Annotated in this window: 67 protein-coding genes (2 of these 67 only partly in view); 19 read left to right on the top strand and 48 right to left on the bottom strand. The window is 68.5% G+C overall.

Annotated elements, in window-relative coordinates; all coding sequences use genetic code 11:
- The 3 genes from glmM to rplM all read right to left on the bottom strand — a co-directional run.
- Positions 1–944: the 5' portion of a phosphoglucosamine mutase gene (glmM, locus tag ACFRFC_RS25950; RefSeq protein ID WP_382680389.1), read on the bottom strand. 415 nt of this gene lie to the left of the window's left edge; the window shows 944 of its 1359 coding nt (coding positions 1–944); the start codon lies at positions 942–944; its stop codon lies off the left edge, out of view.
- 291 nt (positions 945–1235) lie between these two features.
- A complete protein-coding gene (rpsI, locus tag ACFRFC_RS25945; RefSeq protein ID WP_382680388.1) occupies positions 1236–1748 on the bottom strand; it encodes a 30S ribosomal protein S9 in 513 nt (170 codons plus the stop codon).
- A gap of 41 nt (positions 1749–1789) precedes the next feature.
- Positions 1790–2233, bottom strand: a complete 444-nt coding sequence (gene rplM / locus ACFRFC_RS25940) for a 50S ribosomal protein L13 (protein WP_382680387.1) — start codon at positions 2231–2233, stop codon at positions 1790–1792.
- 412 nt (positions 2234–2645) lie between these two features.
- On the opposite strand from rplM, the gene ACFRFC_RS25935 reads away from it, so the two are divergent.
- Positions 2646–3530 carry a hypothetical protein gene (locus ACFRFC_RS25935; RefSeq protein WP_382680386.1) on the top strand — a complete coding sequence of 295 codons (885 nt, stop codon included), beginning with the start codon at positions 2646–2648 and terminating at the stop codon, positions 3528–3530.
- A gap of 80 nt (positions 3531–3610) precedes the next feature.
- Here ACFRFC_RS25935 and ACFRFC_RS25930 read toward each other — a convergent pair whose 3' ends face one another.
- From ACFRFC_RS25930 to ACFRFC_RS25910, 5 genes are all read right to left on the bottom strand, one after another.
- Positions 3611–4699 carry an NlpC/P60 family protein gene (locus ACFRFC_RS25930; protein WP_382680385.1) on the bottom strand — a complete coding sequence of 363 codons (1089 nt, stop codon included), beginning with the start codon at positions 4697–4699 and terminating at the stop codon, positions 3611–3613.
- 22 nt (positions 4700–4721) lie between these two features.
- Positions 4722–5204, bottom strand: a complete 483-nt coding sequence (locus tag ACFRFC_RS25925) for a poly-gamma-glutamate biosynthesis protein PgsC/CapC (RefSeq protein ID WP_382680384.1) — start codon at positions 5202–5204, stop codon at positions 4722–4724.
- A gap of 60 nt (positions 5205–5264) precedes the next feature.
- Positions 5265–6887, bottom strand: a complete 1623-nt coding sequence (gene pgsB, locus ACFRFC_RS25920; RefSeq protein WP_382680383.1) for a poly-gamma-glutamate synthase PgsB — start codon at positions 6885–6887, stop codon at positions 5265–5267.
- A gap of 6 nt (positions 6888–6893) precedes the next feature.
- Positions 6894–9179: a HAMP domain-containing protein gene (locus ACFRFC_RS25915; RefSeq protein WP_382680613.1), complete on the bottom strand. Its 2286-nt coding sequence runs from the start codon at positions 9177–9179 to the stop codon at positions 6894–6896.
- A 338-nt stretch (positions 9180–9517) separates the two neighbouring features.
- Positions 9518–10672, bottom strand: coding sequence for a CapA family protein (locus tag ACFRFC_RS25910; RefSeq protein ID WP_382680612.1), 1155 nt, complete (start codon positions 10670–10672; stop codon positions 9518–9520).
- 221 nt (positions 10673–10893) lie between these two features.
- Between ACFRFC_RS25910 and ACFRFC_RS25905 the strand changes: the two genes are divergently transcribed.
- The 5 genes from ACFRFC_RS25905 to ACFRFC_RS25885 all read left to right on the top strand — a co-directional run bounded on the left by ACFRFC_RS25905 (position 10894) and on the right by ACFRFC_RS25885 (position 18057).
- Positions 10894–11703 (top strand): hypothetical protein, encoded by an 810-nt coding sequence (locus tag ACFRFC_RS25905; RefSeq protein WP_382680382.1) that lies wholly within the window; start codon positions 10894–10896, stop codon positions 11701–11703.
- 450 nt (positions 11704–12153) lie between these two features.
- Positions 12154–13605 carry a glycosyltransferase family 2 protein gene (locus tag ACFRFC_RS25900; protein WP_382680381.1) on the top strand — a complete coding sequence of 484 codons (1452 nt, stop codon included), beginning with the start codon at positions 12154–12156 and terminating at the stop codon, positions 13603–13605.
- 31 nt (positions 13606–13636) lie between these two features.
- Positions 13637–14869, top strand: coding sequence for a glycoside hydrolase family 113 (locus ACFRFC_RS25895; RefSeq protein ID WP_382680380.1), 1233 nt, complete (start codon positions 13637–13639; stop codon positions 14867–14869).
- 11 nt (positions 14870–14880) lie between these two features.
- Positions 14881–15978, top strand: coding sequence for a sugar phosphate nucleotidyltransferase (locus tag ACFRFC_RS25890; protein WP_382680379.1), 1098 nt, complete (start codon positions 14881–14883; stop codon positions 15976–15978).
- Positions 15979–16029: 51 nt separating this feature from the next.
- Positions 16030–18057: an acyltransferase family protein gene (locus ACFRFC_RS25885; RefSeq protein WP_382680378.1), complete on the top strand. Its 2028-nt coding sequence runs from the start codon at positions 16030–16032 to the stop codon at positions 18055–18057.
- Positions 18058–18105: 48 nt separating this feature from the next.
- Here ACFRFC_RS25885 and truA read toward each other — a convergent pair whose 3' ends face one another.
- The 39 genes from truA to ACFRFC_RS25690 form a co-directional block, all read right to left on the bottom strand.
- Complete coding sequence (gene truA, locus ACFRFC_RS25880; protein WP_382680377.1) at positions 18106–18951, bottom strand: tRNA pseudouridine(38-40) synthase TruA; 846 nt, start codon at positions 18949–18951, stop codon at positions 18106–18108.
- Positions 18952–19105: 154 nt separating this feature from the next.
- On the bottom strand, positions 19106–19627 hold the full coding sequence (gene rplQ, locus ACFRFC_RS25875; RefSeq protein WP_382680376.1) for a 50S ribosomal protein L17: 522 nt from the start codon (positions 19625–19627) through the stop codon (positions 19106–19108).
- 187 nt (positions 19628–19814) lie between these two features.
- Positions 19815–20837 (bottom strand): DNA-directed RNA polymerase subunit alpha, encoded by a 1023-nt coding sequence (locus ACFRFC_RS25870; protein WP_161182732.1) that lies wholly within the window; start codon positions 20835–20837, stop codon positions 19815–19817.
- Positions 20838–21011: 174 nt separating this feature from the next.
- Entirely contained in the window at positions 21012–21416 is a 405-nt protein-coding gene (gene rpsK / locus ACFRFC_RS25865; RefSeq protein WP_003956432.1) for a 30S ribosomal protein S11, read from the bottom strand.
- Positions 21417–21481: 65 nt separating this feature from the next.
- Complete coding sequence (rpsM, locus tag ACFRFC_RS25860; RefSeq protein ID WP_382680375.1) at positions 21482–21862, bottom strand: 30S ribosomal protein S13; 381 nt, start codon at positions 21860–21862, stop codon at positions 21482–21484.
- A 227-nt stretch (positions 21863–22089) separates the two neighbouring features.
- Positions 22090–22203: a 50S ribosomal protein L36 gene (gene rpmJ / locus ACFRFC_RS25855; RefSeq protein ID WP_003998809.1), complete on the bottom strand. Its 114-nt coding sequence runs from the start codon at positions 22201–22203 to the stop codon at positions 22090–22092.
- A 66-nt stretch (positions 22204–22269) separates the two neighbouring features.
- Positions 22270–22491: a translation initiation factor IF-1 gene (gene infA / locus ACFRFC_RS25850; RefSeq protein WP_003948620.1), complete on the bottom strand. Its 222-nt coding sequence runs from the start codon at positions 22489–22491 to the stop codon at positions 22270–22272.
- A 186-nt stretch (positions 22492–22677) separates the two neighbouring features.
- Entirely contained in the window at positions 22678–23514 is an 837-nt protein-coding gene (gene map / locus ACFRFC_RS25845) for a type I methionyl aminopeptidase (protein ID WP_382680374.1), read from the bottom strand.
- Positions 23515–23682: 168 nt separating this feature from the next.
- Positions 23683–24345 carry an adenylate kinase gene (locus tag ACFRFC_RS25840; protein ID WP_382680373.1) on the bottom strand — a complete coding sequence of 221 codons (663 nt, stop codon included), beginning with the start codon at positions 24343–24345 and terminating at the stop codon, positions 23683–23685.
- Positions 24345–25658: a preprotein translocase subunit SecY gene (gene secY / locus ACFRFC_RS25835; RefSeq protein ID WP_382680372.1), complete on the bottom strand. Its 1314-nt coding sequence runs from the start codon at positions 25656–25658 to the stop codon at positions 24345–24347. Before secY ends, ACFRFC_RS25840 begins: the two co-directional genes overlap by 1 nt.
- A gap of 246 nt (positions 25659–25904) precedes the next feature.
- Positions 25905–26360: a 50S ribosomal protein L15 gene (rplO, locus tag ACFRFC_RS25830; RefSeq protein ID WP_382680371.1), complete on the bottom strand. Its 456-nt coding sequence runs from the start codon at positions 26358–26360 to the stop codon at positions 25905–25907.
- Positions 26361–26362: 2 nt separating this feature from the next.
- A complete protein-coding gene (gene rpmD, locus ACFRFC_RS25825; protein ID WP_006140898.1) occupies positions 26363–26545 on the bottom strand; it encodes a 50S ribosomal protein L30 in 183 nt (60 codons plus the stop codon).
- A gap of 2 nt (positions 26546–26547) precedes the next feature.
- Positions 26548–27153 (bottom strand): 30S ribosomal protein S5, encoded by a 606-nt coding sequence (rpsE, locus tag ACFRFC_RS25820; protein ID WP_324936594.1) that lies wholly within the window; start codon positions 27151–27153, stop codon positions 26548–26550.
- 36 nt (positions 27154–27189) lie between these two features.
- On the bottom strand, positions 27190–27573 hold the full coding sequence (rplR, locus tag ACFRFC_RS25815; RefSeq protein WP_382680370.1) for a 50S ribosomal protein L18: 384 nt from the start codon (positions 27571–27573) through the stop codon (positions 27190–27192).
- Positions 27574–27576: 3 nt separating this feature from the next.
- Entirely contained in the window at positions 27577–28116 is a 540-nt protein-coding gene (gene rplF / locus ACFRFC_RS25810; RefSeq protein WP_382680369.1) for a 50S ribosomal protein L6, read from the bottom strand.
- Between the two features lie 24 nt (positions 28117–28140).
- A complete protein-coding gene (rpsH, locus tag ACFRFC_RS25805; protein WP_014674378.1) occupies positions 28141–28539 on the bottom strand; it encodes a 30S ribosomal protein S8 in 399 nt (132 codons plus the stop codon).
- A 211-nt stretch (positions 28540–28750) separates the two neighbouring features.
- Positions 28751–28936 carry a type Z 30S ribosomal protein S14 gene (locus tag ACFRFC_RS25800; RefSeq protein ID WP_003956452.1) on the bottom strand — a complete coding sequence of 62 codons (186 nt, stop codon included), beginning with the start codon at positions 28934–28936 and terminating at the stop codon, positions 28751–28753.
- A gap of 5 nt (positions 28937–28941) precedes the next feature.
- Positions 28942–29499 (bottom strand): 50S ribosomal protein L5, encoded by a 558-nt coding sequence (gene rplE / locus ACFRFC_RS25795; RefSeq protein WP_382680368.1) that lies wholly within the window; start codon positions 29497–29499, stop codon positions 28942–28944.
- Positions 29499–29822: a 50S ribosomal protein L24 gene (rplX, locus tag ACFRFC_RS25790; RefSeq protein WP_151482629.1), complete on the bottom strand. Its 324-nt coding sequence runs from the start codon at positions 29820–29822 to the stop codon at positions 29499–29501. Before rplX ends, rplE begins: the two co-directional genes overlap by 1 nt.
- 2 nt (positions 29823–29824) lie before the next feature.
- On the bottom strand, positions 29825–30193 hold the full coding sequence (gene rplN, locus ACFRFC_RS25785; RefSeq protein ID WP_003992364.1) for a 50S ribosomal protein L14: 369 nt from the start codon (positions 30191–30193) through the stop codon (positions 29825–29827).
- A gap of 109 nt (positions 30194–30302) precedes the next feature.
- Positions 30303–30590, bottom strand: coding sequence for a 30S ribosomal protein S17 (rpsQ, locus tag ACFRFC_RS25780; RefSeq protein WP_189214791.1), 288 nt, complete (start codon positions 30588–30590; stop codon positions 30303–30305).
- Complete coding sequence (gene rpmC / locus ACFRFC_RS25775) at positions 30587–30814, bottom strand: 50S ribosomal protein L29 (RefSeq protein WP_382680367.1); 228 nt, start codon at positions 30812–30814, stop codon at positions 30587–30589. The genes rpsQ and rpmC overlap by 4 nt, the downstream gene beginning before the upstream one ends.
- The gene (gene rplP / locus ACFRFC_RS25770) at positions 30814–31233 is read right to left on the bottom strand and encodes a 50S ribosomal protein L16 (protein ID WP_190037507.1); all 420 of its coding nucleotides are present in this window, start codon (positions 31231–31233) and stop codon (positions 30814–30816) included. The genes rpmC and rplP overlap by 1 nt, the downstream gene beginning before the upstream one ends.
- A gap of 5 nt (positions 31234–31238) precedes the next feature.
- Positions 31239–32090 carry a 30S ribosomal protein S3 gene (gene rpsC, locus ACFRFC_RS25765; RefSeq protein ID WP_382680366.1) on the bottom strand — a complete coding sequence of 284 codons (852 nt, stop codon included), beginning with the start codon at positions 32088–32090 and terminating at the stop codon, positions 31239–31241.
- A complete protein-coding gene (rplV, locus tag ACFRFC_RS25760; RefSeq protein WP_030619142.1) occupies positions 32090–32437 on the bottom strand; it encodes a 50S ribosomal protein L22 in 348 nt (115 codons plus the stop codon). The genes rpsC and rplV overlap by 1 nt, the downstream gene beginning before the upstream one ends.
- Before the next feature lie 40 nt (positions 32438–32477).
- Positions 32478–32759 carry a 30S ribosomal protein S19 gene (gene rpsS / locus ACFRFC_RS25755; protein ID WP_003992359.1) on the bottom strand — a complete coding sequence of 94 codons (282 nt, stop codon included), beginning with the start codon at positions 32757–32759 and terminating at the stop codon, positions 32478–32480.
- Positions 32760–32771: 12 nt separating this feature from the next.
- Positions 32772–33608 carry a 50S ribosomal protein L2 gene (gene rplB, locus ACFRFC_RS25750; RefSeq protein WP_382680365.1) on the bottom strand — a complete coding sequence of 279 codons (837 nt, stop codon included), beginning with the start codon at positions 33606–33608 and terminating at the stop codon, positions 32772–32774.
- Between the two features lie 39 nt (positions 33609–33647).
- On the bottom strand, positions 33648–34067 hold the full coding sequence (gene rplW, locus ACFRFC_RS25745; protein WP_382680364.1) for a 50S ribosomal protein L23: 420 nt from the start codon (positions 34065–34067) through the stop codon (positions 33648–33650).
- Positions 34067–34723: a 50S ribosomal protein L4 gene (gene rplD, locus ACFRFC_RS25740; protein ID WP_382680363.1), complete on the bottom strand. Its 657-nt coding sequence runs from the start codon at positions 34721–34723 to the stop codon at positions 34067–34069. Before rplD ends, rplW begins: the two co-directional genes overlap by 1 nt.
- A gap of 7 nt (positions 34724–34730) precedes the next feature.
- Complete coding sequence (rplC, locus tag ACFRFC_RS25735; protein WP_382680362.1) at positions 34731–35375, bottom strand: 50S ribosomal protein L3; 645 nt, start codon at positions 35373–35375, stop codon at positions 34731–34733.
- A gap of 17 nt (positions 35376–35392) precedes the next feature.
- Positions 35393–35701: a 30S ribosomal protein S10 gene (rpsJ, locus tag ACFRFC_RS25730; RefSeq protein WP_003948644.1), complete on the bottom strand. Its 309-nt coding sequence runs from the start codon at positions 35699–35701 to the stop codon at positions 35393–35395.
- A 433-nt stretch (positions 35702–36134) separates the two neighbouring features.
- A complete protein-coding gene (locus ACFRFC_RS25725; RefSeq protein WP_382680361.1) occupies positions 36135–37307 on the bottom strand; it encodes an acyltransferase family protein in 1173 nt (390 codons plus the stop codon).
- Between the two features lie 328 nt (positions 37308–37635).
- Positions 37636–38829, bottom strand: a complete 1194-nt coding sequence (gene tuf / locus ACFRFC_RS25720) for an elongation factor Tu (protein WP_382680360.1) — start codon at positions 38827–38829, stop codon at positions 37636–37638.
- A 158-nt stretch (positions 38830–38987) separates the two neighbouring features.
- Positions 38988–41114, bottom strand: coding sequence for an elongation factor G (gene fusA / locus ACFRFC_RS25715; protein WP_382680359.1), 2127 nt, complete (start codon positions 41112–41114; stop codon positions 38988–38990).
- A 39-nt stretch (positions 41115–41153) separates the two neighbouring features.
- Complete coding sequence (gene rpsG, locus ACFRFC_RS25710; RefSeq protein ID WP_005481264.1) at positions 41154–41624, bottom strand: 30S ribosomal protein S7; 471 nt, start codon at positions 41622–41624, stop codon at positions 41154–41156.
- 2 nt (positions 41625–41626) lie between these two features.
- Positions 41627–41998, bottom strand: coding sequence for a 30S ribosomal protein S12 (rpsL, locus tag ACFRFC_RS25705; RefSeq protein WP_007823146.1), 372 nt, complete (start codon positions 41996–41998; stop codon positions 41627–41629).
- A 457-nt stretch (positions 41999–42455) separates the two neighbouring features.
- The gene (locus tag ACFRFC_RS25700) at positions 42456–43022 is read right to left on the bottom strand and encodes a DUF1707 and DUF4190 domain-containing protein (protein WP_382680358.1); all 567 of its coding nucleotides are present in this window, start codon (positions 43020–43022) and stop codon (positions 42456–42458) included.
- A 161-nt stretch (positions 43023–43183) separates the two neighbouring features.
- Positions 43184–43447: a hypothetical protein gene (locus tag ACFRFC_RS25695; RefSeq protein WP_382680633.1), complete on the bottom strand. Its 264-nt coding sequence runs from the start codon at positions 43445–43447 to the stop codon at positions 43184–43186.
- On the bottom strand, positions 43440–44192 hold the full coding sequence (locus ACFRFC_RS25690; protein ID WP_382680357.1) for a hypothetical protein: 753 nt from the start codon (positions 44190–44192) through the stop codon (positions 43440–43442). Before ACFRFC_RS25690 ends, ACFRFC_RS25695 begins: the two co-directional genes overlap by 8 nt.
- 229 nt (positions 44193–44421) lie before the next feature.
- Here ACFRFC_RS25690 and ACFRFC_RS25685 point away from each other — a divergent pair, with 229 nt between their 5' ends.
- From ACFRFC_RS25685 to ACFRFC_RS25655, 7 genes are all read left to right on the top strand, one after another.
- Complete coding sequence (locus tag ACFRFC_RS25685) at positions 44422–44880, top strand: helix-turn-helix domain-containing protein (protein WP_382680356.1); 459 nt, start codon at positions 44422–44424, stop codon at positions 44878–44880.
- A gap of 224 nt (positions 44881–45104) precedes the next feature.
- Entirely contained in the window at positions 45105–45512 is a 408-nt protein-coding gene (locus ACFRFC_RS25680; RefSeq protein WP_382680355.1) for a hypothetical protein, read from the top strand.
- 155 nt (positions 45513–45667) lie between these two features.
- A complete protein-coding gene (locus tag ACFRFC_RS25675) occupies positions 45668–46249 on the top strand; it encodes a phage tail protein (protein WP_382680354.1) in 582 nt (193 codons plus the stop codon).
- Positions 46250–46351: 102 nt separating this feature from the next.
- Positions 46352–46642, top strand: coding sequence for a hypothetical protein (locus ACFRFC_RS25670; protein ID WP_382680353.1), 291 nt, complete (start codon positions 46352–46354; stop codon positions 46640–46642).
- Positions 46643–46707: 65 nt separating this feature from the next.
- Positions 46708–47088: a hypothetical protein gene (locus tag ACFRFC_RS25665; protein ID WP_382680352.1), complete on the top strand. Its 381-nt coding sequence runs from the start codon at positions 46708–46710 to the stop codon at positions 47086–47088.
- A gap of 30 nt (positions 47089–47118) precedes the next feature.
- On the top strand, positions 47119–47769 hold the full coding sequence (locus tag ACFRFC_RS25660; protein ID WP_382680351.1) for a hypothetical protein: 651 nt from the start codon (positions 47119–47121) through the stop codon (positions 47767–47769).
- 156 nt (positions 47770–47925) lie between these two features.
- Positions 47926–48249 carry a hypothetical protein gene (locus tag ACFRFC_RS25655; protein WP_382680350.1) on the top strand — a complete coding sequence of 108 codons (324 nt, stop codon included), beginning with the start codon at positions 47926–47928 and terminating at the stop codon, positions 48247–48249.
- A gap of 9 nt (positions 48250–48258) precedes the next feature.
- On the opposite strand, the gene ACFRFC_RS25650 is transcribed toward ACFRFC_RS25655, so the two are convergent.
- Positions 48259–48657 carry a DUF3592 domain-containing protein gene (locus tag ACFRFC_RS25650; RefSeq protein WP_382680349.1) on the bottom strand — a complete coding sequence of 133 codons (399 nt, stop codon included), beginning with the start codon at positions 48655–48657 and terminating at the stop codon, positions 48259–48261.
- Between the two features lie 84 nt (positions 48658–48741).
- Here ACFRFC_RS25650 and ACFRFC_RS25645 point away from each other — a divergent pair, with 84 nt between their 5' ends.
- From ACFRFC_RS25645 to ACFRFC_RS25620, 6 genes are all read left to right on the top strand, one after another.
- Positions 48742–49302 carry a hypothetical protein gene (locus tag ACFRFC_RS25645; protein WP_382680348.1) on the top strand — a complete coding sequence of 187 codons (561 nt, stop codon included), beginning with the start codon at positions 48742–48744 and terminating at the stop codon, positions 49300–49302.
- Between the two features lie 42 nt (positions 49303–49344).
- Entirely contained in the window at positions 49345–50403 is a 1059-nt protein-coding gene (locus tag ACFRFC_RS25640) for a hypothetical protein (protein WP_382680347.1), read from the top strand.
- Between the two features lie 140 nt (positions 50404–50543).
- Entirely contained in the window at positions 50544–51374 is an 831-nt protein-coding gene (locus ACFRFC_RS25635; RefSeq protein ID WP_382680346.1) for a hypothetical protein, read from the top strand.
- Complete coding sequence (locus tag ACFRFC_RS25630) at positions 51361–53721, top strand: hypothetical protein (RefSeq protein WP_382680345.1); 2361 nt, start codon at positions 51361–51363, stop codon at positions 53719–53721. The genes ACFRFC_RS25635 and ACFRFC_RS25630 overlap by 14 nt, the downstream gene beginning before the upstream one ends.
- Positions 53714–54043: a hypothetical protein gene (locus ACFRFC_RS25625; RefSeq protein ID WP_382680344.1), complete on the top strand. Its 330-nt coding sequence runs from the start codon at positions 53714–53716 to the stop codon at positions 54041–54043. Before ACFRFC_RS25630 ends, ACFRFC_RS25625 begins: the two co-directional genes overlap by 8 nt.
- A 153-nt stretch (positions 54044–54196) precedes the next feature.
- Positions 54197–54763 carry the 5' portion of a peptidoglycan-binding protein gene (locus ACFRFC_RS25620; protein ID WP_382680343.1) on the top strand. The gene runs 333 nt beyond the window's last position, so the window shows 567 of its 900 coding nt (coding positions 1–567); the start codon lies at positions 54197–54199; the stop codon falls past the right edge of the window.

The raw sequence follows: 54763 nt of genomic DNA, 5'->3' as shown, positions 1-54763 counted from the left end.
CGGTCCCCCACCCCGGTCTGCACCACATGGATACCCTCACGCTCCATGGCCAGCTTGAAGCCCAGATTCGACATCACCGTCGCCACCACGGTCTGTGACCGCAGCGCCCCCCGCTCCCGCAGGGCCAGCGCCAGCACGGCGAGAATCTGATCCCCGTCGACCTCCGCACCGGTGTGGTCCACGGCCAGGCACCGGTCGGCGTCCCCGTCGTGCGCGATGCCCAGATCCGCGCCGTGCTCGATGACGGCCGCCGTCAGCTGCCCCAGATACGTCGACCCGCATCCGTCGTTGATGTTCAGCCCGTCCGGCTCGGCCCCGATGGTGATGACCTCGGCCCCGGCCCGCGAGAACGCCTCCGGCGACACCCGCGCCGCCGCCCCGTGCGCCTCGTCCAGGACGATCTTCAGCCCGTCGAGCCGGTTCGGCAGTACGCCGATGAGATGGGCGGCGTACTGATCGAACCCCTCGGTGTACTCCCGCACCCGACCCACGCCCGCGCCGGTCGGCCGGTCCCAGGGAGCGCCGGTGCGGTGCTCCTCGTAGACGGACTCGATCCGGTCCTCCAGGTCGTCGGCGAGTTTGTGGCCGCCGCGCGCGAAGAACTTGACGCCGTTGTCCGGCATGGCGTTGTGGCTGGCGGAGAGCATCACGCCCAGGTCGGCGCCGAGCGCGCCGGTCAGATAGGCGACCGCGGGGGTCGGCAGCACGCCCACCCGCAGGACGTCCACGCCCGCGCTCGCCAGACCGGCGACCACGGCGGCCTCCAGGAACTCCCCGGACGCGCGCGGGTCCCGCCCGACCACCGCCGTCGCCCGGTGGCCGGCGAACGTACCCGCCTCGGCCAGCACGTGGGCCGCCGCGACCGACAGCCCGAGCGCCATCTCGGCCGTCAGCCCCACGTTGGCGACGCCGCGCACGCCGTCCGTCCCGAAGAGTCGTCCCACTTGTCCTCCTGAGGAAGCGTCAGTACCGGAAGCCGTGCCGGAGCGGCCCGCGCACGCGTCTCCCACCTCCCAGGCATACTCACGATGCCTGGCCATCCGATCACACAAGCCTTTGAGCGTCTTGTGCCGTTATACGCCTGCGTACGCGAGAAAACGAACGCCCCGGCGGCACTGTGGCGTGCCGTCGGGGCGTTCGGAGTACGTACAAGCCGTACAGGCCGTACGGCCGGTGGTACGAAACGAGCCGTACCACCGGCCGGACGGGCGGACCGTACGCGCAGGCAGCGAGACTTAGCGCTTGCTGTACTGCGGGGCCTTGCGGGCCTTCTTCAGACCGGCCTTCTTGCGCTCGACCGCACGGTCGTCGCGGCGGAGGAATCCGGCCTTCTTCAGGGCGCCACGGTTGTTGTCGACATCGGCCTCGTTCAGGGCGCGGGCGACACCGAGACGCAGGGCACCGGCCTGGCCGGAGACACCGCCACCGGCGATGCGGGCGACCACGTCGTAGCGGCCCTCCAGCTCCAGCACCTTGAACGGCTCGTTGACTTCCTGCTGGTGCACCTTGTTGGGGAAGTAGTCCTCAAGGGTGCGACCGTTGATCTTCCACTTGCCGGTGCCCGGGACGATCCGGACACGGGCGATGGCGTTCTTGCGGCGGCCCAGGCCCGCGGCGGGCTGGGGCTCACCGAAGGCGGAGGCGAGGGACTCGGAGGTGTACTCACCCTCCACCGGCACCTCGGACTCGGTGGTGTAGCTCTCGATGTCAAGCTCTTCGAGCGGCTGCTCGGCAGTGGTCTCGGCCACGATGCTCCTCAGATTCTCTTCGGTCTTAGGGGTGGCCGGAATTACTGCGCGACCTGGGTGATCTCGAACGGGACCGGCTGCTGGGCCGCGTGCGGGTGGACCTCGCCGCGGTAGACCTTCAGCTTGGAGAGCATCTGACGGCCCAGGGTGTTCTTGGGGAGCATGCCCTTGACAGCCTTCTCAATGGCTTTCTCGGGGTTCTTGTCCAGCAGCTCGTCGTAGCGGACGGAGCGCAGACCGCCCGGGTAGCCGGAGTGGCGGTACGCCAGCTTCTGGGTCCGCTTGTTGCCGGAGAGGTGCACCTTGTCGGCGTTGATGATGATGACGAAGTCACCGGTGTCGACATGCGGCGCGTAGATCGGCTTGTGCTTGCCCCGCAGAAGGGACGCTGTGGTGGAGGCGAGACGGCCCAGGACGACGTCCTGAGCGTCGATGACGTGCCACTGGCGCGTCACATCGCCGGGCTTGGGGCTGTACGTACGCACGGTTCGTAGCCTTCGCTTCGAGTGAATGGTCCTGAACAGGTCACCGAAACGATCACGACAGCCTGGACCGCACGGCGGCGACGCATACCGCGTAATGGGGTCGCTGGTCATCGGCCCGGTGGACCGGTGTAAGGGCCCGTCCCGTGAGAATGAGCAAGCCAATACACAACGAACAAGCAGAATACCCGGGCTCCTTTTGTCGGTCAAAACGAGCGGGAACCCGCCACCCGAAGAGCCACTTCCCTCCCATTCCGTCACCATTCCCCCACACAGTGCGACGATCACCCTCGGACGGCGGGCCGAACCACCCCCAGATATCCCTATTTGCCGGTCGTAAGGGTTCGAACGTCGCGGTCCGCAGGGCCCGTTGAGCCGGAACAGCCGTTCTCCCCACCCGTCTAAGATGCGCCTCATGAGCTATGGGCAGGGGGGACCCCAGTCCCAGTGGGATCCCTGGAAACCGCATTCGCAGCAGCCCTGGAACAGCGGCACCGACGACGGGACGCCGGACTGGGCTGCCCTCGCCGAGGCCTCCGAGGCCCGCAAGAAGCGGCGCCGGCTGCTGTTCATCGGCGGCGGGGCGCTCGCCACCATCGCCGTCGGCACGGCCGTCGCGGTGGCCGTGGTGTCCGCGAGCGGCGACAGCGACAGCACGGACCAGCGCGGCTCCCAGCTCCCCTCCAGCGCGGACATCCCGAGCGGCTCCGCCCCGGCGCCGTCGTTCGAGCCGACCAGCGCTCCGCCGCCGCTGGACCCCGAGGAATTCATCTCCAGCGCGACCAAGGACACGGCCCCGCTGAGCGCGGAGAGCCTGTTCCCGGGCACCCAGCTGACCATGGGCGAGACCGTCTACCAGAAGGGCCCCACGGCCGACACCAGCGACTGCGGCTCGGCCGCCCAGGGCACCCTCCCCAAGGTCCTGGACGACAACGGCTGCACCCGTCTGCTGCGGGTCTCCTACACCAAGGACGGCGTGGCGGTGACGGTCGGCGTGGCCGTCTTCGACACCGAGGCACAGGCGACCGAGGCCAAGGGACAGGCCGACGACGAGAGCGTCGTCTCCGCCCTGTCCGGCGGCGGCATCGACGCCTTCTGCAACGCCGCGATCTGCCGCTCCACGACGAATTCCTACGGCCGCTACACCTACTTCACCGTCGCCGGCTTCACCGACGGCAAGGACGTCACGACCGACGACACGGCGGTCTTCGCCACCGGCGACGACCTGGCCGAATTCACCTTCCGCCAGATCCGACGCCGGGGCGAGGCCCAGGCGTCGGCGGAGGCGGCGGCGAACTGACCGCGCCGCCTCCCGGTCCCTCCCCGCCCCTCCCGGTCCCTTCCGGCCCCTCCCGGTCCCTCCCGCGCCGGGCCGTCGCGTCACAGGCGCTTGGCGCTGCGCAGGGTCTTCGCGTAGTAGCCGTTCCCGTCGAGGCGGGAGACACCGCCGACGTCCCCGATGGTGGGTCCGTTGACCTCTTCCCGGCTGGAGATGAAGATCAGATGGCCCTCGGTGTCGTACCCGAGGACCATGCCCACATGGTCCAGACGGTCCTCGGTGCGGCTGTCGAGCTTGAAGAAGACCAGGTCACCGGGTTGGAGCTGGTCGATGGCCGAGGGCCGGTCGGCCGCCGAGACCCCGGTCAGCGGCAGGATGTCGGCGCCCACGTCGGACCGCGCCATACCGTTGGCGGTGCGCGGCAGCCCGTCGCCGGACCCGTCGTCCGCCGACATCAGGGGATAGCGGGCGCGGTAGCCGAACATCATCCGGATGTAGCCGGAGCAGTCGAGCGCGCGGGCCCGCATGGAGTCCGGCGACCCGACGGCGCCGTCCCGGAACGGGTACGAGACGCCGAGATAGTCGTAGAAGTCGGACTGCTCCAGGCGCAGGTCGCCGTCCTCGGCCCCGGTCGTGTTCAGCGGGCCGAAGTCGGCGTCGCCCGCGTAGACCGTGCCCTGCTCGTCCTTCTTGTCGGCGGCTCCGGCCACGTACTGGAAGGCGATGGCGAAGAGATCGTCCTCCTCGCTGTCGCGGTACTCGTCGTACCACTCCTTGAACCAGCTCTCCTTCTCCGCGCCCTCCGTCCACGGCTCCGGCATGATCCGCACCCAGTCGGTGGTGGAGACCTTGGAGCTGGTCGACGACGGCTCGGTGAAGGTGCGGGCCGGGCCGGTCAGCGTCGCCGACCGGGCACCGTCGGTGAGCACCGCCTTGATCTGGCCGTCCGCGCCCCGCAGCACCGACCGCGCCGGATTCTCCAGCCGTGACCAGGTCTGCTCGGCCGGGTCCTCCGAGGCTTCGGCCGAGCCGCCGAGCCCGTCCAGGACACTGACATTGGTGATCTCCGTCACTCCCCCCTCGTCGGTCTTGCGCAGCTCCACGGTGAGGTAGCCGGAGGTCGCCACCAGCGCCAGCACCACCAGGCCGGAGACCACCGGCCGCGGCTGCTTCTTCCCTTTCCCTGCCATCGGTTTACTCCTCGGTTCCGGTTCAGACGGTGGGCATGATGCCGAGCAGCAGCCCGGCGGCGACGACGATGTACGCGAGCAGCGAGACGGTGCCGGTGGCCAGCAAGGTGGGCCCCTTGGGCTGGCGGACCAGCTGGTAGGCGATCAGGCCGGGCACGATGAAGCCCAGCGTCTGGTTGCCGTAGAGCAGCGGGAACTCCAGGGAGAGCACGATCATCACCGTGGCCTGGAGCAGGACGCCGAGCAGCACGACCGCGGCGAACAGCCGCTTGCCGTAGAGGATCACCAGCCGCTGCATGACCCTCGTACCGCCATAGGTGAGCGCGGTGACCCCGATCACCATGGCGGTCCGTTGCAGGTCCTCGATCAGGGTCAGGGCGAGCCACCCCGGCGTGATCATCCCGCCCGGGGACAGATTGGTGGTCAGGTAGCACATCAGGGAGAAGAAGAGGCCGATGGCAATGCCTAGGGCGGCCATCTCGGGCGTCAGGGCAGCGGTGGTCAACAGAGTCTCCGGGCGGCGCGGGCGGGCAGAACGGCGGGGCGGGGACGTCGGCGGGGGACGTCAGGGACGCGAGGGCGGCTCGCCGCTGCCGGACGGGGGGTACGGGGGGTGGGGCTGGGGGTGGGACTGGTCGTAGGCACTGTGGCCGTACGGGTCGTACGGGTGGTCCTGCGGGGCCTGGGGGGCGTAGGTGCCCTGGGGGTCGTAGTCGTAGGTCCCCTGGGGGTCGTAGGGGCCCTGGGGGGCGTACGACCAGACCTGTTCGTCCGTGGCGTAGGGGGTGCCGTCCACGTGGGCGGCGGGCTGGTGGCCGGCCATGGGGTCGTACGGGTGTTCGGTGTACGTCCCCGGCTGCTGGGCCGGAAGGTGCAGTACCGGGATCTCCTGGGTCTGGGATGCCTGGTAGCGCTCCTCCTGGGCCGCGGGGTAGGACGCGAACGGGTCCAGCCGGTCCGCCGACGCGGCCACCACCGGCTGCTCGGTCCCGGGCTCGGGGGCGCTGTCGTCCTCGGGGAGTTCGGCCAGGTACTCCAGGAGTTCCTCGCCCTGGCCGTGGATGTTGCCGATGGCGACGAGCGAGGCGTCGGCCGCCATCCGGCCGAGCAGGGCCGGCATGAAGTCCTCGGCCGGGCGCCGGTCGCCGCCCAGGTCGATGGCCTTCTCGCGCCACTCGGCGGGGATGGCGTCGATGGCGCTCTTGGCGGGGTGCCCGATGACGAAGACGTTGTCCGGCTCCAGGTCGGGGACGATCTCGCCCATCTGGCCGTTGCGCTCGACCCGGTCGGGGCGGCAGTTGATGACGACGTTCAGGGGCCGGTGGACGGCGCCGAGGTCGAGCAGCTGGTTGATGTTCATCAGCGTCGACTCGGGGTCGTTCGCCGCGAAGACATTGGCGAAGGCGAGGCGCTTGCCCTCAGGGGTGACATACCGCTCGACCGAGAGCACTCCGGGGTCCGGCGGGGCGTCGTACATGCCCTGGAGGGCGACCTGCCGTTCCACGCCCACCAGCTCGGCCACGACCAGGGCGATGGCGACGTTCTCCTTGAAGGTGAACCAGCTGAACCCGCGCAGTTCCTCGTCCGTGACCATGTCCGGGTCGGCGTAGACCAGCTTGCAGTTCCGGGCGTCGGCCTCCTCCTGGAGGATGTGGAACCGCTCCTTCTCCGCGGTCACGCAGATGCCGTCCTGCGGCATCGAGCGGCACAGGGAACGCGCCACGTCGTCCAGGGTCGGCCCCATCTCGGCGAGATGGTCCTCGCGCACATTGCACAGCACACCGATCGTGGAGCGGATCAGCTTGCTCTGGTTGACCTCCTGGAGGGCCGGCATCACCGCCATGCACTCGATGACCAGGGCGTCGGGGCGGTAGGCGGCGGCCCGGCGGACGATGCCGATCTGCTCCACCACATTGGCGATGCCGAACTTGCGGTAGACCGGCTCCTCGGTGGCGTCGGGGTGGATGAACCGCGCCGCCGTCCCGGTGGTCTTGGCGACGGTGACCACCCCGCCGCCGCGCAGGGCGCCCGCGCAGAGCCGGGTGATGGAGGACTTGCCGCGGATGCCGTTGACGAGCACGCGCGAGGGGATGCTGTGCAGGCTCGCGTAGTGCCTGCGCTGCTCCACGATGCCTCCCACCAGGAGTAAGAGGCTGCCGATCAGCAGCACGACGTAGAGATAGAGCACGGCGGGTCACCTTCCTCGCGCGGCGAGCGGCCCGTCGGCGACGGCACCGGGGACGGCCGTCACCTCCAGCTGCCGGCGCGCTTCGTGCTGTCTGCGGGCCAGCAGCTGCTGGCGGAGCAGTTCGAGGCTGCGCACCACGGCGCCCACCTCGTCGTGATAGCGGGGGAAGTGCACGGTCTTGAGGTCACCGTCGGCGAGACGCTCGGCCGCGGCGGCGAGCGCGCGCAGCGGGCGGGCCACGACCAGGTGCACCCAGCCCAGGCAGACGACGATGGCGGCGAGCCCGAGCATGCCCGCGAGCACACTGCGGTCCTCAAGTTCGTAGGGCGCGATCTCGAACTGCTGGGCGTTCTGCCAGCTGACCACCGACCAGCCGATGTCGGCCGCGGCGCCACCGCCCGTGAAGGGCGCCGCCGCGGCGACGGTGACCCCGCCCCCGTCGCGGATCAGCAGGCCGTTCTCCACCGGGCCCGCGCCGATCTGGACGTTCCCGGCGCGCACCAGGCCGGTGAGGGAGTCGCTCGGCAGTTCCTCGAAGGCGAGGAAGCCGTCGTTGGCGGCGAGCGTGCGGTCCTCGGCGTCCACCACACGGACCTCGCCCAGACCGGGCCGGTTCAGCAGCGAGTTGAGGAACTCCACCCGCACCTCGCCGACCAGGGTGCCGCCCTTCTCCCCGGGCATCGGCGCCCCGGTCTGGATCACCGGCTTCTCGCCGCCCTCGCCGGCGACCCGCACGAGCGGCAGGTCCGGCCCGTCGCCCCAGTTCGCGGCGGGCTCCGCCCCGGCCCGGGCGGTGACCTTGCCGTCCTGGTCCAGGAGGTAGAGGGACTGGTAGCGGGCGTGTTCGCCCAGGGTGTCCTCCAGCAGCCGGGTGATCCCCGCGGCGTCGGCGTCCGCGGGGATGAGCCGGGTGGTGGAGACCAGGTCCGCCTGGGCCTCGTTGAGGGCCCGTCGCACCCGGTCGGCGACCAGGTCCGTGCGGTCGCGCTGGTCATTGACCATGGACGCCGGGACACTGACGGAGTCGTCCGTACGGTTCAGCAGAAACCCGACCGGGACGCACCACAGCAGCAGCATCACGGCCGTGAGGGCGAGCGGTACGCGCACCCCTAATCGCGTCTTGGAGCGCCCGGCGGACGGCGCGTCGCCGCTCACGGCACCGGCCATCCCGGACCGCAGCCGCTCAAGGGCCCGGCCGATACGCGCGGCCTCGCCCCAGCGGGGCACGTCCACCGGGCGGGTCAGATCGCCGCGGGCCAGCCGCCGCGACTCCAGGAACAGCCGCAGCAGCGGTCGCTGCACCGAGGCCCAGAGCACGGTCACCGCCAGCAGTCCCAGCACCACCAGCGCACCGGCCACGAGCAGTCCGTACAGCTCCCGGTTGCCCTGGCTGACGCTCTGCTGCTGGACGACCGGGAGCATGGCGACCACGGTCAGTCCGAGTCCGGCGCCGACGCTCTCCTTCTCACCGGGGTCGGACGAGGAGAGGGAGGCGTAGCCGGCCGTGGTCAGCCGGCCGCTGAACACCTCGCCGAGCAGCGTGCCGCTGACGCCCGGATAGCCGCCCGAGCCGGGTTCATTGGCGCTGACCGGGTGCTCGCCGGCCAGCTCCGCGGCGCGCTCGGACAACTCGGTCATCTGCTTCTGGAGGAAGGCGAGTTCATCGCGCTGCTCGTCGGTTTCGAGCGCCTCGGACTGTTCGAAGCCGGCCGTGGCGAGGACCTCCCCGTCCGCGGCCACCACGGCCATGGTCCGGAAGGGTCCCAGGTTGATCGCCGGTACGGACAGGCTGCTGGACGCGATCAGCAGGTGCTGCGGCTGCCCCTCCCAGCTCAGCACCGCCATGGTCATCAGGCGTACGTCACCGGTGTTCAGCCGCACCATGCGGGGCACCAGGGCCTGATCGCCGGTGAGCACGTCCTCGGTCAGCCAGGCCAGCGGGATCTGCTCGCCCCTGGCCGCCTGCACCTTTCCGCTCTCCAGGTCGAGCACGGTGGTGCCGGTCCACTTCTGATAGGTCGTGCCCAGATCCGACAGGACCTGCTCCGGCTCGACCGGCGCTCCGGCGTTCAGTACCGCGGCGGTGCGGTTCAGGTCCGCGACCCGCTCGTCGGTGGAGGCACGCAGCGCGATCGCCCCGTCCTCGGCGAAGTGCTGCTGCGAGGTCAGTACGGCGTCGGACACCACCGCGTCGCCGGCGGGCCCGAGCACCTTCGCGGTGAGCCCCGCGATGGCCAGGGTCAGCACGAAGAGCAGGGCGATGGGGGGCCGGATGCCGCCCAGGAGCGGCATGTCCGCGCGTCTTCGGCTCCGCCGCCGCCCCCCTCCGCGCTCGAACGCGGCCAGGATGGATGCCACCGGTGGTCAACCTCTCAAGCGTGTGTGGGTGTGCAGACCGCCGTAGAAATTCGGCGGGCGTTCCGCGGTAGTTCCGTCGGAAACCGATCACGACGGCACCCGGAAGCTGTCATACAAGAATCCAGACTCTTCACAACTGCCAGGGTTGTAGCGGGAGTTGGGACCTGGCTTGTGCTGTGCATCACAAACTGAGCGCACGGGAACCGAGCGCACCGGAACCGAGCGGCTCGGCACACCGGCCCGAACGGCTCGGCGCACCGGAGGAAGGGACCTCAGCCGGCCGCCGGACTCTCCAGCTCCTCCAGACCGTCCCCGCCCGGTGCCCCCCGGTTGTAGAGGAAGCCCCGGGTGCGGTCCGCGGCCAACTGGTAGCGGGCGAGCCGGTCCTCGGACAGCTCACCGGGCTCGTCCAGCACAGTGCGCACATCCACCAGCCGGTGGTCCGTGACCGCGCCCTCCGGGACCTTCTCACCGGGCTCGACCTCGGGCGGGATGTCCACGAGGGTGGTCCGGTAGCGGGCGGAGACGTCCCAGCCCCCGTCGGTGGTCTCCCGGAACTCGAACCACCCGATGGCCCCCTCCTCGGTGAGCCCGGTGGGAGAGCCGTGCCGGGCCACCTGGTTGCCGAGGCTGTAGGCGACCCAGGTGCCATTGACCTGCTGGATCGGCTGCACCACGTGCGCGTGGTGCCCGATCACCAGGTCCACGCCGGTCTCGGTGGTGATCCGGTCGGCCAGGTCGAGCTGCGGCCCGCTGGGTTCGTTGTATTGCTCAAGTCCCCAGTGCACGGAGAGGATCACCACCTCGGCGCCCTCCGCACGGGCCCGCGCCTCGGCCTTCTTGATCTGCTCCAGGTCGGTGTACTCGACCGCCCAGCTCTCGTCGTCCGGCGGCGGGTTGAGGAAGGACTCCCGGGAGAAGGCGAGTTGGGCGACCTTGACCCCGTTGACGTCCCGGACGGTGGTCTGCTCTGCTTCCTCGGGCGTACGCGCCGAACCGGCGTGTCCGAGGCCGGCCTCGTCCATCGCGTCCAGGGTGCGCTGCACCGCGGGGAGCCCGTGGTCGAAGGTGTGATTGGAGGCGGTCGAGCAGGTGTCGTACCCGACGTCCTTGAGGGCGGTCAGGATCTGCGGCGGGACCAGGAATTCGGGGTACCCCTCGAAGGGTCCCTCGGGCTCCCCGACCGGGGTCTCCAGATGACAGATGGCCAGATCGGCCTTGCTGATGACGGGCTTCACCCCGGCGAGCAGCGGCCCGAAGTCCAGCCCGGCCTCGCCCGCGCCGCTCTTCTCGGCGTCCTTGGCGGCCTGCTCGATGAGTTCGGGGTGGATGAGCACATCACCGGAGGCGGCCACCGTGAAGGAGCGCCCGTCGGGCTTCACCTCCGGCGTCGCGGCGGCCGAACTGCACGCGGTCCCCAGCGCCAGTGCCGGAATCCATGCCAGCGAACGACCTAATCGGAGAGAACTACGAAGTGTCACTGCGACATGCTCACACGCAGAGGGGCGGCAACCGACCGCCAACAGTCACAGGACAGTCACACTTCGTCCAAACATTGGTGCAAATTGGACTACTTCTCTCCTTGATGAGCTGCCAGTCCCCCACCGCTGAGGAACCGGACCAAACGGCCCCGCCCGCCCGGGAGTTGGTGGACCTCCGCAGCCGGGTCCTCACCTACACCGAGGACCTCCCGCCGGACGGCGAGTACCACCCGCCCGGCGAGAGCGAGCGCGAGCGGCTGGCCGACGGCGTCGCCGAGCTGCTGACCGGTGACGCCGCCGCGGCGGACCAGAAGCTCGCCCCCCTGGGACTCGGCGTCACCCGCCTGACCGACACCGCCTCCGGCCGCCGCTACGACGAGATCGCCGCCGCCGGACCCGGCCCCGCCGCACAGTGGGGCCGGCTGTATCTGACCGCCGACTCCAGCCCGCGCTGGAACGTCCAGGTGCCCCACCCGACCGCCGACCGGCACACCGACGAGCTGGGCACCCGCCTCCTGGAGGAGACCCCGGGCGGCGCGCTGGTGGTGGCCGGCGCCCACCGTCGCGCCGGGGACGACGGCGCCGCGGATGTCGCCCACCGCGAGGACAGCGCCTTCCACACCATCGTCGTGGAACTCCAGCAGCACGGCGTCCCCGGCGTCCAGCTGCACGGCTTCGCCGACGCGGACGACCGGCCCTACGACGCCGTGCTCTCCACCGGCGCCGCGGAGAACACCCTCGGGGAGGTCACCGCCCTGGCCGACCGGATGGAACGCGACGGACTGGAGGTCTGCCGCGGCTGGCAGAGCCGCTGTCCGCTGGAGGGCGCCACCAACGTCCAGGGCAAGGCGGCACAGCGCCTGCACGTCCCGTTCGTCCATGTGGAACTGGCCCCCGGCGCCCGCGGCACCGGCTCCGACGCGTCGGTCACGGCCGACGCCCTCGCGGACCTCACCGCCACCTGGAACGACGGCTGACCACCGCGGGGTGAGGGACATCACGGGCGGGCCCGCCCGGCCCAGCACATTGGCCGAAATATCCCAGGTGCCGTGGATCTCACGGAGCCGGCCGTTGTCGTACAACACCGCTTCCGTGCCTGCCGGAAGAACACCCCGGAAGACACGAAACGGACCTACTACCTTTCCCGCATGATCACGACACAAGCCCTCGTTTGCTTAAATTCCGTCCACATTTTTCCCACAGCCGTTTCATACTTCACCCATACATGCGAGTATCGTGCTTCTGTTCGGTCTGTGGTTTGGGCGCCTGGGGGGGCATCTGAGCGGTAATGGGCCGAATGCGCCGAAGAAGGCGTTGAGGGGGGCAGGGAACCCACGCTTGATGCGCTATAGCACACCCGGTGTGCCATGGCCGAGATCTGTCGCTGCCTCAACGCACCAACGATCTCAGGGGAGTTCCGCAGCGACATGGCATCGTCACTGGTCACCGGGGGAGCGCCGCTGTCGCGGCAGAGCCAGAAACTGGCCAAACGCACGGCGTCCTGGAAGCCCGGCATCCTCCCGTTCCTGCTGCCCTTCGCCCTGCTGACCTTCCTGGGTCTGTGGACCTACCGTCCGAGCACCTCGGCCATGAGCTGGGTCCTGACCGTCGTCTGGTCGCTGCCCGTGGCAGGGGTGATGGTCGGCATCCAGGGGGCGCTGCTGATCCGCCGCCGGGTGCGCAAGAGCGATCTGATGGTTCCGCCCGCCCCGGCCGACCAGGACTTCCTGATCGCGCTCTGCCCGACCATCGGCCGGCACGACACCTACCCGGCGCTGGAACGTTCCATCTTGTCCTACGTGGAACACCTCCCCGAGTACTTCCCGTACCTGCGGGTCGACATCCTCACCGAGGAGGGCTGCGAGGCCGCCGAGGCCATCGACCGGCTCGCCGGCTCCCACCCGCTGATCCGGGTGATCACGGTGCCCAAGGACTACGCCCCTGCCAACGGCACCCGCTTCAAGGCCCGCGCCAACCACTACGCCCACGAGCTGCGGATCGAGGAGGGCGAGGCGCTGGACTACGTCTGGGTGCTGCACATGGACGACGACACCGGCGTCGGCCCCGACACCGCCGCCGCGCTGGCCCAGTTCATCAACCGGCAGCGCCGGGCCCACCCCGACAAGGCCAAGCACATGGCCCAGGGCATTCTGACCTACCCGCGCGAGAACGCGGTGAGCATGTTCACCTGGCTCGCCGACGCCGTCCGCCCCGCCGATGACATCGCCCGGTTCCGGGCGCTGACCGGCCTCGGCACCCCGGCCGCCGGGGTCCACGGCGAACTGCTCGTGCTGCGGGCCTCCATCGAGGCCGAGATCGGCTGGGACTTCGGGCCGAAGGAGATCGTCGAGGACGCCCGGCTCGCCCTGACCTTCTGCCGGAAGTACCCGGGCCGCAGCGACTGGTTCAACGGCCGCTGCTACGGCGCCTCCCCCGCCAACGCCAAGGACTTCATCAAGCAGCGCGAACGCTGGGCGTGGGGCCTGGTCGCCCTGTGCTTCAACCGGGCGGTGCCGCTGCGCTACCGCTGGTTCCTGTCGGTGTGCGTGACCACCTGGATCCTCGGCCCGCTCCAGCACATCGGTGCCGTGCTGCTCATCGGCTGGCTCCTCAACGACATGAACACCTCCCCCGTGACCCAGTCCGTGGTCATCCTGTGGGCACTCAACTTCGCCTATGTCATCTGGACCTACTGGGAGGGGCTGCGGCTGAACACCCTCGCCTCCCTCAGCGGCCGGCGCAAGTGGTGGGAGCCGATCGTCGTGGTCGCGATGATCCCGGTCTTCTCGGTGCTGGAGGGCCTCGGCGGCCTGCGGGGCTTCATCAAGTTCGCCCGGCGCGAGGAGAACAAGTTCGTCGTGATCGCCAAGCCCGCCTGACCGCCCGGCCGACCCCCGGAAGACACCTGACATGCGCTCACGACTGCCCTTGCTCGCCCTCTTCCCGGCGACCGTGCTCACCGTGGTGGTGGGCACCCCCTTCGTGCTCGGCGACCACCCGGTGCGCTGGGAGTCCGGATCACGCCTCCCGGAGATCGTGCTCCACGACTCCGAGGAGCCCGCCCGGCCCCCGCGCGCACCCGGTACGCCCACCGGCCCCGCCACCGGCACCGCCCCCTCCACCGCCTCCGGCCTCCAGGTCGCCAAGCCCTGGAAGGAGGGCATGCCCCAGTGGGGTGTGCAGCTGTACTGGGAGGAGGAGAAGGAGAAACGTTCCGGCAGCTTTATCGAGGCCCAGGCCCGCAAGCACGCCACCTATCTGATCGGGCTGGGCGCCAACTCGGTGTCCCTCTCCTTCCCCTACTTCACCGAGGGCGTCACCTCCAACGCCCTCGCCACCGGGGCCAAGACCCCCTCCCCCGGGCGGCTGGCCCAGGTGCTGAAGGTCTTCAAGGACGCCGGTTTCCGCACCACCCTGCGCCCGATCATGGACGAGGCGGCCCTGGACCCGCCGGACGGCTGGCGCGGCAACATCGAACCCGCCTCCCGCTCGGCCTGGTTCTCCTCCTACGGGAAGCTGCTGGACCCCTATCTCAAGGCCGCCGAGCAGGCGAAGGCCGACACCTTCGTGATCGGCACCGAGCTGAACTCCATGGAGGGCGACCCCGGCTGGGAACCCCTGGTCACCGAAGCCGAGCAGACCTTCTCCGGCGAGGTCGCCTACGACGCCAACTGGGACAACTACGTCTCCGGCCGGATCAACATGCCGGTCAGCAGTCTCGGCGTCGACGCCTACTTCCCCGTCGAGGTGCCCGACACCGCCTCCGTCGGCCAACTGGTCGAGGGCTGGAACGAGTGGCTGGACAAGAAGGCCACCGGCGAACTGCCGAACATCACCATCGCCGAGGCCGGCATCGGCGCCATGGACGGCGCCTACCACGCCCCCGGCGACTTCTACACCAAGCGGGCCCTCAACCCCGAGGTGCAGGCCACCTGGTACACCGCCGTCTGCCAGGTCGTCCAGGAGCGCCGGATGAAGGGCGTGTACTGGTGGTCGATCTGGTTCGACGACGACCCCAACACCCCGCCCGACGACGCGGTCGCCTCCCGGCTCGACTTCGCGGGACGCCCTCTCACCGAGAAGGCCGTCACGTCCTGCTTCACCTCCGACTACGCAGGCCCCGGCACCGACACCGCTAGCTGACCCGAGGAATCATGCAGGAAGCCATCATCCTGGTGGGCGGCAAGGGAACCCGCTTGCGCCCGCTCACCAACCACACCCCCAAACCGCTGCTGAACGTGGCGGGCTCGTCCTTCATCCGGCACCAGATCGCCAAGCTGATCGACGCCGGAGTCGAGCACGTGGTGTTCGCCACCTCCTATCTCGCCGGTCTCTTCGAGGAGGAGTTCCAGGACTTCTCCCAGGACCTGAAGATCTCGTACGCCGTGGAGGAGGTCCCCCTCGGCACCGGCGGCGCCATCCGCAACGCCGGACGCCTGCTGCGCGGCGGCCCGGACGACCCGGTGCTGATCCTCAACGGCGACATCCTCTCCGGCGTCGATCTGCCCGGCATCCTCGCCGCGCACCAGGACCGGGACGCCGATGTCACCCTGCATCTGACCCGCGTCGCCGACCCGCGCGCCTTCGGCCTGGTGCCCACCGACGACGACGGCCGGGTGCTGTCCTTCCTGGAGAAGCCCAAGACCGCCGCCGAGTGCGTCACCGACCAGATCAACGCGGGCTGCTACGTCTTCCGCCGGTCCGTGCTGGACGCCATCCCCGGCGACCGCGAGGTCTCCGTCGAACAGGAGACATTCCCCCGCCTCGTCGCCGCGGGCGCCCTGGTGCACGGCCACACCACCGCCGACTACTGGCGCGACCTCGGCACCCCGCTCGCGTTCGTGCACGGCTCCGCCGACCTCGTCACCGGCCGGGCCCGCTCCCCGCTGGTGCCCGCGCCCGCGACGGCCCTGATCCACCCGACGGCCCAGGTCGACCCGAGCGCCCGCGTCCTGGGCGGATCCTGCGTCGGCCCGCACGCCGTGATCGGCCCGGACGTGGTGATCGACCGCGCCATCATCGGCGCCCGGGTCACCGTCGAGCCCGGCGCCCGGGTCCATGAGTCCGTCGTGGACCATGACTCCGCCATCGGTGCCCGGTCCGTACTGCGCGAGGCCGTCGTCGGCTGCCACGCCGAGGTCGGCGCGGACAACGAACTCCCCGCCCAGCTCCGGCTCTCCTGCGGCATCCGTATCCCCGCCCAGGGCGTCCGGGTCAGCGGCACGGCCGTCGCCTGCCCGACGGTCCACTGAGGCCGCCCAGCCCTCCCACGACTCGTCCGGTCAGTCAGTCACTGGAGAAACATGTCCCGCCACCGCACCAAGGCCGTTCAGACCGAGCGTCTTCGCAAGTACCGGCCCGACATCCAGGGCCTGCGTGCCGTCGCCATCCTGATGGTGGTCAGCATGCACTGCGGTCTGCTCGACATCCACGGCGGCGTGGACGTGAGCTTCGTGCTGAGCGGCTTCCTGATCGGCAGCCAGCTCTTCGCCGAGATCGACCGAACCGGCAAGGTCTCCCTCACCAAGTTCTGGGCCCGCCGCTTCCGCCGGCTCGCGCCCCCGATGGCCGTCACCATCGTCGCCACCGCCATCCTCGCCTGGATCTTCGCCAGCCCCTTGAAGTTCCGTGACTTCGTGGCGGACGGCCTGAGCGCCTCCCTGAGCTTCATGAACTGGCGACTGGTCGAGAACGGCACCGACTACTTCGCCAACGACGGCTCCCAGACCCCGTACCAGCACTTCTGGTCGCTGAGCATCGAGGAGCAGTTCTATGTGGCCGCGCCGATCCTGCTGGTCGCGCTGGTCTGGATCAGCCGCAAGATCCTGCGCAACCGCGCCCTGGTGGGCGTCTTCCTGCTGGCCGTGATCGGCGCCTCCTTCTACACGGGCTACACCCAGACCCCCATCGACCAGCCGCTCGCGTACTTCAGCACCCACACCCGGATCTGGGAGATCACCTCCGGCGTCCTGCTCGCCCTCCTCGCGCCGTTCGTCTCCCGGCTGAACCGCACCCTGGCCGGGCTGCTGACCTGGCTGGGCCTGGGCACCATCCTGGTCACCTCCCTGCTCATCACCTCGGAGACCCCGCTCCCCGGCTACGCGGTGGCCGGCCCGGTCATCGGCACCCTCCTGGTCATCGGCGGCGGCTGCGCCAACCCCGGATTCGGCGCCGAACGGGTCCTGCACAACCCCGTGTTCCACTTCATCGGCAATGTCAGCTACGGCTGGTACCTGTGGCACTGGCCGATCCTGGTGATGTGGCCGTACATCGTGGACCGGGAGTTCACCTTCCAGGAGCGGCTGCGGGTCGCCGTCCTGTCCTTCCTGCTCGCCATCGCCATGCACTACCTGGTCGAGCGCAGGTTCAAGAACAATGTGACGCTGGTGGCCCGCCCCTGGAAGGGCGTCCTCACCGGCGGTTTCACCACCGCGGGAACGGCCGGGGCGATGGTGCTGGCCGCGATCGTGCCGCTGAATCTGGCGACGTCCTCCGACTCGACGGCCAAGGCCACCGGCTACACCGGCACGGCGTCCGTCGAGAGCGCCGCCCACCAGCGGGAACTGTCCGACGCCGTGCAGAGCACCCTGCTGAAGGCGGCCGGCAACCACGCCACCAAGGGCTGTATCGACAACACCGAGGTCACCCGGTTCACGATGCGCGAGGGCTGTGTCGTGGGCAACCCCGACGCCGACCAGACAGTGGTCCTCATGGGCGACTCACATGCCTGGCAGTGGAACGACCTGTTCCATGAACTCGGCGCCGAACTCGACGCCAAGGTGGTGACCATGACGAAGGGCGGCTGCTCGCCGCAGGTCTACCACATCATGAGCCCCAACCTGGGCCGCGAGTACACCGAGTGCGACAGCTGGCGCGAGTCGGCCTTCGCCGAGCTGAAGAAGCTCAGGCCCGATGTGCTGATCGTCACCAACCGGGCCCGCCAGGAGGCCACCCGGGAGGGCGCCGAGGCCGCCTTCAAGGTGTTCGAGGAGACCGGCGCCGACCTCGTCTACATGACGGACACCCCGCAGCCCGGCCGGAACATCCCCGACTGCCTGGCCACCAACACCGACGACATCTCCCCGTGCAACCGCGAGGAGTGGCAGGCCCTGGAGTACACCGACTTCCGCGCCATGGAACGGGAGGTGGCCGAGCAGCACGGCGCCCGGATCATCGACACGACCCCCGCGTTCTGCGCGGCGGGCGTCTGCCCCTCGGTGATCGGCGACCACCTCGTCTACTACGACGACAGCCACATCACCTCGGGCTACAGCAAGACCCTCAAGCCGTTCCTGAAGCCCCACCTGCAAGAAGTCCTGGACAGGACCTGACGCCACGAGGAGGGCTCGGCACCAACCAGCCGGAGCCCTCCTCCCCTGTCAATGCACCTGCCCCCGCACCCGCCGGGCCTCCCGCTGCCGCTCCCGCAACAACGAGTCGGCCGGATAGGCGACCTCCTCCAAGGTCAGCCCGTGCGGACGCACCACATGCACCGCACTGTCCCGCACCCCGGCGTCCAGCACCTTCCGGGGCCACTCCACCCCCCGGTGCCCGTCCCCCACGAACAGCAGCGCCCCCACCATGGACCGCACCTGGTTGTGGCAGAACGCATCGGCCCGCACCTCGATCTCGACGACCCCGTCCCCGCTCCGCCGCACCCCGAAGTCAAAGATCTCCCGCACGGTCGAGGCCCCCACCCGCTTCTTCGCGTACGCGGCGAAGTCATGCTCCCCCACCAGCGACTTGGCGGCCGCGTCCATCACCTCGACATCCAACGCCCAGTCATGCCACAGCACATGACTCCGCAGCAACGGATCGACACCCCCCGGCGCATCCCCCACCCGGTACACATACCGCCGCCACAGAGCGGCGAACCGAGCGTTGAACCCCTCGGCCGCCTCCCGAGCCCGCCACACCCGCACATCCTTGGGCAACCGCCCGGCAAGCCGCTTCAGCAGCTTCTCCCGCTGCTCACCCCACACCTCCACAGGCAGATCCACATGAGCCACCTGCCCCCGCGCATGCACCCCCGCATCCGTCCGCCCGGCCACGGTCAGCTCATACGTCACTCCCCCGGCCCGCGTCACGGTCCGCAAGGCATCCTCGATCTCCCCCTGAACGGTCCGCTGCCCCCCCGCCTGCTTGGCCCACCCATGAAACCCACCCCCGTCATACGACAGATCAAGCCGCACCCGCACCCAGCCAGGCTGAACTTCGTCACTCACCCCAGAGTTCCTCTCAGCAACAGAAAAGCGGGCCCGCCCCTGAAGAAGGAACGGACCCGCCAACGCCCTGCTTTTGCTTTTCAGGGGCGCGGGGAACTGCGCGACAAGCCACGACGAGAGCCGCACCCGCCAACAACCAGCCCCCAGCAGACGCCTAGGCGTCCTTGGACTCCCCAGCGTCATCAGCCTTGGTCACATCGACCTTGGCGTCCTCGACCTCGGTCACCTCGGCAGCCTCGACAGCCGAAGCCTCCTCGGCATCCTTGGCGGCACGCACAGTCGCCGCCTCGGCCTCACCCGTGGCCTGCTGCGCAACGGTCAGCGCCTCGACCAGCTCGATGACAGCCATGGGCGCATTGTCGCCACGACGGTTACCGATCTTGGTGATCCGGGTGTAACCACCGGGACGGTTCTCGTAGCGCGGCCCGATCTCGGTGAAGAGCGTGTGCACGATGCTCTTGTCCGTGATCACCTGGAGCACCTGACGGCGGTTGTGAAGGTCACCCTTCTTCGCCTTGGTGACCAGCCGCTCGGCGTACGGCCGCAGCCGCCGCGCCTTCGCCTCGGTGGTGGTGATACGACCGTGCTCGAACAGCGCCTTCGCGAGGTTCGCGAGGAGCAGCTTCTCGTGCGCGGCACTGCCGCCCATACGGGCACCCTTGGTGGGCTTCGGCATGATGATTCTCCTGTGTCTCTGCCCCGGCCGTATCAGGTACCAGGGTCAGTATCCGAGCAGACGGCCGCCTGTCGGAGATCCGAACAAGCCCCGAAGGGGCAAGTTCGGAAGGGGCGCGGGGCTGTACTCATATGCGGCTCCGCCGCGTGGGCGCGACCAGCCACAGCGCACCCGCACCCAAAAACGATCAGTACTGCTCGGTCTCCACAAACCCGGCATCCGCATCGTCATCCGCGCCAAAGGCGTCGGCCGCGGCGGTCGGGTCAAACCCGGGAGGCGAGTCCTTGAGCGCAAGCCCCATCCCGGCCAGCTTCGCCTTGACCTCATCAATGGACTTCGCACCGAAGTTACGAATGTCCAGCAGATCCGCCTCGGACCGAGCGACCAGCTCACCCACGGAGTGGATGCCCTCACGCTTGAGGCAGTTGTACGACCGAACGGTCAGCTCAAGCTCCTCGATCGGCAGCGCCAGATCCGCGGCGAGGGCGGCGTCCGTCGGCGACGGACCCATGTCGATGCCCTCGGCGTCGATGTTCAGCTCACGGGCGAGACCGAACAGCTCGACCAGCGTCTTACCGGCGGACGCCATGGCGTCACGGGGACGCATCGCCTGCTTGGTCTCGACGTCGACGATCAGCTTGTCGAAGTCGGTGCGCTGCTCGACACGCGTGGCCTCGACCTTGTACGTGACCTTCAGGACCGGCGAGTAGATCGAGTCGACCGGGATCCGGCCGATCTCCTGGCCGACCTGCTTGTTCTGCACGGCGGAGACATAACCGCGGCCACGCTCGACCGTCAGCTCCATCTCCAGCTTGCCCTTGCCGTTGAGCGTGGCGAGGACGAGGTCGGGGTTGTGCACCTCGACACCGGCCGGGGGCGCGATGTCGGCGGCGGTGACCAGACCCGGACCCTGCTTGCGCAGGTACATCACCACGGGCTCGTCGTGCTCACTGCTCACGACCAGCTGCTTGATGTTGAGGATCATGTCCGTGACGTCTTCCTTGACGCCCGGCACGGTGGTGAACTCGTGCAGGACCCCGTCGACCCTGATGCTGGTGACAGCCGCACCGGGGATCGAGGACAGGAGCGTACGCCGCAGGGAGTTGCCGAGGGTGTAGCCGAAGCCCGGCTCCAGCGGCTCGATCACGAACCGGGAGCGGAATTCGTCGACGACCTCTTCGGTCAACGAGGGACGCTGAGCGATCAGCATGTTTCTGTTCCTTCAGTCAGGGGCGTCCGCTATTTGACGCCCTGATGTACTACAAGGGTATGGGCGATACGACCCAAAGAGCCGTACCGCCCGAAAACCTCAGCCGCGCCCGGAGATCAAACCCGGCGACGTGGAACACCTCCGCTCACGCGGAGAACGCCGCCGAACCGAAAGTCAGACCCGGCGACGCTTCGGCGGCCGGCACCCATTGTGCGGAGTCGGCGTGACGTCCTGGATGGAGCCGACCTCAAGACCGGTGGCCTGGAGGGAGCGGATCGCGGTCTCACGACCGGAACCCGGGCCCTTCACGAACACGTCGACCTTGCGCATGCCGTGCTCCTGGGCGCGGCGGGCAGCCGACTCGGCGGCCATCTGCGCGGCGAACGGCGTGGACTTCCGGGAGCCCTTGAAGCCGACGTGGCCGGCGGAGGCCCAGGAGATCACGTTGCCCGACGGGTCCGTGATGGAGACGATCGTGTTGTTGAACGTGCTCTTGATGTGCGCGTGGCCGTGAGCGACGTTCTTCTTTTCCTTGCGGCGCACCTTCTTGGCAGCGCCCTGACGACCCTTGGGGGGCATCTTTACTCCTACGGGAGGTGGTCGGTCCTACAGCGAAGACCGCTGGACGGCGAGTCCGCTGCGGACTACTTCTTGCCCGGCTTCTTCTTGCCGGCGATGGCGCGACGCGGGCCCTTGCGGGTGCGGGCGTTGGTGCTGGTGCGCTGACCGCGGACGGGCAGGCCCCGACGGTGACGGAGGCCCTGGTAGCAGCCGATCTCCACCTTGCGGCGGATGTCGGCCTGCACCTCACGACGGAGGTCACCCTCGGTCTTGATGTTGTTGTCGACGTACTCGCGGATCGCGACGAGCTGCTCCTCGGAGAGGTCGCGAACGCGGGTGTCGGGGTCGACGCCGGTCGCGGCCAGCGTCTCCTGGGAGAGGGTCCGGCCGATGCCGAACACGTAGGTGAGGGCGACCTCCACACGCTTTTCGCGCGGGATGTCAACACCGGAAACGCGTGCCATTCAATGGCTCCTGGTGATCTTCGGAGGTCTTCCGCAGCACCGGTTCCCATCCGCCGGCCTCTTCTCCCGCATCTCGCACGGGAGGAAGATTTGGTACGGACTGGGTCCCCGGCCTCCGAACCGGGGGTATCAAGCCGCTCGCGGCGGCTCGGGCCCTGCGTATGAACATATTCAGCTCGCGTCGCGCGAAGTCTCTGCGAAGAGATACAGAGGGACGGGTACTGCGATCAGCCCTGGCGCTGCTTGTGGCGCGGGTTCTCGCAGATGACCATGACCCGGCCGTGACGGCGGATCACCCTGCACTTGTCGCAGATCTTCTTGACGCTCGGCTTGACCTTCATGGGATTGAGGTTCTCCGGGTCAGTTGCCGTCGGCCCCGCGAACAGCTCGCAAGGCTTGGGCAAGATCTACTTGTACCGGTAGACGATCCGGCCACGGGTCAGGTCGTACGGAGACAACTCCACCACGACCCGGTCGTCAGGGAGGATGCGGATGTAGTGCATACGCATCTTGCCGCTGATGTGTGCCAGGACCTGGTGGCCGTTCTGGAGCTCGACCTTGAACATCGCGTTAGGCAGAGACTCGACGACAGTGCCCTCGATCTCGATGGCACCTTGCTTCTTGGCCACGCTTCGCCCTTCGGAATCGACTACCTTGATCGACTCCGGCGCTTTTCTCCCCTTTGATCATGGAGATCAGGTACTTTCCATGAGGGGCGCATGCGGACATGCGGGCGCACGAGAGCCGACGAGTCAGTCTACGCCACGCGCGCCCGGAAAGACGAATCGCAGAAGTCTGCCCGCAGGCGGAGATCCTTATGCGAGCGGATCCGGCGCGGCGGTGATCCCGTACTCGGCGAGCTTGGCCCGGCCGCCGTCGGGCGCGGTCAGCACCAGCGGCCCCTGCTCGGTGAGCGCGATGGAGTGCTCCCAGTGCGAGGACCAGGTGCCGTCGGTGGTGATGACCGTCCACTCGTCCTGGAGCACCTTGGTCCGGGGCGTCCCCAGCGACACCATCGGCTCGATGGCCAGGCAGAACCCGGGCACCAGCTTGGGGCCCTTGCCCCGCTTGCGGTCGACGTAGTTCAGCAGGTGCGGGTCCATGTGCATCTGGGTGCCGATGCCGTGCCCGCCGTAGTCCTCGATGATCCCGTACCGGCCGCCGCCGGGCTTGGGCTGGCGGCGGATGTAGGTCTCGATGGCCCGCGAGACGTCGACCAGCCGGGCGCCCTGCTTCATGGCCGCGATCCCGGCCCACATGGACTCCTCGGTCACCCGGGACAGCTCGACCAGCTCCGGAGCGTGACCGGACCCCACGAAGGCGGTGAAGGCGGCGTCACCGTGCCACCCGTCCACGACCGCCCCGGCGTCGATGGCGATGATGTCCCCGTCCTTGAGGACCACCTCGTCGGACGGGATCCCATGGACGACGACCTCGTTCACCGAGGTGCAGATGGTGGCTGGGAAGCCGCCGTAGCCCAGAAAGTTCGACGCGGCGTTGTGCTCGGCCAGCACCTTGCGCGCCACCTCGTCCAGATCCTTGGTGGACGCCCCCGGCACCGCCGCCTCACGCGTGGCCGCGTGAATGGCGGCCACGACCAACCCCGCCGCACGCATCTTGGCGATCTGCTCGGGGTTCTTGATCTGCACCATAGGAACGACGGCCTTTCTGGACCGAGAAACGGACTGTTTCCACCATACGAGCGTAGCCAGGGACACGTACCGCCGTTGCTCCCCAACCCGCGCCCGTCCCCCCACACAGCAGCCGCGGCCCCCTTCGAGAAGGGAACCGCGGCCCGTGCTGCCGAACGCGAGCGAGACTTACGGCTCGCCGTCCTCCCGCTTGAGCGCTTCGAGCGCCCGCGAGGTCACCTCGTCCACCGCACCCATCGCCGAGATGGTCACCACCAGGCCCTGGGCCTTGTAGTAGTCGATGATCGGCTCGGTCTGTGTGTGGTAGACCTCCAGCCGCTTGCGCACGGTCTCCTCGGAGTCGTCGTCGCGCTGGTACAGCTCCCCGCCGCACACATCGCAGACGCCGTCGGACTCCGACTTCTTGTACGTCACGTGGAACACATGCGCCGAGTCGTTACGGCAGATCCGCCGGCCGGCGATCCGCTTGACGACCTCGTCCTCGGGTGCCTCAAGGTCCAGCACCGCGTCCAGCTTGATGCCCTCGGTGGTGAGCAGCTCGTCCAGCGCCTCGGCCTGCGAGACATTGCGGGGGAAGCCGTCCAGCAGGAAGCCATTGGCGGCGTCCGGCTGCTCCATGCGGTCCTTGGCCATCGCGATGGTCACCTCGTCGGGGACGAGGTTCCCGGCGTCCATGTAGGACTTCGCGAGTTTCCCGAGGTCGGTCTGCTTGCTGATGTTGGCGCGGAACAGATCACCGGTGGAGATGTGCGGTACCCGCAGGGTCTCGGCAAGTCGGGTGGCCTGGGTGCCCTTACCAGCGCCCGGCGGCCCGACGAGGACGATTCGCATCAGCGGAGGAACCCTTCGTAATTGCGCTGCTGGAGCTGGCTCTCGATCTGCTTCACCGTCTCCAGGCCGACACCCACGATGATCAGGATGCTGGTCCCGCCGAAGGGGAAGTTCTGGTTTGCCCCGAAACCAGCCAACGCCATTGTCGGCACGAGAGCGATCAGGCCCAGATACAGCGAGCCCGGCCAGGTGATCCGGTTGAGTACGTAACTCAGGTACTCAGCGGTCGGTCGGCCAGCCCGGATGCCCGGGATGAAGCCACCATACTTCTTCATGTTGTCGGCGACTTCTTCGGGGTTGAATGTGATGGCCACGTAGAAGAACGCGAAGAAAACGATCAGCAAGAAGTAGGCGGCGATGTAATACGGGTGGTCACCCTTGACGAGGTGCGCCTCGATCCAGGTCTTCCAGCCGGAGGTTCCGCTGGAGAACTGCGCGATCAACGCCGGGATGTACAGCAGCGACGAGGCGAAGATGACCGGGATCACACCGGCCTGGTTCACCTTGAGCGGGATGTACGTGGAGGTGCCGCCGTAGGAGCGGCGGCCGATCATGCGCTTCGCGTATTGCACCGGGATCCGGCGCTGGGCCTGCTCGACGAAGACCACCAGGCCGACCATGAAGAGGCCGACGAGGATGACCGTGCCGAACTCGATCCAGCCGTCGGCCAGCGAGCCCTGCTGCTTGATGGCCCACAGGGCGGCCGGGAAGGTGGCGGCGATCGAGATGAACATCAGGATCGACATGCCGTTGCCGATGCCGCGGTCGGTGATCAGCTCACCGAGCCACATGACGACGGCCGTACCGGCGGTCATGGTGATGACCATGGTGATGGTCACGAAGATGGACTGGTCAGGGACGATCTGACCGGCCACGGTGCAGCCGCTGAACAGCGCACCGGAGCGGGCGGTGGCCACCAGGCCGGTGCCCTGGAGCACGGCCAGCGCGACCGTCAGATAACGCGTGTACTGCGTGATCTTCGCCGTACCCGCCTGGCCCTCCTTCTTCAGGGCCTCCAGGCGGGGGATCACCACCGTCAGCAGCTGGAGGATGATGCTCGCCGTGATGTACGGCATGATGCCGAGCGCGAAGATCGTGATCTGGAGCAGCGCGCCGCCACTGAACATGTTCACCAGGCCGAACAGGCCCTGATTGGCGCTGGCCTGGTCGAGGCAGGTCTGGACGTTCCTATAGTCGACACCCGGGATCGGGATATGCGTACCGATCCGGTAGATCACGATGATGCCGAGCGTGAAGAGCAGCTTCTTGCGCAGGTCGGGCGTCTTGAACGCCCGGGCGAACGCGGTGAGCACGGTGCCTCCTGCGACCCCCGCGCATCTGCGTCAAGGGTGACGGTCTTGAGGGTCCAATACAACAACGACTTATCTAACGGCCAACCGCCGCTCAGGGTGCCCCATGGGGGCCGCACCCCGCGAAAGTGGGCAGTGCAGGCCACCTTACCGGCGACACCGCCCCCCTAGGAACGACCAACCGGGGATACCCCATATGTGGGGTATCCCCGGTCGGGATCGCTCAAGTCATCAAGACGCCTGGGGTGTTCAGACGAGCTCGGTGACGGTGCCGCCGGCGGCGGTGATCTTCTCCTTGGCGGACCCGGAGACGGCGTCGACCGTCACCTGGAGCGCCACGGAGATCTCACCCTGGCCGAGGACCTTGACGAGGCTGTTCTTGCGAACGGCACCATTGGCCACCAGAGCCTCGACCGTGACCTCGCCACCCTCGGGGTAGAGCGCGGCGAGCTTGTCGAGGTTCACGACCTGGTACTCGGTCTTGAACGGGTTCTTGAAGCCCTTCAGCTTCGGGAGGCGCATGTGCAGCGGCATCTGGCCGCCCTCGAAGCGCTCCGGAACCTGGTAGCGGGCCTTGGTGCCCTTCGTACCACGACCGGCCGTCTTACCCTTCGACGCCTCACCACGACCCACACGGGTCTTGGCGGTCTTGGCGCCCGGGGCGGGACGGAGGTTGTGGATCTTCAGCGGGCTGTTCTCCGCCATGATCAGTCGACCTCCTCGACCGACACGAGGTGGCGGACGGTGTGCACCATGCCGCGGAACTCGGGGCGGTCCTCCTTGACGACCTGCGTGTTGATGCCCTTGAGACCAAGGGAACGCAGGGTGTCACGGTGGTTCTGCTTGCTGCCGATATAGGACTTGACCTGCGTAATCTTGAGCTGCGCCATGATTACGCACCCGCCCCGGCACGTGCCCGGAGCAGAGCCGCCGGGGCAACGTCCTCAAGGGGCAGACCGCGGCGGGCCGCGATCTCCTCGGGACGCTGGAGGCCCTTGAGGGCCGCCACGGTGGCGTGCACGATGTTGATCGCGTTGTCGGAGCCGAGCGACTTCGACAGCACGTCGTGGATTCCGGCGCACTCCAGCACGGCACGCACCGGACCACCGGCGATCACGCCGGTACCCGGGGACGCCGGCTTGAGCAGCACGACACCGGCCGCCTTCTCACCCTGGATGGGGTGGGGGATGGTGCCCTGGATCCGGGGGACCTTGAAGAAGTGCTTCTTGGCCTCCTCCACACCCTTGGCGATGGCGGCCGGCACCTCCTTGGCCTTGCCGTAACCGACACCCACGGTGCCGTCACCGTCACCCACCACGACCAGCGCGGTGAAGCTGAAGCGACGACCACCCTTCACAACCTTGGCGACGCGGTTGATCGCGACAACGCGCTCAACGTACGCGGTCTTCTCGGCGGCAGCAGCGCCGCCGTCACGGCCCTTCCGGTCCCGCCGCTCGCCGCCACCGGCACCGCTTCCGCGGCGCTGGGGTCCAGCCATTGGATTACCTCTCTCTTTCCGCTAGCTACAAGCGGCTCAGAACTTGAGCCCGGCCTCGCGGGCGGCGTCCGCCAGGGCGGCGATGCGCCCGGCGTACTGGCTGCCACCACGGTCGAACACGACGGCCTCGACACCGGCGGCCTTGGCGCGCTCGGCGACCAGGGCACCGACCTGCTTGGCCTGCGCCGACTTGTCGCCCTCGCCACCGCGGATCGAGGTGTCCAGGGTGGACGCCGAAGCCAGGGTGTGGCCCTTGAGGTCGTCGATCACCTGCGCCACGATGTGGCGGTTGGAACGGGTAACGACCAGACGGGGACGCTCCGCCGTACCGTTGATCCGCTTGCGGATCCGGATGTGACGGCGCTTGATCGCGGCGCGCTTGTAGGCGTCGCCCTTGAGGATCTTCTGTCCGTATGCCATGGCTTACTTACCCGCCTTTCCGACCTTGCGGCGGATGACTTCGCCCTCGTACTTGACGCCCTTGGCCTTGTACGGGTCGGGCTTGCGCAGCTTGCGGATGTTGGCCGCGACCTCGCCGACCTTCTGCTTGTCGATGCCCTCGACCGAGAAACGCGTGGGCGCCTCGACCTTGAAGGAGATGCCTTCGGGGGCCTCGACCAGGATCGGGTGGCTGTAACCGAGCGCGAACTCCAGGTTGGAGCCCTTGGCGGTCACGCGGTAACCGACGCCGCTGATTTCGAGCTTCTTCACGTAACCCTGGGTCACGCCGGTGATCATGTTCGCCACCAGCGTGCGGGACAGGCCGTGCAGGGCCTTGTTCTGACGCTCGTCGTTCGGGCGGGTGACGCTCAGGACGCCGTCCTCACCCTTGGCGACCTCGATCGGCGCGGCGACGGTGTGGGTCAGCGAGCCCTTGGGGCCCTTGACCGCGACCGTACGGCCGTCGATGGTGACGTCCACGCCGGCGGGAACCGTGATGGGGAGCTTGCCAATGCGCGACATAGCTGTTTCCTCCGTTCCCTTCCGCTACCAGACGTAGGCGAGGACTTCCCCACCCACGCCCTTCTTGCCGGCCTGCTTGTCGGTGAGGAGCCCGTGGGACGTGGAAATGATCGCCACGCCGAGGCCGCCGAGCACCTTGGGCAGGTTGGTGGACTTCGCGTACACCCGGAGACCGGGCTTGGAGATCCGCTTGATGCCCGCGATGGAGCGCTCACGGTTGGGGCCGAACTTCAGCTCCAGGACGAGGTTCTTGCCGACCTCGGCGTCCTCGACCTTCCAGCCCGTGATGAAGCCCTCCTGCTGGAGGATCTCCGCGATGTGAGACTTGATCTTGGAGTGCGGCATCGACACCGAGTCGTGGTACGCCGAGTTCGCATTCCGCAGACGCGTCAGCATGTCTGCGATCGGATCAGTCATGGTCATGAAGTGGCCTTCGGCCTCTCTCGCCGGGGTTTCCTGGTGCGCCATCCCTCTCCCCGATCCGAGACGGGACGGGTGCGGCGCGGTGGACCTACGGCGTAGTAAGTCGTACGGGCGTCAGGGCGCCCAACCCTCCTAGCCTAAGCCATGGAGGAGCGGGCCCCTGACCAACCCATTGCTTACCGAGAGTCCAGGCAGTCCGGGATTACCGGAACTACCAGGAACTCTTGGTCACGCCCGGCAGCTCGCCACGGTGAGCCATCTCACGAAGGCACACGCGGCACAGGCCGAACTTGCGGTACACGGAGTGCGGACGACCGCAGCGCTGGCAGCGGGTGTACGCACGCACGCCGAACTTGGGCTTGCGAGCAGCCTTCGCGATCAAAGCCTTCTTCGCCATCTCGCTCACGCCTCCTTGAAGGGGAAGCCGAGGTGACGAAGGAGCGCGCGGCCCTCAGCGTCGTTGGTCGCCGTGGTGACCACGGTGATGTCCATACCCCGGACGCGGTCGATCTTGTCCTGGTCGATCTCGTGGAACATGACCTGCTCCGTGAGACCGAAGGTGTAGTTGCCACGGCCGTCGAACTGCTTGGGGGACAGACCACGGAAGTCGCGGATGCGCGGCAGCGCGAGCGACAGGGTGCGGTCCAGGAACTCCCACATGCGGTCGCCACGGAGAGTGACGTGGGCACCGATCGGCTGGCCCTCACGCAGCTTGAACTGCGCGATGGACTTGCGGGCCTTGGTGACGGCCGGCTTCTGCCCGGTGATCGTGGTGAGGTCCTTGATGGCCCCCTCGATCAGCTTCGAGTCACGGGCGGCGTCACCGACACCCATGTTGACCACGATCTTGACGAGGCCGGGGACCTGCATGACGTTCTGGTACTTGAACTCGTCACGCAGCTTGCCCGCGATCTCCTCGCGGTACTTCGTCTTCAGACGCGGAGTGGTGGTGGTAGCCATCAGATGTCCTCACCCGTCCGCTTGGCAACGCGGATCTTGTTGCCCTCGTCGTCGAAGCGGTACCCGACCCGCGTGACGACCTTGTTGCCGTCCTTCTCCACGACCAGCTGGACGTTGGAGATGTGGATCGGCGCCTCGGTCGTGACGATGCCGCCGGCCTGCGAACCGCGAGCGGTCGGACCGGCCTTGGTGTGCTTCTTGACCCGGTTGACACCCTCGACCAGGACACGCTCGTCGCGCGGGTAAGCGGCAATGACCTTGCCCTGCTTGCCCTTGTCCTTGCCGGTGATGACCTGGACCAGATCGCCCTTCTTGATCTTCATGCTTACAGCACCTCCGGAGCCAGCGAGATGATCTTCATGAACTTCTTCTCGCGCAGCTCGCGCCCGACCGGGCCGAAGATGCGGGTACCACGAGGGTCGCCGTCGTTCTTCAGAATGACGGCGGCGTTCTCGTCGAAGCGGATGTACGAGCCGTCCGGACGGCGGCGCTCCTTGACGGTGCGAACGATGACCGCCTTGATGACGTCACCCTTCTTCACGTTGCCGCCGGGGATCGCGTCCTTGACGGTGGCGACGATGACGTCACCGATGCCCGCGTAGCGGCGACCGGAGCCACCGAGCACACGGATGCAAAGGATTTCCTTCGCGCCCGTGTTGTCGGCGACACGCAGTCGCGACTCCTGCTGGATCACGTCTATCTCCTGTGTGTCTGCCGGTTCCCGGCAGGGGTCCCGTGAAAGGGAGCCCCTGCCGAGCCTGGCGGAACTGTCCTGCGAGGCGACTGCCCCGCAGGAATGACTTCTACTTGGCCTTCTCGAGGATCTCGACGACGCGCCAGCGCTTGGTCGCCGACAGCGGACGGGTCTCCATCAGGAGGACCCGGTCGCCGACACCGGCCGCGTTCTGCTCGTCGTGCGCCTTGAGCTTGTTCGTACGGCGGATGACCTTGCCGTACAGCGCGTGCTTGACGCGGTCCTCGACGGCGACGACGACGGTCTTGTCCATCTTGTCGCTGACGACGAGACCCTCGCGGGTCTTGCGGAAGCCGCGCGCCTCAGTCTTCTCTGCAGTCACATTGTTCTCGCTCATGAGGCGCTCTCCACCGTGTCGATGCCCAGCTCGCGCTCGCGCATCAGGGTGTAGATCCGCGCGATGTCCTTGCGGACCGCCTTCAGACGGCCATGGTTCTCAAGCTGCCCCGTCGCCGCCTGGAAGCGGAGGTTGAACAGCTCTTCCTTGGCCTCGCGGAGCTTCGCGAGAAGCTCCTCGTTGCCCAGCTCGCGCAGCTCGGACGCCTTGGTACCGGCCGACATCACGCTTCACCTGCCTCGCGCTTGACGATCCGGCACTTCATCGGCAGCTTGTGGGCCGCACGGGTCAGCGCCTCACGGGCGATCTTCTCGTTGGGGTAGGACAGCTCGAACATGACCCGTCCCGGGTGCACGTTCGCGACCCACCACTCCGGAGAACCCTTACCGGAACCCATGCGGGTCTCGGCCGGCTTCTTCGTGAGCGGACGGTCCGGGTAGATGTTGATCCAGACCTTGCCACCACGCTTGATGTGGCGGGTCATGGCGATACGGGCCGCCTCGATCTGGCGGTTGGTGACATACGCCGGCGTGAGGGCCTGGATGCCGTACTCGCCGAACGCGACCGTCGTACCGCCCTTGGCCTGACCACGTCGCTTGGGGTGGTGCTGCTTGCGGTGCTTGACCCTGCGGGGGATCAGCATGTCGGTCAGGCCTCCGTTCCGCCACTAGAAGAGGACGGCGCCTCGGCCGGAGCGGCAGCCGCGGGGGCCTCGGCCTTGGGGGCCTCGGCGCCGCCGGCCTGCTGCGGCTTGCGACCGCGCCGCTCGCCACCGCCGCCGCCGCGACCGCCACGGGCCGGGCGGTCGTTGCCGCCACCACGGGCCGGGCGGTTGCCCGCACGGGCCGCGGCGTTCTCGGCGCGGACCTCGGCGATGTTCTTGACGTCGCCCTTGTAGATCCAGACCTTCACACCGATACGGCCGAAGGTCGTCTTGGCCTCGAAGAAGCCGTAGTCCACGTTCGCGCGGAGGGTGTGCAGGGGCACGCGGCCCTCGCGGTAGAACTCCGAGCGGGACATCTCGGCGCCGCCGAGACGGCCACCGCACTGGATCTTGATGCCCTTGGCGCCCGCCTTCATCGCCGACTGCATGCTCTTGCGCATGGCACGGCGGAAGGAGACCCGGGAGGACAGCTGCTCGGCGACGGCCTGGGCCACGAGCTGAGCATCGGTCTCGGGGTTCTTGACCTCAAGGATGTTCAGCTGGACCTGCTTGCCGGTCAGCTTCTCCAGCTGGCCGCGGATCTTGTCGGCCTCCGCGCCGCGGCGGCCGATGACGATGCCCGGACGCGCGGTGTGGATGTCGACGCGGACGCGGTCACGGGTGCGCTCGATCTCCACCTTGGAGATACCGGCGCGCTCCATGCCGGACGTCAGCATCCGTCGGATGGCGACGTCTTCCTTGACGTAGTCCTTGTACAGCTTGTCGGCGTACCAGCGCGACTTGAAGTCGGTGGTGATACCGAGCCGGAACCCGTGCGGGTTTACCTTCTGGCCCATTACCGGGTTCCTTCCTTGCTGCTGACGACCACGGTGATGTGGCTGGTCCGCTTGCGGATCCGGTAGGCACGGCCCTGGGCGCGCGGCCGGAACCGCTTCAGGGTCGGACCCTCGTCGACATACGCCTCGGAGATGACGAGGCTGTCGGCGTCGGTGTGGTCGTAGTTGTGCGCGGCGTTGGCGATGGCGCTGTCCAGCACCTTGCCGACCGGCACGGAGGCTGCCTGCGGAGCGAATCGCAGGACGGCCTGGGCCTCCGTGGCGTCCATGCCACGGATGAGGTCCACCACGCGGCGGGCCTTCATGGGCGTGACGCGGATGTACCGCGCCTGGGCCCTGGCTTCCATGGTTGTCCCTTCAGTTTCTTAACTGTCTGATGCGATCCGCTTAGCGGCGCTTCGACTTCCGGTCGTCCTTGACGTGGCCCCGGAAGGTGCGGGTCGGCGAGAACTCGCCGAGCTTGTGGCCGACCATCGACTCGGTGACGAACACCGGGATGTGGGTCTTGCCGTTGTGCACCGCGAGCGTGTGACCGAGCATGGCCGGCACGATCATCGAGCGACGGGACCAGGTCTTGATGACGTTCTTGGTACCGGCTTCGTTCTGGGCGTCCACCTTCTTGATCAGGTGGTCGTCGACGAAGGGTCCCTTCTTCAAGCTACGAGGCATCTCAACCCGTCCTTAGCGCTTCTTGTTCGTCTTGCGGCGGCGGACGATGTACTTGTTCGACGCCTTCTTGGGCGAACGAGTACGGCCTTCCTTCTTGCCCCACGGGGACACGGGGTGGCGGCCACCGGACGTCCGGCCCTCACCACCACCGTGCGGGTGGTCGACCGGGTTCATGACCACACCACGGACGGTCGGGCGTACGCCCTTCCACCGCTTACGGCCGGCCTTGCCCCAGTTGATGTTCGACTGCTCGGCGTTGCCGACCTCGCCGACGGTGGCGCGGCAGCGCACGTCGACCAGGCGGATCTCTCCGGACGGCATACGAAGGTGGGCCATCGTGCCCTCCTTCGCCAGCAGCTGTACGGAGGTACCGGCGGAGCGGGCGAACTTGGCGCCGCCACCGGGGCGCAGCTCGATCGCGTGCAGCGTGGTACCGACCGGGATGTTGCGCAGGGCAAGGTTGTTGCCCGGCTTGATGTCGGCCCCGGGGCCGTTCTCGACGCGGTCGCCCTGCGTGAGGCCGCGCGGCGCGAGGATGTAGCGCTTCTCGCCGTCGGCGTAGTGCAGCAGCGCGATGCGCGCGGTGCGGTTGGGGTCGTACTCGATGTGCGCGACCTTCGCCGGCACGCCGTCCTTGTCGTGCCGACGGAAGTCGATCACGCGGAAGGCGCGCTTGTGTCCACCACCCTGGTGGCGGACGGTCACACGACCGGAGTTGTTACGGCCACCCTTGCTGTGCAGGGGGCGAACCAGCGACTTCTCCGGCGTGGACCGCGTGACCTCGACGAAGTCGGCGACGCTGGCGCCACGGCGGCCCGGCGTAGTCGGCTTGTACTTGCGGATTCCCATTTCTCAGTCCTCGTCCGATTCCGGACGATCCGACCTCCGTCAGGAGGTAGGACCGCCGAAGATGTCGATACGGTCGCCCTCGGCGAGGGTCACGATCGCCCGCTTGGTCGCGGCGCGCTGGCCGAAGCCCGTGCGGGTCCGCTTGCGCTTGCCGACGCGGTTGATCGTGTTGACCCCGGTGACCTTGACCTCGAAGACCGCCTCGACGGCCTGCTTGATCTGGGTCTTGTTGGAGCGCGGGTCGACGATGAACGTGTACTTGTTCTCGTCGAGGAGCGCGTAGCTCTTCTCGGAGACGACCGGCTTGAGCAGCACATCACGGTGGTCCGTGTACGACTTGCTCAGCGGGGTCTCGACGGTGTTCTTGCCCTCGGCGGCGTGGCGGCGTGCCTTGGCGACGCGCGCGGCCTTGGCGGCCTTGGCGGCCTTCGAGGCGATGCTCGGGTGACGCGTAGCCATCAGGCCTCGCTCCCTTCGGTGTCGTTGGCCTTCGGGCCGGCGACGAAGGACTCGAAAGCGGCCTGGGTGAAGACCACGTCGTCCGAGACGATCACGTCGTACGTGTTCAGCTGGCCCGGCTCCAGGATGTGCACCTGGGGCAGGTTGCGGGCGGACAGCCACGCGGCCTCGTCGGCGCGCTCGACGACCAGGAGCAGGTTCTTGCGCTCCGAGATCTTGCCGAACAGGCTCTTCGCGGCCTTGGTGGAGGGGGTCTCGCCCTCGATCACGCCGGTGACGACGTGGATGCGGTCGGCGCGGGCCCGGTCGGTGAGGGCGTGGCGCAGGGCCGCGGCCTTCATCTTCTTCGGGGTGCGCTGCGAGTAGTCACGCGGCTGCGGGCCGTGGACGACGCCACCGCCGGCGAACTGCGGGGCGCGGGTCGAGCCCTGACGGGCGCGGCCGGTGCCCTTCTGGCGGTACGGCTTGCGGCCACCGCCGCGGACTTCACCGCGGGTCTTGGTCTTGTGGGTGCCCTGGCGGGCAGCCGCGTTCTGCGCGACGACGACCTGGTGGATCAGCGGGATGCTGACCTTCTCCACGCCGAAGATCTCCGCGGGGAGTTCGACGCTACCGGCCTTCTCGCCGGCAGGCGAAAGGATGTCAACAGTGCTCATCGTTACCTCAGGCCCCCTTGGCCGCGGTGCGGACCAGGACGAGGCCGCCGTTCGGACCGGGAACCGCGCCCTTGATGAGCAGCAGACCCTTCTCCGCGTCAACGGCGTGGACGGTCAGGTTCTGGGTGGTGACCCGCTCGTTGCCCATGCGACCCGCCATGCGGAGGCCCTTGAACACACGGCCCGGGGTGGCGCAGCCACCGATGGAGCCGGGGGAGCGGTGCTTGCGCTGGGTGCCGTGTCCGGCGCCGAGGCCCTTGAAGTTGTGACGCTTCATGACACCGGCGAAGCCCTTGCCCTTGCTCTTGCCGGTCACGTCGACCCGGACACCGGCCTCGAAGACCTCGGCGGTGACTTCCTGGCCGAGGGTGTACTCGGCGGCGTCAGCGGTCCGGATCTCGACAAGGTGGCGACGGGGGGTGACGTCGGCCTTCGCGAAGTGGCCCTTGAGGGGCTTGTTCACCTTGCGCGGGTCGATCTCGCCGAAGGCGAGCTGGACGGACTCGTAGCCGTCGGCGTCGTTGGTGCGGACCTGGGTGACGACATTGGGTCCGGCCTTGACGACGGTGACCGGGACGACACGGTTGTTCTCGTCCCACACCTGCGTCATGCCGAGCTTCTCGCCCAGGATGCCCTTGATCTGCTTAGCCATCTCTCAGATCACCGGCCTCAGAGCTTGATCTCGATGTCGACACCGGCCGGGAGGTCGAGTCGCATCAGGGAGTCAACGGTCTTGGGGGTCGGGTCGAGAATGTCGATCAGGCGCTTGTGCGTGCGCATCTCGAAGTGCTCGCGCGAGTCCTTGTACTTGTGCGGCGACTTGATGACGCAGTACACGTTCTTCTCAGTGGGCAGCGGCACCGGGCCCGCGACCGACGCACCAGTACGCGTCACCGTCTCGACGATCTTCTTCGCCGAGGAGTCGATGACCTCGTGGTCGTAGGCCTTGAGCCGGATGCGGATCTTCTGTCCCGCCATGGCTACTCAGTAGTCCTGTCTCTTCTTACGCTCTGGAACCCTGTGTTCCGCTGCTCCGTCTCCGACCCACGCGGTCGGGTGTGTCGCATCCTCGCCGACACAGATGCCCCTTGATCGAACATCTATCCCTACGGGATGTGCACACGGTCCAACCGGAAACCGCGAGCCGGGGACCGAACGGCCCACCGGGTGCCTGGCCGGTGCTGCGCCTGCGCTTCCCGGAAGATTCCCGTACGTCCAACCCGCAGGGGGTTGACGAGTACTGTGGGACTCGCTTCCGGTCCTCCCGGCGGGAGGCGCACAGCATCAACACTCGACCGAGCAACTCGGACAGTCTGCCACACGGGCCGACTACGACGCCAATCGAGCCGGAGAGAATACCCCGAGGGTGACCCGAGTCAAACACGGGTCCCCATGCCGGGCGGGTCGCGGCTCAGACACGCCGCCCCGCCGCCCGCAGCCGCGTGAACGACGCGTCCAGCCCCCGCTTCAGCCTCCTGGACACCGGCCGCTCCACCCACCGGTGCACCAGCCAGCTCAGCAGCAGGAAGCCGACGGTCACCAGTGCGACCAGCAGACGGGCGTCCATCGTGTCGCGGAGCCGGTGGATGACCGTCGTACCGGCGAGGTAGTGGGTCAGATAGAGCGGGTAGGTCAGGGAGCCCGCCGTCACCAGCCACTTCCAGCGGATCCGGTCGGTGTGACCGAGCGCGATGGCGACCATCACCAGCAGGAACACCGTGAAGATCAGCACGGCGCCGCGCCAGCTGGAGACGCCCTCGAAGTCGACCCGCTGCGCCAGTTCCCGCTGCCCCATCAGCCAGCACAGGGCGAGGATGCCCCACAGCAGCAGGTCCTGGCCGAAGCGGTGCATCAGATACAGGGCGAGGCCCGCGATGAAGTACCAGGCGGCGCCCGGGTCGGCCACCAGCACCAGCAGCGGGAAGTCCGCCACCGGCGCCAGCATCGCCGCCGCGCCCCAGACACAGCAGAAGACGACGACCCTGCGGTACGTCAGCCCCATCGCCACCACGATCAGGAACAGCAGATAGAAGCGCAGCTCGGACCAGAGCGTCCAGTACACGGCATCGACGTTCTGCACCTCCGAACCGGCCTGGAGCATGGTCAGGTTCAGCAGCACGTCCCGGGCAGGCAGCCGCTCCCAGACCCCCGGCATCAGCACCAGCACACCCGTGGTGAACAGGACGGCGAACCAGTACGCCGGATAGAGCCGGATCACCCGGGACACGAAGAACTGCCGGGGCGTACGGCCCCAGCACGACATGCAGATCACAAAGCCGCTGATCACGAAGAAGATCTCGACGCCGATCCAGCCGAAGGACGCGAACCGGAACACCGTCGGCATGATCTCCGACACCGGCCGGTCCCAGATCGCATTGCCCGGCCGGTCGGCCCGGCCGGTGCCGGCGTAGTGGTGCACCACCACCATCAGCGCCGCGATCAGACGGATGCCGTCCACGAGATAGAGGCGGGGCCGGGGCGGATCCAGCGGGGTGCGGGGGGCTGGGACCAGCCGCCGGGGCCGCTCGGCCACCGCCACCCGCGTACGTATCGATGTCGACGATCCGCTGTGCGCAGCCTGCATCAGAGCCAAGCCATCCTCATGAGGTCACTTCGGGCCCGACCGTCCCTGGGGGTCTGCGGCCCTCCGACCGCTCTCACGCTACGACCGCCTCCCGCACCCCATCCCCGGCAAAGTCGGGCATTTCGCCCCCAGGGGGCGGGATATTGCCCGACCCCTCACGGCCCCGCAGCCCACCGTTCGCCAAGACTTCACCCGGACCCACCGCAACCGCCCACCTGGCCGTCACGCGGCCCCGGCCATGCGAAAGGGGCCCGTACGACCGAAGTCGTACGGGCCCCTCGCTCAGCTCGCGGCGGAGCTACCGGGTCGGTGACCCCACAAGCAGGAACTACTTGAGGATCTTGGTGACCTGGCCGGCGCCGACGGTCCGGCCACCCTCACGGATGGCGAACTTCAGGCCCTCCTCCATGGCGATGGGCTGGATCAGCTCCACGCGCATGTCGGTGTTGTCGCCCGGCATGACCATCTCGGTGCCCTCGGGGAGGTGCACGACGCCGGTCACGTCCGTGGTACGGAAGTAGAACTGCGGGCGGTAGTTGTTGAAGAACGGCGTGTGACGGCCACCCTCGTCCTTGGACAGGATGTACGCCGTGGCCTCGAAGTCGGTGTGCGGAGTGACCGAACCCGGCTTGATGATGACCTGGCCGCGCTCGACGTCCTCGCGCTTGACACCACGGAGCAGCAGACCGACGTTCTCACCGGCCTGGCCCTCGTCGAGCAGCTTGCGGAACATCTCGATACCGGTGACCGTGGTGGTGGTCTTCTCGGTGTGGATGCCGATGATGTCGACGGTCTCGTTGACCTTCAGGACACCACGCTCGATACGGCCGGTGACGACCGTACCGCGACCGGTGATCGTGAAGACGTCCTCGACGGGCATGAGGAACGGCTTGTCGACGTCACGCTCGGGCTGCGGGATCGACTCGTCGACGGCCTTCATCAGGTCGAGGACGGACTCCACCCACTGCGCCTCGCCCTCAAGGGCCTTCAGCGCGGAGACCTTGACGACCGGCAGGTCGTCGCCCGGGAACTCGTACTCGGTGAGCAGCTCACGGACCTCGAGCTCGACGAGCTCCAGGATCTCCTCGTCGTCCACCATGTCGGCCTTGTTCAGCGCGACCACGATGTACGGAACGCCGACCTGGCGGGCCAGGAGCACGTGCTCCTTGGTCTGCGGCATCGGGCCGTCGGTGGCGGCGACCACCAGGATCGCGCCGTCCATCTGCGCGGCACCGGTGATCATGTTCTTGATGTAGTCCGCGTGACCCGGGCAGTCGACGTGGGCGTAGTGCCGCGTCTCCGTCTGGTACTCGACGTGCGCGATGGAGATGGTGATACCGCGCTGGCGCTCCTCGGGCGCCTTGTCGATGTTGTCGAATGCGGTGGCCTCGTTCAGGTCCGGGAACGCGTCGTGCAGCACCTTGGTAATGGCGGCCGTGAGGGTCGTCTTACCGTGGTCGATGTGACCGATGGTGCCGATGTTGACGTGCGGCTTAGTCCGCTCGAACTTCGCCTTCGCCACTGGGGTCCTCCTGTGGAGTGGTTCTGGTACGCCTTACTTCGCCGGCGCCAGGTGATCTTTGCTGTCAAGGCCCGGATCCCGGGGGCATTCCGTCGTGATTGTGGCGGAATGCCCCGTGAGGTTCCGGAGTCAAGCCTACGGCGTGTGAACGCGGTGCGTTACTCGCCCTTGGCCTTCGCGATGATCTCCTCGGCGACGTTCCGCGGAACCTCGGCGTAGGAGTCGAACTGCATCGAGTAGCTGGCGCGACCCGATGTCTTGCTGCGGAGGTCGCCGACGTAGCCGAACATCTCCGAGAGGGGCACGAGGCCCTTCACGACGCGGGCACCGGCCCGCTCCTCCATGGCCTGGATCTGGCCACGGCGGGAGTTGATGTCACCGATGACATCGCCCATGTAGTCCTCGGGCGTGGTGACCTCGACGGCCATCATCGGCTCCAGGAGCACGGGGGCGGCCCTGCGCGCGGCCTCCTTGAAGGCCTGCGAACCGGCGATCTTGAAGGCCAGCTCGGAGGAGTCGACCTCGTGGTAGGCACCGTCGAGCAGCGTGATGCGGACGCCCGTCATCTCGTACCCGGCGAGGATGCCGAACTGCATGGCCTCCTGCGCACCGGCGTCGACCGAAGGGATGTACTCCTTCGGGATACGGCCACCGGTCACCTTGTTCACGAACTCGTACGAGGCGTCGCCGCTCTCGATGGGCTCGATCGCGATGATGACGCGCGCGAACTGGCCGGTGCCACCCGTCTGCTTCTTGTGGGTGAACTCGACCTTCTCGACGGCCTTGCGGATCGTCTCGCGGTACGCGACCTGCGGCTTGCCGACGTTGGCCTCGACCTTGAACTCACGGCGCATCCGGTCGACCAGCACCTCGAGGTGCAGCTCGCCCATACCGCCGATGATGGTCTGGCCGGTCTCCTCGTCCGAGTGGACCTGGAAGGACGGGTCCTCCTCGGCCAGCCGCTGGATCGCGATGCCCAGCTTCTCCTGGTCGCCCTTCGACTTGGGCTCGATGGCGACCTGGATGACCGGCGCCGGGAAGTCCATGGACTCCAGGATGACCGGCTTCTTCTCGTCGGACAGCGTCTCACCGGTGGTGGTCTGCTTCAGGCCCATGACGGCGACGATGTCACCGGCGCCCACCGACTCGATCTCCTCACGCTTGTTGGCGTGCATGCGGTAGATCTTGCCGATGCGCTCCTTGCGGCCCTTGACGGAGTTCAGCACGGCGGTGCCGGACTCCAGGCGGCCGGAGTACACGCGGACGAAGGTGAGCTTGCCGAGGTGCGGGTCGCTCATGATCTTGAACGCCAGCGCGGACAGCGGCTCCTCGTCGGACGGGCGGCGCTTGATGACCGTCTCCGGGTCCTTGACGTCGTGGCCCTCGATGGCCTCGACGTCCAGGGGGGACGGCAGGTAGCGCACCACCGCGTCGAGCAGGGGCTGGACGCCCTTGTTCTTGAACGCGGTGCCGCAGAACACGGGGGTGACGGTGATGCCGTCGCCCTTGCCGGAGGCGATGGTGATACGGCGGATCGCCGCGTACAGCTGCTCCACGGTGGGCTCCTCGCCCTCCAGGTACAGCTCCATCATCTTGTCGTCGTTCTCGGCGACGGCCTCGATCAGCTTGCCGCGCCACTCCTCGGCGGCCTCGGTGTGCGTGGCCGGGATGTCGACGATGTCGTACATCTCGCCCTTGGTCGCCTCGGCGGACCACACGAAGGCCTTCATCGTCACGAGGTCGACGACGCCCTTGAAGTCCATCTCCGCGCCGATCGGCAGCTGCATGACCAGCGGCTGCGCGCCCAGACGGTTGCTGATCATGTCGACGCAGCGGTGGAACTCGGCACCGGTACGGTCGAGCTTGTTGACGAAGCAGATCCGCGGCACGCCGTAGCGGTCCGCCTGACGCCACACCGTCTCGGACTGCGGCTCGACACCGGCGACGCCGTCGAACACCGTCACGGCACCGTCGAGGACGCGCAGCGAACGCTCCACCTCGACGGTGAAGTCGACGTGGCCCGGCGTGTCGATGATGTTGATGGTGTGGTCGACGTCTTCCAGCGGCCAGTGACAGGTGGTGGCGGCAGAGGTGATCGTGATGCCACGCTCCTGCTCCTGCTCCATCCAGTCCATGGTGGCGGCGCCGTCGTGGACCTCGCCGATCTTGTAGGACACGCCGGTGTAGAAGAGGATCCGCTCGGTGGTGGTCGTCTTGCCCGCGTCGATGTGAGCCATGATCCCGATGTTGCGGACCTTGGCCAGGTCAAGTGAAGTGGTGGCCATAAGGCTTCAGTCTTCTCTCGGTCTCGATGTGGGTAGCGACTACCAGCGGTAGTGCGCGAAGGCCTTGTTGGACTCGGCCATCTTGTGGGTGTCCTCGCGCTTCTTCACAGCGGCACCGAGGCCGTTGGACGCGTCGAGAAGCTCGTTGAGCAGCCGCTCGGTCATGGTCTTCTCGCGACGGGCGCGGGAGTAGCCGACCAGCCAGCGCAGCGCCAGCGTGTTGGCGCGGCCGGGCTTGACCTCGATCGGCACCTGGTAGGTGGCGCCACCGACACGGCGGGACTTGACCTCAAGGGTCGGCTTGATGTTCTCCAGCGCGCGCTTGAGCGTGATGACCGGGTCGTTGCTGGTCTTCTCGCGCAGGCCCTCCATGGCGCCGTACACGATGCGCTCGGCGGTGGAGCGCTTGCCGTTCAACAGCACCTTGTTGATGAGGGACGTGACAAGAGGAGAACCGTAGACCGGGTCGATGATGACCGGGCGCTTCGGGGCGGGGCCCTTACGAGGCATTCTTACTTCTCCTTCTTGGCGCCGTAGCGGCTGCGGGCCTGCTTGCGGTTCTTGACACCCTGGGTGTCGAGGGAACCGCGGATGATCTTGTAGCGAACACCGGGCAGGTCCTTCACACGACCGCCACGCACGAGCACGATGGAGTGCTCCTGGAGGTTGTGTCCCTCACCCGGAATGTAAGCGGTGACCTCGATCCCGCTGGTCAGACGCACACGCGCGACCTTACGCAGGGCCGAGTTCGGCTTCTTCGGGGTGGTCGTGAACACACGCGTGCAGACACCGCGGCGCTGGGGCGAACCGTCCAGTGCGGGCGTCTTGTTCTTCTCGACCTTGTCCTGCCGGCCCTTGCGGACCAGCTGCTGGATCGTAGGCACTACTTCTCCGGTTTCTGTGTGCCGATAGGTACAGCTAACCTGGAACATTCGCCGACCCACGCGGTCGGGTGTGTCGAATCCCGCAGACTCCCGCCGCAAGGCGAAAAGGGCGCAGATCACGGTGGCCAGTCTTAGCTCGCTATGCGGTTTACAGGCACGCACAAGAGCCAGGGCACACCCCAGGCACAAGGTCTGAGCGTACCTACCTCATTCGCTGCGGTCAAAACAACCGGGCCTCGCCCGTATGACCACGCGGTACATGTCAAGGCCATGCACCCCGGATGACCTTCACATCAACGAACGGCGAACGTCACGCGCGCCGAAGATCCCCTCACCCGGGTCCTCCCCACCCTCCTCTACAGCGCCTCCCCCACAGCCCCTCTCTCAGTGGCTCTCAGTGGCCCTCTCCCGGAGCCTCGCGGAGGGGCCCCTCCCTCACAGGCGCTCACAGGCGCTCTCAGCCGGAGGCCGCGGCGGCGACGAGGGCGAGCAGGAACACGGCCCACCCGGCCACCGACAGCCACCCCAGCACCAGCCCGGTGATCGCGAAGCCCTCGCCGCTCTCGCCGGTCCGCCGCATCTCGGAGCGCGCGGAATGCCCGAGCACCACCGCGGGGATGCCCGTGATCCCGAAGGTCATGGTGGTCAGCACCCCGAGCACCATGGACCCCACGGCCTTGCCGTTGGTGGGCGGCGCCGGCGCGGGCAGGAACGTCCGCGGCACCTGGTGCATCATCGGGGGCGGCGCCATGTACACCGGCTGCACGGGCTGCATCGGTACGGGCCCCTGCGGCAGGTCGGCGACCAGCAGCGCCAGCTCACCGACCGTACGCGCCGCGTACGCCCGCGCGGTCCGCTTCTCCAGCTCGTCCTGCTGCAACCGCCCCTCGCCGAAACCGGCTCTGAGCACATCCACGGCCCGCTCCCGGTCGGCGTGCGAGGCCAGCATGGGCGGCCCGACCTGCGTCTGCCACGGCTGCCCCTGTCCATGCGGCTGCCCCTGCCACGGTGTCGGAGACGACACGGAACACCTCCCCCCAGCGGAGACCAACGCCTCCCGGAGACGGAACTCCATACATCATCCTTCAACGCCCGCCGATCGGCACCGGTTCCCTCTCCGCGACATCAATGACGTTTCGCCGGAACTACCCCATCACCACCACTACGCCCGGTCCGCCCGTCGCGTCACTCCTTGTGGCGTGCCGCGCGTTCGGCGGCGAAGACGTCCTCCAGCCGGAAGAGCTGGGCCCGGCCCGCCCTGCCCACGGCCGTGAGACGCCCCAGTTGGACCCACTTGCGGATCGTGGCCGGCGCGACACCGGCCTCCCGCGCGGCGAGCGGGCCCGGGATGAGGGTGGGGGTGCGAGCGGGTGCCGGAGCAGGCGTCGGAGCGGGTGCCGGGGTGGGCGTCAGAGCGGGCTGAACGTCCGGGCGACGCCGCTCACTCATGGCCTTGTTCCCCGTCCCCGGGCGCCGTCCACTCCCGCTCGTCCCAGGTGTGCCGGTACGCCGGGTCGTCGTGGCAGCCGCACAGGGGGGCGTCGCAGCGGCACGCGGGATTGACACAGAGCACCGCGGCCCGCTCGGGAAAGGCACGCAAGGAGACCGAGTCGCACCAGGGGCAGCGTCCGAGGACCCGTACCACCGTCTCGGTGTCGCCCAGCGCGCGGGCGCAGCGGCGGGCCATCCGGCGGGTCTCGTCACGGACGTGCGCGGCGAGCACGGTGTCCCGGCCGATGGCGTCGAGGAGGGCGGTGATCCGGCGGAGCCGCTCGGGCACGGGGGCGCGGCGCGGCCGGGGCAGGGCGAGCCGGTCCCGTACCGCCTCCTCCAACTCGACCACGCCGTCGGTGATGTCACGGATGGCGTCGGAGACATGCAGGCGCAGCGGGGCGGCGCCGGGGCCGGGGGCGGTGAGGCCGTGGCGCTGTTGCAGCAGCAGGGCTTCCGCGCGTTCGGCGCGGTGGCGGGCATCGGGGCGGGGCGGTGGTACGGGGGTGGTGGGGGTGGTGGGGGTGGTGGCAGGGCGACTATGTGGCGATCCGCCGTTGCCGGGGACCAACTCCTGTGCCAGCTCGGGGAATTGCCGCGCCAGCAGGCCGATCCACAACGCCGCCTGTGTGGTCGGCGGTTCGGTCGACGGGGTCTGGGGCGGCGAGCCGTGCTCCGGTGGGCGGGATCCGGCAAGGGGCATGGCGTCTCCCTGTGGGTTCGGTGTTCGCCGGTCGGGGAATTCGCCTCCACCCTCACAGATTGCGTGCGCGCTCGCAACACAATTCCCTCACGCTTCGCCACGCATCCTTCACGGAACGCCGATGAGCCTGGCGGGCACGCCTCCTACTCACAGTCATTGCACAGCAACACATAATTTGTTGCGCGCGAGCAAGCTAAACTCGGCCTCCCCGAGGGAAGCGAGCAGAGAGATGGCCAGCCAGGATCTGGAGGCGTTCGCCGCGTGGGTCGAGGACCTGATCCGGCGTCGCGGTTACGACATCGACAGCCCGCGCGGCGGCGGCAGGTCACGGATCGCGGACGAGGCGGGAGTGCACCGGGCCGCCGTCACCCGCCTGTTGCAGCGCCAGAGCATGCCGGACCTGGAGACCACGCGCCGGCTCGCCCGCGCGCTCGGCGTGCCGGTCCGCGACATGCTCATCCGCTCCGGCCGGCTGACCGCCGAGGAACTGGCCGACCCGCGCGACCGCCCGGCCCCGGCCGCCGGGGTCCCGGGCGCGGAGCCGGGCCGCCGGCCCACCCTGGAGGAGGTCGCGGATCTGCTGGGCGTACCGGCCGAGCGGCGGGACATGTTCGTACGGGTGGCCGGGCAGTTCCTGCCGGACGGGACGGCGGGCGGCGCGGGGGCGGGGGCGCGGGTCCCGGACTGACCTGGGCCGCCCTCCTCCTTCCCGGCCGCCACCACCCCGGGCCTTCACCGGCCACCCCGCCGCGCACACATCCACGGGACCGTCTAGTTGCGCTCGCGCTCGCAACATGTCACAGTTGGTGCAGCGGCGGAGCTGTGCCCCGTGACCGGGTGGCGGCCCGCCGTTCCGCATGACCGCACCTGAGGCCCGCGAGCCCATGGGCCCGACAGATAGGGAGGCCATCCGTGGCCGATCCGACGGTCACCTTCCCCGACGTCGAGCGACTCGTCGTCGACTTCCTGACCGACCGCACCGAACTCGCCGCCGCGACCGTGGACAACGTCCCGCCGGCCGGCTTCGACGGCACCCAGCAGGTGGTCCTGGTCTCCCGTGCCGGCGGCGCCTGGATCGACGACCAGCATCTCGACCAGCCGCTGGTGGACTTCGAGGTCTACGGCCCCGACAAGACCACCGCGCACACGCTGGCCCTGACGGTCCGTTCCGCGCTGCTCGCGCTGCGCGGGACGACGTACGGCACGGCGTATGTCGCCGATGTCGTCGAGGCCGACGGGCCGCGCTGGCTGCCCGACTGGAACCGCTCGGCGGCCAACCGGTACTACGCCACGACGCGGCTGCACATCCGGCCCGTCTGAACCCCGGCCCACCCGAGCGGGCGCCGCCATTATCCGGCCGCCCGCTCCCCGATCAGGCCCTGCCCGCACCTTCGTACGGCAGGGCCTTTGCCATGCCCGGCCGCCCACCGGCCACCGCTGGCACCCCACCACCCACCCTGTGAAAGGACATCCGCATGGCAGGCAGCAACGCCAACGAGATCCGTGTCGCCGGCACCGGCCGCATCCTGGTCGCCTCGCTCGGGGCGACCGCGCCGACCGATGTGACCACGGCCTGGTCGACCGAGTGGAAGGACCTCGGCTACACCTCGCAGGACGGCATCAAGCTGGCGAAGAAGGACAAGCTGGACCCGGTCGAGACCTGGCAGTCGGTCTCCCCGGCCCGGTTCATCTACTCGGACCGCGATCTGACGGTGAAGTTCCAGCTGCTCCAGCTGAACGAGGACACGCTGCCGTTCTTCATGGGCGGCGACGCGGTCACCGAGACCGCCGCCGGGTCCGGGCTGTACAAGTACGAGCTGGCCGCCGACCCGAAGTTCAACGAGAAGGCGCTGGGCGTCGAGTTCAGCGACGGCGGCACCGTCACGTACCGCTTTGTCATCCCACGCGGCCAGGTCACCGAGACCGAGGAGCTGACGCTGACCCGGACCGCCTCCATCAAGCTCGGCGTCACCTTCACCGGGCTCGCGGTCGACAACACCAAGCCGCTGGCGACGTTCCTGATGAAGGACCCGTCGTACGCGGGCATCGCCTCCTGATCCATTCCCTCCCCCTGCGGGCGGACCGGGGCCGTGTCCTGCCCGCCCCGGCGGGCCCCGGTCCGCCCGCACCCGTGCCTGAACCACTTGAGGAGTTGAAGCATGGCGGCATTCGACGTCAGCGCGGCCAGGGCCCAGCGTCAGGAGGCGCTCGGCCGTACCTGGTCCTTCACCATCGACACGGACACCTTCACGCTCCCGACCGAGCTGACCCGCAGGACGGCCCGGGCGCTGCGCGAGCTGGACGACAACGACGTGGACGGTCTGCTGCGGGTGCTGCTGGGCGAGGCCCAGTTCGAGCGCTTCGACCTGCACGAGGTCACCATGCAGGACATCGCCGCGATCCTGGAGGCGTACGGCAAGGAGTCCGGGCTCGGCCTGGGGGAAGGCTGAGCCTCGGCGAGTTCGTCGACGAGCACGCCGAGGCGCTGGAGGCGGATCTGCTCCGCCACTACGGCGTGGACCTGCTCGACTGGCATCGCGGCCGGCTGTCCTCCCGCCGGCTCGCGGTGCTGGTCCGGCAGCTGCCCCGCGACAGCGCGACGCTGCGCGAGCTGCACGGCGAGGCCATGGACTGGTCGGTCACCGACCATCTGCTCGCCGCGGCCGTCGACCAACTCGCCGAGGCGAACTGGATGTTCGCCACGGTCCATCGGGACGAGGACGCGGAGGCGCTGGAGTATCCGACGCCGGTGCCGCGCCCGGGGGCGGAGACGATGCCGTCGCCGGGGGCGGAGCCGACGCCGTCGCCCGATCCGCGCGATCCGGGTGAACCGGCTGGCGCCCCGGTGGCCCGCAACCCCAGCCCGGCCGAGCTGGCCCACTTCTTCAATGCATGACCGAGACCTCCCGGCAGGAGTGACAGACCGATGACCCTCTACACCCCGCTCGGCGGGCTCCCGTACCCGCAGCCCACCGACACCGCCAACCTCCCCCTCCATCTCCAGTCCCTGGCGACCGGCATCGACGGCCGCACGATCCTGCGCTACCCGAACGCCGCCGACCGGGACGAGGTGGTCACGACGCCGGTGGCCGGGATGGTGGCGTGGCTGACCACGCCCGGCACGCTCACCTACTACACGGGTACGCAGTGGATCGCGCTGGGCGCCTGGAACACGTACACCCCGACCTGGACGGCCGCGACGACGAATCCGTCGATCGGCGACGGGACGCTGACCGGCAAGTACGCGGTGGTGGGGAAGGTGTGCCACTTCACCACGCTGGTGACCTTCAGCTCCACGACGACGTTCGGGAGCGGCGGCTACACGCTCGGGCTGCCGGTGACCGCCGGTGCGCAGGGCGGGCTTCCGCAGTTCCTGGGCATCGCGACGGTGCCCGGCGGGCGGGTCCTGCTGGCCTGCCAGCCGACGCTGTCCGCCGGGGCGACGGGTATCACGCTGTGGGGCGTCACGAGCGAGACGAACCTGAGCCTCTTGCAGGTCGGAAGTGGCGGGGTGCTCAGTACGGCGTGGTCGGCCACCAGCGCGATCCGGATCAGCGGGACGTACGAGGTGGCGTGAGGACCGCCGGAAACGCCATGAGCCGACGTCGGCCGAGAATCGACGGTGTCCCGGTTTTTCCCTGGGCAACACGGGTACGCCCAGTACCCTGAGGGACTCTAATCACTCAAATGTTCTAACAGCTGGGCTCGGATGGTGCCGAGGAATGGGGGCCGAGTGACCAACGAAGAGGGCGCGGCGTGGGCCGGCACGGAATACGCCGAGGCGGCGGCCGAGGTACGCAAGCAACTGACCGCCCACCTCAAGGGCCGCCCTCTGCCGCCCGACCTGGTGATCACGACGCGGGCGGAGATCGAGAAGCGGGAGTTCACGGCGTACGGGAAGGGGTGGCGGGACCGGGGGGAGCATGACGAACGCCGATGGACTGAGCCGACGGCTCCCGACCGGCCCACCTCGCCCGACGGCGCGAAGGTCCTGCCCGTCCCCCACACCCCCGGCTCACCGGCGGCCCGCCCCCACCCGCACGACGAACTGTCCTGAAGGCCGTTGTCAGATTCCGGCGGCCAGCCAGATGACCGCAACCGCCAAAAACACTCCACCCAGCCACACCAAGCCATTGCCGGGCATGCGCTTCTTCGAGTCGAATTTTTCGGCGCTCCGCACATCTCTGAGATTGGCCGGATTGTAGACGATCTCCATCGTGTCCCCCACTTGGACCACCGGGTTTCCAGTGGGGGCGGCGACAGAGGATTCCCTCGTGACGCCGTCCTGCGCGGTGTATTTCACAATAACGCTGACCGGCCAAGACCCCCCTCCTGGCTTGAAGACGCGATCCGCAACAATCCCGGTGACGGAAACTGCATTCCGCCGCATCAGTAAGTCCTGACGGAAGATCACCAGGCCTATCCCCGAAAAAATGAGCCCAAATAAACCGAATGCGAATGCCATCTCGACCCCCTCCACCTAGACGCACCGCATGGCACAGCATTGACACCGCGCCACCCTAGCAAGCACTCCCGCAGGAGGTAAGCCATGTCGGGTGAAAACTCAGAGATCGATCGAATAGACGGCGAAATCAAAGCCATCAAAAACACCCTAAATGGTGACACGAACAAGGAGTCCATGGAGAAGAGGCTCGGCGCCCTTGAGGAGAAGGACTACGTCCTCGGGCACGAGTTCAATGCGTACAAGAACGAAGCCGTCGGCGCTGTATCGGATTTCAAAATGGCGGCATTCGAAGTGGCAGCTGCCAAGATCGCCTGGGACATCATCAGCCTTCAAATCCCTCCCATTATCAAGCTCAACGAGGAGTTCATTCTCCACAGGTTTCGCCTGACGTACAACAACGACGGTGAGACCGGCGGTCTATTTCAACGCCTGGTCCGAGACCACCGGGATGAACCAACAGCCGCCACTACCGCGAACACCGGCACCGGCACCGCTACCACCACCACGAACACCGCCACCACGAACACCGGCGCCGCGACAGTTGCGAACACCCGCGCCGCGACGGCCGGGGCACAACAGGTCACCAACGAGACGAACCGTCTAACGGCGGCATCCGGCCAACTACAGGCCAGGCTGGACGGCTGACCAACCACACCGGCCCATGCGCACACCACGGAGATGAATCCCATGAGCCTCAAACGAGCCGTACTCAACGTGTCAGCGAGCCTGCAAAACCTGCGAGGAAGGATCGACCCGGCCACCCGCAGCATGAGTGCGCTACAGAAGGGCGCCACGGCGGCCGTCGGCCCTCTGTCCCAGCTGAGGAACGGATCCGGCCAGACCGCCACCGCCGTCGGAAAGATACGGACCACCGCCAACAACAGCGACAGCGCCGTACGGAAGCTCACTGCCGGGCTGCGTACCCTGGACGGTTCGCTCACCAAGTCCAAAGGCGGCTCCGACCGACTCAAGTCCTCCCTCGACAAGCTCAAGTCCGCCGCCAAAGGCGCCCAGGGTGAGCTGAAGAACGTCAAGAAGCAGGCCGACGGAGTCGACACATCCGTAGGCAAAGCCGCCAAGAACGCCGACAAGGGCGAGAAGTCCATGGGCAATCTGGGCAAGGGCCTCAAAGGCGCCTCCCTCGCTCAGAAGGGGCTCAACCTCGCCATGGCCGCCAGCCCGTTCGGGCTAGTGATGACGCTGCTGGCGCCGCTCGTCGCGCAGTTCGTCAACATGGACAAGGTCACCGCCGTACTGCGCAAGGGCGTCGAACTCGCCATGAAGCACATCGGCACGGCGGTGGGCGCGCTGTCTAAGAACTCCGGGCCGGTGCTCAAGGGCATCGGCAACGCCATGATCAGCCCCTTCACCGGCCTCGCCGTCGCCCTGAACGGCCTGTTCGGCGTGCTGGCCGGTATCCGTATCTCGATCCCCGACTGGGTGCCGAAGTACGGCGGACAGGGCTACTCCTTCCCCCGCCTCAGCGTCCCCGTCCCCCGCCTCGCCACCGGCGGTGTCGTCCAGGCCCGCTCCGGCGGCACCCTCGCCCTGCTCGGCGAGGCCGGCGAACACGAGGCCGTCCTCCCGCTCTCCAAGCTGGAACGCATGCTCGGACAGGGCGGCGGCCTCCGTACCCTCACCGCCGCCGTCGAGAGACTCGCCGACCGCCCGGTCGTCATCCAGGTCGACTCGCAGGAGATCGCCCGAGCCGTGTTCCTGGGCCAGCGGCAGCTCGCCCGCCGATAGACAGGGGCAGGCACCAACGCCCTCAGCTCCCCAACTCCCCGCTCCCGCCCGCCGACGGACGCCCCGTCGGCTTTTTTCATGCCCGCACGCCCCCACACCCGCACGCCCTCCCGCGCCGACTCACCCCTTACGGAGCCCCCATGGGAAACCTCTGGATCGGCCGCCCCGGCTCCATGGCCGAGATCGACCAGGCCGCCAAGTCCTTCGACCGCACCGCCGACCTCGGCGTCAGCGAGTTCAAGTCGCTCGGCGGCCGGGTCACCGTCACCCGCAACCAGGCCCCCGTCCGCCGCCTCAAGCTCGCCTGGGACCTGCTGCCGCCCGCCCCCGCCCGCGCGCTCGACCGCATCGCCCGCCGCATCGACGGCTCCGGGCCGGTGTACGTCATCGACCCCGCCGCCGGAAACGTCCTCGCCCCCGCCCAGGCCGCCGGGACCGGCGTGGCGGGCGCCACCGACGTCACCGGGCTCGCCCAGTGGTTCGTCACCCTTCCCACCGGCACCCTCACCGCGACCGCCCCCGGTGTCTTCGCCTTCACCGCCGCCGACGCGACCGGCACGGTCGCCTGGCGCTGCACCGGAACCGTCGGCAACTTCCCCGTCACCCCCGGACTCCAGCTCTCCTTCCGCGCCCCCACCGCACTCGCCGCCCTCGGCACGGTCACCGTCGGCCTCGACTACAAGAAGGCGGACGGCAGCCACCTCAGCTCCAGCACCACCCCCGGCCCCATCGTCACCGCCACCGTCCCGCCCGGCGCCGCCTACGCCACCCCCACCGCCCGGCCCGGCACCCCCGGCACCTACTCCCTCGCCGGCGCCTGCCTGACGTACGGCGGTACGGCGGCGGACGGCGTCCCCGGCGACGGTCTGCCGCCCATGTCGGTCACCGGCTACAGCGACAGCCCCGGCCGCCCCCTCCCCTACCGCAACTTCAGCCTCGACCTCGTGGAGGTGTCCGGTGCAGCAGGCTGACAACGCCACCACCGCCGCGCTCGCCGCAGGCGAACGGACCGTCACCCACACCACCCGGCTCGGCGGCAAGGACCGCTCCGCGCAAGTGCAGTCCTGGCAGGTGGAACGGTCCTACGCGACCGATCTGCCCGCCGCCATGCGCGCCTTCTCCGGATCCTCCGCCGCCCAGCTCCAGCTCCAGATCTCCGGCACCGGCGGAGTCACCGCACCCGAGCTGTACGCCCCCTGGGCGCTCCGCGCCACCGGCGACCTCGCCCGCCCGGGACAGTCCGTCGTCCACCACGGCGGCGTCGGCACGACCACCCTGCCCGCCTTCCGGGGCACGGTCAGGTCCCGTTCCGCGCAGGCGGGCACCGACTCCGTCCAGCTCACCGTGCTGGACGGCGCCGAACGGCTGCGCGGCCCGGCGCTGCTGCCGAAGCCGTACGCCGGATTCCTGTGGGGCCGGCCGGTCGCCACCGCCACCTGGTGCGTGGACGAACTGCTGCGCCAGGCCGGCGTGCACTCCTCCCCGCCGCCCCGCTACCCGGAGTTCGTCGCCGGGCAGCCGCTCACCCTCGTCCACGCCACCCTGCACGGCGGCTTCGCCACCCCCTACGGCCAGCCCGAGGCCCTGCCCGCCCCCGCCGACTACACCTGGACCAGGGACAGCGCCCCGCACGAGATGGCGCTGCTGCCGCGCACCACCGGCCTCACCGCGAGCTGGTTCCCCCGCTCCCGGGTCACCGTGCCCGGCAGCAGGCTGCTCGCCGAGGCATGGGTGAACAGCGGGAAGGGCACCGGCGACACCGTCCGCATGGACCTCGTACTGGACCGCACGGGCGGCGCGACCGGAATCCTGCGCATGGAGGTGAACTTCGCGACCGGACATGTCGGCTTCTCCTCCGGCACGGACGGCGGTTCCAGTGCGGGCTTCACCTGGGACATGTGGCCCGCGATCCGGGCGCTCAAGGGCGTGTGGCACATCGGGGCGTTCTTCGACACGGTGAGCACGGGCAGCACCGTGTACCCGACCGTGCACCCCCGGCTGACCGGCCCGGACGGCACGGTACTGATCGGTGCGGCGACCACGTTCACCCACGCGTACGGCGTCCAGCCCGCCGCCGAGCTGCGCGAGCTGAGGCTCGTCACCGACCTGGCGGTGGAGGGCGTCCAGCTCACCAGCGGACTGCCCGCGATGCCCTCCGCCGCCGTCTTCGACCAGACCGGCACCTGGACCAAGGCCGTCGAACTCGACGACGCGATCCTGCCGCTGTCCTCCGTGCCCCGGGTGTCCGGCTCGCAGTGGGAGGTCATCGGGCAGATCGCGAAGGCCGGCCTGGCCACCGCCGAGTTCGACGAGCGGGGCGTCTTCCGGTGGCGCAACCACACCCGCTTCAGCACCACCCCGACCACCCCGGACCTGACTCTCACCTCGGTACGCGACATCGCCTCCCTCACCCTCACGGAGGAGATCGACGCCTGCCGCAACTACATCACCCAGCCCGCCCGTGTCTGGGAGGACTCCGGCTTGGAACCGGGCACCACCTACACCGACACGATCGTCCGGTCCGTGCCCGCCAACGGCACGCTGACGGTGTCGTACGTCATGGCGGAGGAGGAGTTCGACATCGGCCCGCCCACGACGGACGACGACTCGGTCGTCACCGGCGGCTCCCAGGTCCGCTTCGCCACCACCCGGGCCGGCACCACGGCCGTGAAGGGCGCGGTCGACGTCCTGACCCGCCGCGAGGACGGCTATCTGGTGATGCGGTTCAGCAACCGCACGGCCCAGACCCTCTACACCGCGAAGAAGGACGGCACCCCGTCCGTCTACCTGGAGACGCTCAAACCGAAGGCCGACCCGGTGGAGCGGTCCGCCACCCGGTACATCTCGGGTACGACCAGCGAGAAGTACTACGGCCGCCAGGAACACACCGGCGAGGTCACCGACTGGATCCAGGACCTGACCTCCGCCCAGTCCATCGCCAACGCGATGTACACCGCCGGGGTCTACCCGGTGCCCGTCATCGGGGACGTGGAAGTCCTGTACGACCCCCGGGTGCAGCTCGGCGATGTGATCCGCCTGATCGACAGCACGGGCACCCGCCTCAACACCCTGGCCTGGGTGGTCGGCATCAGCACCGCCGCCACGGCCGACGGCGGCGTACGCCAGACCCTGACCCTGCGCGGCACCCAGCCCAACGGCACCCCGGCCGACCTGGGGCTCACCCCGGACGCCGCCGCGGACCCGGCGCCCGTCACCCTCGCCACGTACGCCTCGGTGACCGCCGCCTTCACGACCCTGGCCGCTCTCACCGCCTCGGGTCTGACCTGGGGCGAGATCAAGGAGTCCGCGCATGTCTGAGACACCGGCCGGGTCCGTCGCCGAGGCGGCCACGACAGCCCCGCCCGAGCCCATCCCCGTCACCCTCGACGCCCAGCAGCTCGCCCAGCTCGCCGAGGCCGTCACCACGGGGCTGGCCGAGTATCTGACGCCGGTGCCAGTCGCGGTGACGCCCTCGGGGGTGACCGAGACCGTATCCGACCCCGGCCCGGAGACACCCGATCCGGCCTCGCCTCAGGACCCCCCGGACTCGCCGCAGGACCCCCCGGAGACCACCGAGCCGCCCACCGAGATCCCGCTTCCGTCACCCCCGGCCGACCCCACCCCGCCGGTCGAGGAGTAGCACCTCCGGCTCACCCCTTCGCCCCGACAGCGCCGACAACGCCGACCCCGGACAACCCCTACGCCCCGAGCCGCTCCCCCAGGCGGCCGGGGCTCTTCTCTTCCCCCGGCTCTCTCCAAAGGGAAACCCCACACCCACCCGAAAGGCGCCCCCATGGCAACCCCCCTGACCGCCACCGCCCTCGTATCCGCCCTGAGGGCCGAGGGCGTCACCGTCATCGAGCACCCCGGCTGGCGCACCAACAACCGCAACACAAAGGGCCGTTGGGGCCCGGTGCACGGCGTGATGATTCACCACACCGTCACCACCGGGACCACCTCCAGCGTCGCCCTCTGCTTCAACGGCCACGCGACGCTCCCCGGCCCCCTGTGCCACGGCGTGATCGCCAAGGACGGCACCGTCCACCTCGTCGGCAACGGCCGCGCCAACCACGCGGGCAGCGGCGACGGCGACGTACTGAAGGCGGTCATCGCCGAGACCACCGCACCCGCGCCGAACGAGAACGACACCGACGGCAACGTCCACTTCTACGGCTTCGAGTGCGTCAACCTCGGCGACGGCAAGGACCCCTGGCCCGAGGCCCAGCTGGAGGCCATGGCGCGCTCCTCGGCCGCGCTGTGCCGGGCCCACGGCTGGAACGCGAAGTCCGTGATCGGCCACAAGGAGTGGACCGGCGCGAAGATCGACCCGCGCGGCTTCACGATGGCCGCCTTCCGCACC

Origin of the sequence: Streptomyces sp. NPDC056734, from assembly GCF_042790455.1 — a bacterium.
In the GTDB taxonomy this organism is placed as follows: domain Bacteria; phylum Actinomycetota; class Actinomycetes; order Streptomycetales; family Streptomycetaceae; genus Streptomyces.
The sequence above is the reverse complement of the archived record's forward strand: the minus strand, read 5'-3'. Positions and strand labels throughout refer to the sequence as shown.

Coding starts and splice junctions, on each gene's coding strand:
- ACFRFC_RS25890 (WP_382680379.1), top strand. CDS start 14,881: ATGCAGGAAGCCATCATCCTGGTGGGCGGCAAGGGAACCCGCTTGCGC.
- ACFRFC_RS25800 (WP_003956452.1), bottom strand. CDS start 28,936: ATGGCGAAGAAGGCTTTGATCGCGAAGGCTGCTCGCAAGCCCAAGTTC.
- rpsQ (WP_189214791.1), bottom strand. CDS start 30,590: ATGAGCGAGAACAATGTGACTGCAGAGAAGACTGAGGCGCGCGGCTTC.
- ACFRFC_RS25670 (WP_382680353.1), top strand. CDS start 46,352: ATGGCGGCATTCGACGTCAGCGCGGCCAGGGCCCAGCGTCAGGAGGCG.
- ACFRFC_RS25635 (WP_382680346.1), top strand. CDS start 50,544: ATGGGAAACCTCTGGATCGGCCGCCCCGGCTCCATGGCCGAGATCGAC.
- ACFRFC_RS25900 (WP_382680381.1), top strand. CDS start 12,154: ATGGCATCGTCACTGGTCACCGGGGGAGCGCCGCTGTCGCGGCAGAGC.
- rplR (WP_382680370.1), bottom strand. CDS start 27,573: ATGGCATACGGACAGAAGATCCTCAAGGGCGACGCCTACAAGCGCGCC.
- rplO (WP_382680371.1), bottom strand. CDS start 26,360: ATGGCGGAGAACAGCCCGCTGAAGATCCACAACCTCCGTCCCGCCCCG.
- ACFRFC_RS25690 (WP_382680357.1), bottom strand. CDS start 44,192: ATGCCCCTTGCCGGATCCCGCCCACCGGAGCACGGCTCGCCGCCCCAG.
- rpsE (WP_324936594.1), bottom strand. CDS start 27,153: ATGGCTGGACCCCAGCGCCGCGGAAGCGGTGCCGGTGGCGGCGAGCGG.
- ACFRFC_RS25930 (WP_382680385.1), bottom strand. CDS start 4,699: ATGGCAGGGAAAGGGAAGAAGCAGCCGCGGCCGGTGGTCTCCGGCCTG.
- rplW (WP_382680364.1), bottom strand. CDS start 34,067: ATGGCTACGCGTCACCCGAGCATCGCCTCGAAGGCCGCCAAGGCCGCC.
- rplB (WP_382680365.1), bottom strand. CDS start 33,608: ATGGGAATCCGCAAGTACAAGCCGACTACGCCGGGCCGCCGTGGCGCC.
- ACFRFC_RS25870 (WP_161182732.1), bottom strand. CDS start 20,837: ATGCTGATCGCTCAGCGTCCCTCGTTGACCGAAGAGGTCGTCGACGAA.
- rpmD (WP_006140898.1), bottom strand. CDS start 26,545: ATGGCGCAGCTCAAGATTACGCAGGTCAAGTCCTATATCGGCAGCAAG.
- ACFRFC_RS25675 (WP_382680354.1), top strand. CDS start 45,668: ATGGCAGGCAGCAACGCCAACGAGATCCGTGTCGCCGGCACCGGCCGC.
- rpsM (WP_382680375.1), bottom strand. CDS start 21,862: ATGGCACGCGTTTCCGGTGTTGACATCCCGCGCGAAAAGCGTGTGGAG.
- ACFRFC_RS25725 (WP_382680361.1), bottom strand. CDS start 37,307: ATGCAGGCTGCGCACAGCGGATCGTCGACATCGATACGTACGCGGGTG.
- ACFRFC_RS25895 (WP_382680380.1), top strand. CDS start 13,637: ATGCGCTCACGACTGCCCTTGCTCGCCCTCTTCCCGGCGACCGTGCTC.
- ACFRFC_RS25935 (WP_382680386.1), top strand. CDS start 2,646: ATGAGCTATGGGCAGGGGGGACCCCAGTCCCAGTGGGATCCCTGGAAA.
- rplX (WP_151482629.1), bottom strand. CDS start 29,822: ATGAAGATCAAGAAGGGCGATCTGGTCCAGGTCATCACCGGCAAGGAC.
- rplV (WP_030619142.1), bottom strand. CDS start 32,437: ATGGAAGCCAGGGCCCAGGCGCGGTACATCCGCGTCACGCCCATGAAG.
- rpsG (WP_005481264.1), bottom strand. CDS start 41,624: ATGCCTCGTAAGGGCCCCGCCCCGAAGCGCCCGGTCATCATCGACCCG.
- rpsH (WP_014674378.1), bottom strand. CDS start 28,539: ATGACCATGACTGATCCGATCGCAGACATGCTGACGCGTCTGCGGAAT.
- ACFRFC_RS25660 (WP_382680351.1), top strand. CDS start 47,119: ATGACCCTCTACACCCCGCTCGGCGGGCTCCCGTACCCGCAGCCCACC.
- rplP (WP_190037507.1), bottom strand. CDS start 31,233: ATGCTGATCCCCCGCAGGGTCAAGCACCGCAAGCAGCACCACCCCAAG.
- rplD (WP_382680363.1), bottom strand. CDS start 34,723: ATGAGCACTGTTGACATCCTTTCGCCTGCCGGCGAGAAGGCCGGTAGC.
- rpmJ (WP_003998809.1), bottom strand. CDS start 22,203: ATGAAGGTCAAGCCGAGCGTCAAGAAGATCTGCGACAAGTGCAGGGTG.
- rpsK (WP_003956432.1), bottom strand. CDS start 21,416: ATGCCCCCCAAGGGTCGTCAGGGCGCTGCCAAGAAGGTGCGCCGCAAG.
- ACFRFC_RS25685 (WP_382680356.1), top strand. CDS start 44,422: ATGGCCAGCCAGGATCTGGAGGCGTTCGCCGCGTGGGTCGAGGACCTG.
- ACFRFC_RS25645 (WP_382680348.1), top strand. CDS start 48,742: ATGTCGGGTGAAAACTCAGAGATCGATCGAATAGACGGCGAAATCAAA.
- rpsS (WP_003992359.1), bottom strand. CDS start 32,759: ATGCCTCGTAGCTTGAAGAAGGGACCCTTCGTCGACGACCACCTGATC.
- rpmC (WP_382680367.1), bottom strand. CDS start 30,814: ATGTCGGCCGGTACCAAGGCGTCCGAGCTGCGCGAGCTGGGCAACGAG.
- rplQ (WP_382680376.1), bottom strand. CDS start 19,627: ATGCCGAAGCCCACCAAGGGTGCCCGTATGGGCGGCAGTGCCGCGCAC.
- rpsJ (WP_003948644.1), bottom strand. CDS start 35,701: ATGGCGGGACAGAAGATCCGCATCCGGCTCAAGGCCTACGACCACGAG.
- ACFRFC_RS25915 (WP_382680613.1), bottom strand. CDS start 9,179: ATGCCGCTCCTGGGCGGCATCCGGCCCCCCATCGCCCTGCTCTTCGTG.
- map (WP_382680374.1), bottom strand. CDS start 23,514: ATGGTGCAGATCAAGAACCCCGAGCAGATCGCCAAGATGCGTGCGGCG.
- ACFRFC_RS25640 (WP_382680347.1), top strand. CDS start 49,345: ATGAGCCTCAAACGAGCCGTACTCAACGTGTCAGCGAGCCTGCAAAAC.
- rpsC (WP_382680366.1), bottom strand. CDS start 32,090: ATGGGCCAGAAGGTAAACCCGCACGGGTTCCGGCTCGGTATCACCACC.
- ACFRFC_RS25840 (WP_382680373.1), bottom strand. CDS start 24,345: ATGCGAATCGTCCTCGTCGGGCCGCCGGGCGCTGGTAAGGGCACCCAG.
- rplF (WP_382680369.1), bottom strand. CDS start 28,116: ATGTCGCGCATTGGCAAGCTCCCCATCACGGTTCCCGCCGGCGTGGAC.
- ACFRFC_RS25650 (WP_382680349.1), bottom strand. CDS start 48,657: ATGGCATTCGCATTCGGTTTATTTGGGCTCATTTTTTCGGGGATAGGC.
- ACFRFC_RS25885 (WP_382680378.1), top strand. CDS start 16,030: ATGTCCCGCCACCGCACCAAGGCCGTTCAGACCGAGCGTCTTCGCAAG.
- ACFRFC_RS25625 (WP_382680344.1), top strand. CDS start 53,714: ATGTCTGAGACACCGGCCGGGTCCGTCGCCGAGGCGGCCACGACAGCC.
- rplE (WP_382680368.1), bottom strand. CDS start 29,499: ATGGCTACCACCACCACTCCGCGTCTGAAGACGAAGTACCGCGAGGAG.
- fusA (WP_382680359.1), bottom strand. CDS start 41,114: ATGGCCACCACTTCACTTGACCTGGCCAAGGTCCGCAACATCGGGATC.
- ACFRFC_RS25695 (WP_382680633.1), bottom strand. CDS start 43,447: ATGAGTGAGCGGCGTCGCCCGGACGTTCAGCCCGCTCTGACGCCCACC.
- rplC (WP_382680362.1), bottom strand. CDS start 35,375: ATGGCTAAGCAGATCAAGGGCATCCTGGGCGAGAAGCTCGGCATGACG.